Origin of the sequence: Arthrobacter sp. 35W, from assembly GCF_000482545.1 — a bacterium.
Classification (GTDB): domain Bacteria; phylum Actinomycetota; class Actinomycetes; order Actinomycetales; family Micrococcaceae; genus Specibacter.
This window is the reverse complement of sequence record NZ_KI519454.1, coordinates 1,208,320-1,265,590: the sequence shown is the minus strand read 5'-3', so window position 1 is coordinate 1,265,590 and position 57,271 is coordinate 1,208,320. Positions and strand designations below refer to the sequence as shown.

At 64.8% G+C, this 57,271-nt stretch carries 53 protein-coding genes and 1 pseudogene (1 of these 54 cut by a window edge); 28 read left to right on the top strand and 26 right to left on the bottom strand.

Going from position 1 to position 57,271, the window contains the following annotated elements; translation table 11 throughout:
• The 3 genes in view from K254_RS0105365 to K254_RS0105355 are tightly spaced (each overlapping or abutting the next) and all read left to right on the top strand, a layout consistent with a single transcriptional unit that may run on beyond the window.
• Positions 1 to 59, top strand: the final stretch of a protein-coding gene (locus tag K254_RS0105365) for a carboxyltransferase domain-containing protein (protein ID WP_026554494.1). It extends 682 nt beyond the left edge of the window; only the last 59 of its 741 coding nucleotides appear in the window; the start codon falls outside the window, past its left edge; the stop codon is at positions 57 to 59.
• Positions 56 to 1,063, top strand: a complete 1,008-nt coding sequence (locus K254_RS0105360) for a biotin-dependent carboxyltransferase family protein (RefSeq protein WP_026554493.1) — start codon at positions 56 to 58, stop codon at positions 1,061 to 1,063. Before K254_RS0105365 ends, K254_RS0105360 begins: the two co-directional genes overlap by 4 nt.
• Entirely contained in the window at positions 1,060 to 1,647 is a 588-nt protein-coding gene (locus K254_RS0105355) for a TetR/AcrR family transcriptional regulator (RefSeq protein ID WP_026554492.1), read from the top strand. Before K254_RS0105360 ends, K254_RS0105355 begins: the two co-directional genes overlap by 4 nt.
• A gap of 97 nt (positions 1,648 to 1,744) precedes the next feature.
• Here K254_RS0105355 and K254_RS0105350 read toward each other — a convergent pair whose 3' ends face one another.
• Genes K254_RS0105350 through K254_RS0105335 form a run of 4 tightly spaced genes read right to left on the bottom strand, consistent with a single transcriptional unit; the run spans position 1,745 to position 6,913 of the window.
• Positions 1,745 to 2,557 (bottom strand): ABC transporter ATP-binding protein, encoded by an 813-nt coding sequence (locus K254_RS0105350; protein ID WP_231391753.1) that lies wholly within the window; start codon positions 2,555 to 2,557, stop codon positions 1,745 to 1,747.
• Positions 2,554 to 4,293 (bottom strand): dipeptide/oligopeptide/nickel ABC transporter permease/ATP-binding protein, encoded by a 1,740-nt coding sequence (locus K254_RS21915; protein ID WP_081709917.1) that lies wholly within the window; start codon positions 4,291 to 4,293, stop codon positions 2,554 to 2,556. The genes K254_RS0105350 and K254_RS21915 overlap by 4 nt, the downstream gene beginning before the upstream one ends.
• Complete coding sequence (locus K254_RS0105340; RefSeq protein WP_051388877.1) at positions 4,286 to 5,332, bottom strand: ABC transporter permease; 1,047 nt, start codon at positions 5,330 to 5,332, stop codon at positions 4,286 to 4,288. The genes K254_RS21915 and K254_RS0105340 overlap by 8 nt, the downstream gene beginning before the upstream one ends.
• A 9-nt stretch (positions 5,333 to 5,341) precedes the next feature.
• Positions 5,342 to 6,913: an ABC transporter substrate-binding protein gene (locus K254_RS0105335; RefSeq protein WP_026554489.1), complete on the bottom strand. Its 1,572-nt coding sequence runs from the start codon at positions 6,911 to 6,913 to the stop codon at positions 5,342 to 5,344.
• A gap of 339 nt (positions 6,914 to 7,252) precedes the next feature.
• Between K254_RS0105335 and K254_RS0105330 the strand changes: the two genes are divergently transcribed.
• A complete protein-coding gene (locus K254_RS0105330) occupies positions 7,253 to 7,837 on the top strand; it encodes a TetR/AcrR family transcriptional regulator (protein ID WP_035749037.1) in 585 nt (194 codons plus the stop codon).
• A gap of 59 nt (positions 7,838 to 7,896) precedes the next feature.
• Here K254_RS0105330 and K254_RS21910 read toward each other — a convergent pair whose 3' ends face one another.
• From K254_RS21910 to K254_RS21900, 11 genes are all read right to left on the bottom strand, one after another.
• A complete protein-coding gene (locus K254_RS21910; protein WP_051388876.1) occupies positions 7,897 to 12,612 on the bottom strand; it encodes an NAD-glutamate dehydrogenase in 4,716 nt (1,571 codons plus the stop codon).
• Positions 12,613 to 12,653: 41 nt separating this feature from the next.
• Positions 12,654 to 13,595 carry a 2-hydroxyacid dehydrogenase gene (locus K254_RS0105320; protein WP_026554487.1) on the bottom strand — a complete coding sequence of 314 codons (942 nt, stop codon included), beginning with the start codon at positions 13,593 to 13,595 and terminating at the stop codon, positions 12,654 to 12,656.
• Positions 13,596 to 13,790: 195 nt separating this feature from the next.
• Entirely contained in the window at positions 13,791 to 14,282 is a 492-nt protein-coding gene (locus K254_RS0105315; protein WP_026554486.1) for a hypothetical protein, read from the bottom strand.
• Between the two features lie 258 nt (positions 14,283 to 14,540).
• Entirely contained in the window at positions 14,541 to 15,620 is a 1,080-nt protein-coding gene (locus K254_RS21905) for an L-idonate 5-dehydrogenase (RefSeq protein WP_035749035.1), read from the bottom strand.
• A gap of 3 nt (positions 15,621 to 15,623) precedes the next feature.
• On the bottom strand, positions 15,624 to 16,397 hold the full coding sequence (locus K254_RS0105305; RefSeq protein WP_026554485.1) for an SDR family oxidoreductase: 774 nt from the start codon (positions 16,395 to 16,397) through the stop codon (positions 15,624 to 15,626).
• Between the two features lie 159 nt (positions 16,398 to 16,556).
• On the bottom strand, positions 16,557 to 17,459 hold the full coding sequence (locus K254_RS0105300) for an aldose 1-epimerase family protein (RefSeq protein WP_026554484.1): 903 nt from the start codon (positions 17,457 to 17,459) through the stop codon (positions 16,557 to 16,559).
• Positions 17,456 to 18,976 (bottom strand): L-arabinose isomerase, encoded by a 1,521-nt coding sequence (araA, locus tag K254_RS0105295; RefSeq protein WP_026554483.1) that lies wholly within the window; start codon positions 18,974 to 18,976, stop codon positions 17,456 to 17,458. The genes K254_RS0105300 and araA overlap by 4 nt, the downstream gene beginning before the upstream one ends.
• Before the next feature lie 33 nt (positions 18,977 to 19,009).
• On the bottom strand, positions 19,010 to 19,702 hold the full coding sequence (locus K254_RS0105290) for an L-ribulose-5-phosphate 4-epimerase (RefSeq protein ID WP_026554482.1): 693 nt from the start codon (positions 19,700 to 19,702) through the stop codon (positions 19,010 to 19,012).
• Positions 19,699 to 21,414, bottom strand: a complete 1,716-nt coding sequence (gene araB / locus K254_RS0105285; protein ID WP_026554481.1) for a ribulokinase — start codon at positions 21,412 to 21,414, stop codon at positions 19,699 to 19,701. Before araB ends, K254_RS0105290 begins: the two co-directional genes overlap by 4 nt.
• Before the next feature lie 117 nt (positions 21,415 to 21,531).
• Entirely contained in the window at positions 21,532 to 22,545 is a 1,014-nt protein-coding gene (locus tag K254_RS0105280) for a LacI family DNA-binding transcriptional regulator (RefSeq protein ID WP_026554480.1), read from the bottom strand.
• Between the two features lie 178 nt (positions 22,546 to 22,723).
• Positions 22,724 to 23,560 carry a helix-turn-helix transcriptional regulator gene (locus K254_RS21900; protein WP_331271227.1) on the bottom strand — a complete coding sequence of 279 codons (837 nt, stop codon included), beginning with the start codon at positions 23,558 to 23,560 and terminating at the stop codon, positions 22,724 to 22,726.
• 142 nt (positions 23,561 to 23,702) lie between these two features.
• On the opposite strand from K254_RS21900, the gene K254_RS21895 reads away from it, so the two are divergent.
• The 3 genes from K254_RS21895 to K254_RS25250 all read left to right on the top strand — a co-directional run bounded on the left by K254_RS21895 (position 23,703) and on the right by K254_RS25250 (position 26,331).
• Entirely contained in the window at positions 23,703 to 24,908 is a 1,206-nt protein-coding gene (locus tag K254_RS21895; protein WP_051388874.1) for an MFS transporter, read from the top strand.
• 8 nt (positions 24,909 to 24,916) lie between these two features.
• On the top strand, positions 24,917 to 25,666 hold the full coding sequence (locus K254_RS21890) for an MFS transporter (protein ID WP_051388873.1): 750 nt from the start codon (positions 24,917 to 24,919) through the stop codon (positions 25,664 to 25,666).
• A 95-nt stretch (positions 25,667 to 25,761) separates the two neighbouring features.
• Positions 25,762 to 26,331: a GNAT family N-acetyltransferase gene (locus K254_RS25250; protein ID WP_231391752.1), complete on the top strand. Its 570-nt coding sequence runs from the start codon at positions 25,762 to 25,764 to the stop codon at positions 26,329 to 26,331.
• A gap of 56 nt (positions 26,332 to 26,387) precedes the next feature.
• On the opposite strand, the gene K254_RS0105260 is transcribed toward K254_RS25250, so the two are convergent.
• A complete protein-coding gene (locus tag K254_RS0105260; RefSeq protein ID WP_026554479.1) occupies positions 26,388 to 26,972 on the bottom strand; it encodes a dihydrofolate reductase family protein in 585 nt (194 codons plus the stop codon).
• A 115-nt stretch (positions 26,973 to 27,087) separates the two neighbouring features.
• A complete protein-coding gene (locus tag K254_RS0105255) occupies positions 27,088 to 27,717 on the bottom strand; it encodes a TetR/AcrR family transcriptional regulator C-terminal domain-containing protein (RefSeq protein ID WP_035749032.1) in 630 nt (209 codons plus the stop codon).
• Between the two features lie 237 nt (positions 27,718 to 27,954).
• Between K254_RS0105255 and K254_RS0105245 the strand changes: the two genes are divergently transcribed.
• Entirely contained in the window at positions 27,955 to 28,551 is a 597-nt protein-coding gene (locus K254_RS0105245) for a dihydrofolate reductase family protein (protein ID WP_026554476.1), read from the top strand.
• A gap of 126 nt (positions 28,552 to 28,677) precedes the next feature.
• Here K254_RS0105245 and K254_RS21885 read toward each other — a convergent pair whose 3' ends face one another.
• Positions 28,678 to 29,184: a hypothetical protein gene (locus K254_RS21885; protein WP_051388871.1), complete on the bottom strand. Its 507-nt coding sequence runs from the start codon at positions 29,182 to 29,184 to the stop codon at positions 28,678 to 28,680.
• 741 nt (positions 29,185 to 29,925) lie between these two features.
• Positions 29,926 to 30,132: a TOBE domain-containing protein gene (locus tag K254_RS0105235; protein ID WP_026554475.1), complete on the bottom strand. Its 207-nt coding sequence runs from the start codon at positions 30,130 to 30,132 to the stop codon at positions 29,926 to 29,928.
• A 318-nt stretch (positions 30,133 to 30,450) separates the two neighbouring features.
• Between K254_RS0105235 and K254_RS0105230 the strand changes: the two genes are divergently transcribed.
• Complete coding sequence (locus K254_RS0105230) at positions 30,451 to 30,843, top strand: GntR family transcriptional regulator (protein ID WP_026554474.1); 393 nt, start codon at positions 30,451 to 30,453, stop codon at positions 30,841 to 30,843.
• A complete protein-coding gene (locus K254_RS0105225; protein WP_026554473.1) occupies positions 30,840 to 31,922 on the top strand; it encodes a DUF1648 domain-containing protein in 1,083 nt (360 codons plus the stop codon). The genes K254_RS0105230 and K254_RS0105225 overlap by 4 nt, the downstream gene beginning before the upstream one ends.
• A 172-nt stretch (positions 31,923 to 32,094) precedes the next feature.
• On the opposite strand, the gene K254_RS0105220 is transcribed toward K254_RS0105225, so the two are convergent.
• A complete protein-coding gene (locus tag K254_RS0105220; protein ID WP_026554472.1) occupies positions 32,095 to 32,973 on the bottom strand; it encodes an undecaprenyl-diphosphate phosphatase in 879 nt (292 codons plus the stop codon).
• Positions 32,974 to 33,081: 108 nt separating this feature from the next.
• On the opposite strand from K254_RS0105220, the gene K254_RS21880 reads away from it, so the two are divergent.
• Both K254_RS21880 and K254_RS0105210 read left to right on the top strand, forming a co-directional pair.
• Positions 33,082 to 34,191, top strand: a complete 1,110-nt coding sequence (locus K254_RS21880) for an AI-2E family transporter (RefSeq protein WP_051388870.1) — start codon at positions 33,082 to 33,084, stop codon at positions 34,189 to 34,191.
• 360 nt (positions 34,192 to 34,551) lie between these two features.
• Complete coding sequence (locus K254_RS0105210; protein ID WP_026554471.1) at positions 34,552 to 34,995, top strand: SRPBCC family protein; 444 nt, start codon at positions 34,552 to 34,554, stop codon at positions 34,993 to 34,995.
• 217 nt (positions 34,996 to 35,212) lie between these two features.
• Here the strand turns inward: K254_RS0105210 and K254_RS21875 are convergent, their stop codons facing one another.
• Positions 35,213 to 36,136, bottom strand: a complete 924-nt coding sequence (locus tag K254_RS21875) for an IclR family transcriptional regulator (protein WP_051388868.1) — start codon at positions 36,134 to 36,136, stop codon at positions 35,213 to 35,215.
• A 109-nt stretch (positions 36,137 to 36,245) separates the two neighbouring features.
• On the opposite strand from K254_RS21875, the gene K254_RS0105200 reads away from it, so the two are divergent.
• The 11 genes from K254_RS0105200 (at position 36,246) to K254_RS0105150 (ending at position 47,269) form a co-directional block, all read left to right on the top strand.
• Positions 36,246 to 36,911: an ABC transporter permease gene (locus K254_RS0105200; protein WP_026554470.1), complete on the top strand. Its 666-nt coding sequence runs from the start codon at positions 36,246 to 36,248 to the stop codon at positions 36,909 to 36,911.
• On the top strand, positions 36,904 to 37,923 hold the full coding sequence (locus K254_RS0105195; RefSeq protein ID WP_026554469.1) for an ABC transporter ATP-binding protein: 1,020 nt from the start codon (positions 36,904 to 36,906) through the stop codon (positions 37,921 to 37,923). Before K254_RS0105200 ends, K254_RS0105195 begins: the two co-directional genes overlap by 8 nt.
• Positions 37,920 to 38,705 carry an ABC transporter permease gene (locus tag K254_RS0105190; protein ID WP_026554468.1) on the top strand — a complete coding sequence of 262 codons (786 nt, stop codon included), beginning with the start codon at positions 37,920 to 37,922 and terminating at the stop codon, positions 38,703 to 38,705. The genes K254_RS0105195 and K254_RS0105190 overlap by 4 nt, the downstream gene beginning before the upstream one ends.
• Positions 38,706 to 38,808: 103 nt before the next feature.
• On the top strand, positions 38,809 to 39,741 hold the full coding sequence (locus K254_RS0105185; RefSeq protein ID WP_051388866.1) for a glycine betaine ABC transporter substrate-binding protein: 933 nt from the start codon (positions 38,809 to 38,811) through the stop codon (positions 39,739 to 39,741).
• Positions 39,742 to 39,743: 2 nt separating this feature from the next.
• On the top strand, positions 39,744 to 40,262 hold the full coding sequence (gene fae / locus K254_RS0105180) for a formaldehyde-activating enzyme (protein WP_026554466.1): 519 nt from the start codon (positions 39,744 to 39,746) through the stop codon (positions 40,260 to 40,262).
• A gap of 5 nt (positions 40,263 to 40,267) precedes the next feature.
• Complete coding sequence (locus tag K254_RS0105175; protein ID WP_026554465.1) at positions 40,268 to 41,371, top strand: mandelate racemase/muconate lactonizing enzyme family protein; 1,104 nt, start codon at positions 40,268 to 40,270, stop codon at positions 41,369 to 41,371.
• An 11-nt stretch (positions 41,372 to 41,382) separates the two neighbouring features.
• Complete coding sequence (locus K254_RS0105170) at positions 41,383 to 42,900, top strand: aldehyde dehydrogenase (protein WP_026554464.1); 1,518 nt, start codon at positions 41,383 to 41,385, stop codon at positions 42,898 to 42,900.
• 25 nt (positions 42,901 to 42,925) lie between these two features.
• Positions 42,926 to 43,891 carry an NAD(P)-dependent oxidoreductase gene (locus tag K254_RS0105165; RefSeq protein WP_051388865.1) on the top strand — a complete coding sequence of 322 codons (966 nt, stop codon included), beginning with the start codon at positions 42,926 to 42,928 and terminating at the stop codon, positions 43,889 to 43,891.
• 1 nt (position 43,892) lies between these two features.
• Entirely contained in the window at positions 43,893 to 45,080 is a 1,188-nt protein-coding gene (locus tag K254_RS0105160) for an iron-containing alcohol dehydrogenase family protein (RefSeq protein WP_051388863.1), read from the top strand.
• On the top strand, positions 45,081 to 46,592 hold the full coding sequence (locus tag K254_RS0105155; RefSeq protein ID WP_026554461.1) for an NAD-dependent succinate-semialdehyde dehydrogenase: 1,512 nt from the start codon (positions 45,081 to 45,083) through the stop codon (positions 46,590 to 46,592).
• The gene (locus tag K254_RS0105150; RefSeq protein ID WP_035749026.1) at positions 46,592 to 47,269 is read left to right on the top strand and encodes an SDR family oxidoreductase; all 678 of its coding nucleotides are present in this window, start codon (positions 46,592 to 46,594) and stop codon (positions 47,267 to 47,269) included. The genes K254_RS0105155 and K254_RS0105150 overlap by 1 nt, the downstream gene beginning before the upstream one ends.
• 470 nt (positions 47,270 to 47,739) lie before the next feature.
• Here the strand turns inward: K254_RS0105150 and K254_RS25245 are convergent, their stop codons facing one another.
• Complete coding sequence (locus K254_RS25245) at positions 47,740 to 48,144, bottom strand: recombinase family protein (RefSeq protein ID WP_442853042.1); 405 nt, start codon at positions 48,142 to 48,144, stop codon at positions 47,740 to 47,742.
• 77 nt (positions 48,145 to 48,221) lie between these two features.
• A complete protein-coding gene (locus tag K254_RS0105145; RefSeq protein ID WP_026554459.1) occupies positions 48,222 to 48,839 on the bottom strand; it encodes a DinB family protein in 618 nt (205 codons plus the stop codon).
• Between the two features lie 252 nt (positions 48,840 to 49,091).
• Between K254_RS0105145 and K254_RS25240 the strand changes: the two genes are divergently transcribed.
• The gene (locus K254_RS25240) at positions 49,092 to 49,760 is read left to right on the top strand and encodes a GNAT family N-acetyltransferase (protein WP_081709911.1); all 669 of its coding nucleotides are present in this window, start codon (positions 49,092 to 49,094) and stop codon (positions 49,758 to 49,760) included.
• 194 nt (positions 49,761 to 49,954) lie between these two features.
• Here K254_RS25240 and K254_RS0105140 read toward each other — a convergent pair whose 3' ends face one another.
• Both K254_RS0105140 and K254_RS0105135 read right to left on the bottom strand, forming a co-directional pair.
• A complete protein-coding gene (locus K254_RS0105140; protein WP_026554458.1) occupies positions 49,955 to 50,398 on the bottom strand; it encodes a hypothetical protein in 444 nt (147 codons plus the stop codon).
• Entirely contained in the window at positions 50,395 to 50,835 is a 441-nt protein-coding gene (locus K254_RS0105135; protein ID WP_026554457.1) for a hypothetical protein, read from the bottom strand. Before K254_RS0105135 ends, K254_RS0105140 begins: the two co-directional genes overlap by 4 nt.
• Positions 50,836 to 51,081: 246 nt before the next feature.
• Between K254_RS0105135 and K254_RS26120 the strand changes: the two are divergent.
• From K254_RS26120 to K254_RS21870, 4 genes and pseudogenes are all read left to right on the top strand, one after another.
• A pseudogene (locus K254_RS26120) lies at positions 51,082 to 51,515 on the top strand (IS110 family transposase); the annotation flags it as partial.
• A gap of 83 nt (positions 51,516 to 51,598) precedes the next feature.
• Positions 51,599 to 52,138, top strand: a complete 540-nt coding sequence (locus tag K254_RS0105125; protein ID WP_026554456.1) for a hypothetical protein — start codon at positions 51,599 to 51,601, stop codon at positions 52,136 to 52,138.
• Positions 52,139 to 53,610: 1,472 nt separating this feature from the next.
• On the top strand, positions 53,611 to 54,714 hold the full coding sequence (locus K254_RS0105120) for a tyrosine-type recombinase/integrase (protein WP_026554455.1): 1,104 nt from the start codon (positions 53,611 to 53,613) through the stop codon (positions 54,712 to 54,714).
• The gene (locus tag K254_RS21870) at positions 54,711 to 56,222 is read left to right on the top strand and encodes a tyrosine-type recombinase/integrase (RefSeq protein WP_231391750.1); all 1,512 of its coding nucleotides are present in this window, start codon (positions 54,711 to 54,713) and stop codon (positions 56,220 to 56,222) included. Before K254_RS0105120 ends, K254_RS21870 begins: the two co-directional genes overlap by 4 nt.
• Positions 56,223 to 56,625: 403 nt before the next feature.
• Here the strand turns inward: K254_RS21870 and K254_RS0105110 are convergent, their stop codons facing one another.
• Entirely contained in the window at positions 56,626 to 57,153 is a 528-nt protein-coding gene (locus K254_RS0105110) for a DUF4265 domain-containing protein (RefSeq protein ID WP_081709909.1), read from the bottom strand.
• Between the last annotated feature and the right edge of the window lie 118 nt (positions 57,154 to 57,271).

Below are 57,271 nucleotides of genomic sequence, written 5' to 3'. Positions count from 1 at the left end.
GCCAATGGCCAGATCTTGAGGGCCAGTTCCTCCGCTCCACGAAAGTCGAAACCCCGTGAAAAGACTGGTAACCCTTGATGTCGCCGAGGCCGGCTGGCTGAGCACCTACCAGGACCTTGGAAGGACCAATGCCGAGGCCATGGGCGTTCCCAGCGGAGGCGCGGCCGACCAGCACTCGGCAGCCGTCGGCAACATCCTTGTCGGCAATCCCCGCACCGGGGCATGCATCGAGATCATGGGCGGGCGGTTTTCCTTCACGCCGTCCAACGACATCCTCATCGCCGTCACCGGAACCCCTGCGGAGCTCACCATCGGCGGCTGCACCGCTCCCCTGTGGACGCCCACCCGCGTCCCGGCCGGCGCCAAGGTCACCATCGCAAGAGCCACCGAGGGGGTCCGCTCCTATCTGTGCATCGCCGGAGCAATCCATACTGCGCATTTCATGGGCAGCTGCGCACCCGACGCCCGGATGGGCTTCGCCCAAAAGCTCTCGGCCGGGGACCAGATCAGTGTCCTCACGGCCAACAGCGGCTATTCGCATCCCTACTTCGACAACATGCTCTTCCGGCTCCCCGTTCCGATTCCGACCTACGGTGGCGGCATCTGGACGGTCGACGTCGTTGATGGCCCCGAAATGAATGCCACGCCAGGGATCAGGGAGCTCATGACCTCGTCCCTGTACACCGTCGGCGGCAGGTCCGACCACGTTGGCCTTCGGCTCGACGGCCCTGTCCTGCACCCCGAAGGCCTGGGGGAAATCACTTCCCATGGAGTGCCCGTTGGAGCGATCGAGATACCGCATTCCGATGAGCTGATCATCCTGGGCCGCTACCGAACCCTGACGGCCGGCTACCCCATCGTGGCCTTTGCCACCACGGCGGCACAGTCCATGCTCGGCCAGGCCGGACCCGGGCGCCGGATAACGTTCAACTGGGTCGCGGCGGCGGACGCCGTCCGGCACCTGCGCTACCGCGAACACGAGTTGAATGTTCTGGAGGACGCCGTCCACAGTGCCTTCACGGCCGCAGGCCTTCCGCTGTCCGAATCAGCCAGCCCACTGTGACCCACTCCGTGGGCAAGGGCACAGACAAGCGTGCCCTGCTCATTGCCGCCGCTGGCGAACTGGTGGCAGCCTCCGGCCGCGACGTGAAGATGGCCGACGCCGCCCTCCACGCGGGCATGTCTGTTGCCACCGCCTACCGCCATTTCCGCTCCCTCGACGCGGTCCTGGCCGCCTACCGTCTTGACGTCGGTAGGCGGCTGCGCCATTTCAGCGTGCACGCCCCCGGCACCGGAGTGGTGCTCCTTGATGCCGTCTGCAGGCAATGGATCGACTTGGTGCTCCTCCACGGACCGGCCATGATCCAGTCGCGCTCACGGCACGGCTATCTCGCCCGGCTCAAGGACGAAACGCCCCACCTCATGGACCAGGCGCTGGCCCTGAAACGGCCATTGGCCCAGGCCTGCCTGGACCTTGGCCTCTCCGTTGCCGGCGATGAGGCCATGTTCTTGTGGAACCACCTGTTCGATCCCCGCGAGATCATGGACCTCGCCCAGACTGCAGGACTTGACCGGCACCAGATTGGGAACCGGCTTGTCGGCGCCCTGCAGGGGGCGCTGCGGGGCTGGAGCCAGGGGACGCCCTGACCCACCCCGTCCACCGCAGGGACGAAAAATGCCGTCCGGCCACCAGATGATCTGGTGGCCGGACGGCATTTCTGTTCCCCAGCGCCGCAGGGTGCGGCTAGCCGATGTCGAACCCCGGTCCGCCGGGGACGGAATCGATCAACTTTCGGGTGTAGGGATCCTGCGGGTTCTGGTAGACAGCATCCACCGAGCCCGCCTCGACGACGTCGCCGTTGTAGAGGACCATGATGGAGTCGCTGACGTGGTGCACCACATCCAAATCATGGGAGATGAATGCCATGGTCAGGTCCAGCTCCCGGCGAAGCCGGCCCACCAGATTCAGCAGCTCGGCCTGGACCGACAGGTCAAGCGCCGAGGTGATTTCATCGGCAATGATCAACCGAGGTTCCACCGCGAGGGCCCGGGCGACGGCAATGCGCTGGCGCTGGCCTCCGGAGAACTCGTGGGGATAGCGGCTGGCTACATCTGCGTCGAGCCGGATGGTGGAGAGCCAGTACTCAATCTTCTCCCGGTGCAGCATGGGGCTGGAACGCACCGGGTCGATCGCCTCGGCCAAGGTCTGGCCGATGGTCCGGCGCGGATTCAGCGAGGAATAGGGATCCTGCGGAATCATCTGCACCTTGCGGCGCATGTCCCGGCGCTGGGGGCCGGTCATCCGCCCGACGTCGATGCCGTCAACCAGAATGCTGCCGGAGCTGGCGTGCACCAGCCCCACAATCGCCTTGGCCAGCGTTGATTTCCCCGAGCCTGATTCGCCGACGATGCCCAGCGTTTGGCCGCGGGAAATGCTGGCGTTCACACCCTTGAGGACCGTCACTGCCGAGGACCCGGCGCCAAAGGTGACCACGAGGTCCTTGACCTCAAGCACCGGCGCAGATCCTGCCGCCTGGGCCGAATTGCTGTCCGTCACGGTGATACCTCCTCAATCTCTTCATCCAGGTTGAATGCGTCCGAGCGCAGTGCCACAAGCTCGGTCTTGCGTTCGGACATGCTGGGCGTCGCCGCCAGCAGTGCCTTGGTGTACGGGTGCTTGACGTTGCCCTTGGCCAGATCCGCTCCCGTGAGCCTTTCCAGCACCTTGCCGCCGTTCATCACTATGACGGTGTCGCACAATGCCTGGACCACACCGATGTCGTGGGAGATGAACAGCATCGCCGTGCCCCGTTCGCGGTTGATGGAGCGGAACTGCCGCAGGACATCGGCCTGGACGGTGACGTCCAGTGCGGTGGTGGGTTCGTCGGCGATGATCAGCTTGGGATCCGACACCAGGGACGTGGCGATCATGGCCCGCTGGAGCATACCGCCCGAGAGCTGGTGCGGATACTGCTTCATGCGCGACTCCGGCCGGGTGATGCGGATGTCGGCCAGCGCCTTGACCATCTTGGCCACGGCCGTGGTGCGGGATTCCTTCAAATGGACACGGCTGACTTCCGTCAGCTGGGAGCCCATCCGCAGCGCCGGGTTGAACGTCGTTCCGGGGTCCTGGTAGACCAGCCCGATCTCCGTGGCCATGCGCCGCGGATCGTTGCGCCCCAGCAGGTCCAGGTCACCGACCCTCAGCGTCCGGGCGCTGACGGTGAGCTCCTCAGGCAGCAGTCCGGCAATGGACATGGCTGTCAGCGACTTCCCGGACCCTGACTCGCCGACGAGTCCAACGACCTCGCCGGCCCTGATGCTCAACGACAGCCCCTTGACCAGTTCCTTGCCCGTCGGTGCCGTGATGGTCAGATTGTCGACCTCAACGAGGGCATCGGCGCTGCTGCGCAGCGAGGCCGGCAGCTCGGAGGCCTGCCTGCGGGTGCGGTGCCTGCGCCCGCCGCGCGGGTCCGACGCGGCAGCCAGGCCGTCGCCGATCAGCATCGCGCTGAGGCCTGTCACGGTGATCATGATCGACGGCATCACCGCCTGCAAAGGCTGCGAGTAGATGTTGACCAGCGCTTCATTGAGCAGCCGGCCGAAATCGTACTCGGGGTTCTGCACGCCCAGGCCAATGAAGGACAGGCTGGACAATTCGATCAAGGTGGTGGCGAACACCGTCGCCGTGAGAATCAGCAGCGGCTCCGCCATGTTGGGCAGAAGGTGGCGGGTGATGATCCGCGGTCCGGGCACCCCCAGCAATCTGGCGGTGGACACGTAGTTCCGCTGCGAGATGGATGCTGCCATGTTGGCCGTCAGACGGGAGAAGGCCGGAATGCTGGCAATGGCGATGGCCAGCACGGCAGACCAGGTGCCCTGGCCGAGGATGGCAGCGATCAGGAGTGCGAAGATGAGGCTCGGGTACGCCACGGCCGCCTCGATCAGCCGCAGTGCGCCGTTGCGGACCTTGGCGGGGGCCAGCCATACGGCCGTGCCAATGGCGATGCCACCCACCACCGCCATGATCGTGGTCGAGACGGTCATGAGCAGGGTGAGCCGGGTGGCCACCAGCGAGCGTGCTAACACGTCGCGGCCAAAGTCGTCAGTCCCCAGCCAGTGCTCGGCACTTGGGCCCTGGGATGGGTTGGCCGTGAGTGTTTCAGCGGAGCTGGTCAGGAAGAGCGGTGCGACGACGGCGATGGCCACCATCACGGACATCATGACGACGCCGATGAGCAGGCCTGGGGTCCAGCGGAACCGGCGTCCGGGGGTGCGTGGTGTCTTAGCCATTGGAGCGCTTGCCTCCCAAGGTTCGGGGGTCGATGAGACCGAGGATGACGTCAACCAAAAGGTTCAGGACGATGGCCAGAAAACCGAGCACCAGAATGATCCCCTGGATGACGGGGTAGTCCTTGTTGACGATGGCAGTCACGATCTCTTTTCCGACACCAGGCCAGTTGAAGACGTTCTCGATGATGATGGCGCCGCCAAGCATCCCTGAGAGGATCAGCCCGGCCAGCGTCAACGCCGTCGTGAGGAGGTTGGGCAGCGTGTGGCGGGCGTACAGGCGCAGAGCCGGAAGGCGCCAGCCACGGGCCGTTCTGAGGTAGTCCTGTTCGAGAACCGTGGAGGTTTCCCGGCGGACCACACGGGAAATGGAACAGATGGGACCGACCGACAGGCCGACCACCGGAAGGATCAGGGCCGTCAGTGTTGCGGCACCCGCCGCCGGCAGAATCCGCCAGGTGATGGCAAAGAGCACCACCAGAATGGTCGCCAGGACATACTGCGGAACCGCCTGGAAGAAGCCCGTGACCATGCCAAAGGCGACATCCAGCCACTTGCGCCGGTTTCCGCGGGTGAGGATGCCCACGGACATGCCCGCCGGAATGGAAATCAGCAGCACGGCGGTGATGCCCAATAAGGCAAGTTCTGCGGTGTAGGGCAGCTTGGTGGCAATGATCGTGGTGACGGAGGTGCTGTAGGCGAAGGAATTGCCCAGATTGCCGGTGGCCAGATCGCCAACGTAGTTCAGAAAACGCAGCCACAGCGGATCGTTCAACCCCAGGCTGTGCCTGATGGCGTCGATCTGTTCGGAAGTGGCATCCGCCCCCGCGACGGCCACCGCCGGGTCGCCGGGGATCAGCGGCACCATGAAGAAGGTGACCACCACCAGGATGGCCAGGGACAGCAGGACTCCCCCGCCCCGCCTGATGGCGTATTCGGTCCATGGCGAGAGGTTTCGGGCACCACCCCGGAGCCGCGGACCGCGGCTCCGGGGGTTGTTGTCCAGGGCAGTTGCCCTGGACAACGCGACGGGCTCAGACATAGTGGTTCCTTACTTGGTGATGCGCAGGGTGCCGTAGTCGACAATCCCCGACGGTGCCTGGATCGAGAAGCCTGCGCGCTGGACGACGATCTGGGGCTCGCCAACCAGGGGAACAATGTCATTGTCGGCAAGGATCGACGTCTGCGCGTCGGTGTAGGCGGCGCAGCGGGCGGCATTGTCGCTGGCATTCTGTGCGGTGCTGATGTCGGCCAGCACCTCGGCGTTTTCGGCGCCGCCGATGTTGCGGCCACCCTTTTCGGTGGGGACGCCCGCGATGCGGGTCAACGATGCAGCCACCGTGCCAACAAAGTTCGCATCGCCCTGGATCGTGAGATCCCAGGTTTCCGGCTTCGTCTGGGTCATGGTGGCCCAGGTGCCGTTGTCCACGAGCTTCAGATCAAGGGTTGCCCCTGCCGCGCGGAGTGCCTCCTGGAGGTAGGTGCTTCCGGCCCCATTGGGGCCGATGCTGGTGGTGCCGACCATCTTGAAGGACTTGCCCTCAAGGACCGCTTTGGCCGCCGCGGTGTCTTCCTTGGTCAGCTTTGAATTGTCCGGAAGGGCACAGGCAACGGTCGGAGCCACGATGGAGTTGTAAGCAATTCCCTTGCCGGCGTAGGCGGCTGCGTTGAAGGCCTGCTGGTTCACCACCTGTGCCACAGCCTTGCGCAGTGCGGGGTCGGTGAAGGGGCTGCCGGGACGCTGGTTGAAGAGGACGAAGATGCCGGCGAAGGGCACGGTGGACACCGTGTAGTCCTTGTTGCCGTCGAACCGTTGGGTATCGGCCGGTGCGATGTCGGAGACATCCATTTCGCTGGTGAGCAGCTGGTTGGCGACGGTGGTCTTGTTCACGCCGGGGAAGAGCTTCACGGTTTTCGCCGGGACGCCGTCCAAGGCTTTGGCGTATTTCGGCCAGGCCTTGTAGTCGCTGCGCAGGGTCATCTCGTAGGTGACGCCGTGGCTAGCCTTGGTCAGCGTGTAAGGCCCGGAGAATGCGGCGGGGACAGAGCCCTTGGCCAGCCCGTCCAGATCAGCCAGTCCGGCCGGGCAGATGATGCCTGTCTGGGCCAGGGTCAGCCCGCCAACGAGCTCACTCCAGGGCTGGGCGAGCTTGATGTTGACCTTGCCGGCGGCGTCGTCGGCAGTGATGGTCGGCTGCCCGGGGCCAAAGACGAGCTTGCCGAAGTTGTTTTTCGTCGCCGGATCGGCGAAGTAGTTCAGCGATTGCGCCACGATGCTGGGCGTGATCGCCGTCCCGTCGGCGCAGGTGGCGTCGCTGCGGATGGTCAGCGAGGCCTCGGTGGGCGTTGCCGACCAGTCTGTCGCGAGGCCGCCGACGAACTTCCCATCGGCGTCGCGCCTCACCACCGTGTCATAGAGGAAGCGGGCCACCTCGTAGTCGTCCTTCGCGTTGGCCTTGGCCGCGTTGAACGTTGTGGGGTCCGAATTGAGGGCGGTCCGGACGGTGTCGGTTGACGGGCCGGTGCTCCCGCCGGCGCTCGGCGTGGTGCCGGTTGTACAGCTGGTGAGCAGCAAAGCCGCTGCCACCGCAGAGGCGGACAGGACGGAACGTGCAGTATTCATTCAAAGCTCCTTGAGTGCGGGATGACCAGGCATTGAAAGGCGATTCCAGAGGTTCGCTACGTGACCCAATGTCTCGAAATGAGAACTAGTTCGCGTATGAGAAGAGTGTTGCGTATTGCTGTGGTGAAGTCAATGCCTTTTGTGATCCGAAACACGGATTTAACGTGACCCGGACTCCTCCCGCCGCGGGAATGTTGACGCCCTATACTTGCGAACGTATTCTCAAATGACCACGATCCAGGGATCGGGGAACAGCGCGCTGCATCCTGGTTGGACCGCAGCGATCCGACGAATCCAACGGGGACAAAACTTATGACCACACCATCGGAGACTGGCAAGATGAGAAGCGACACCAGGCGCAACCGCAAGCACCTCATCCGTGCTGCAGGGGAGCTTTTCGCGGCTTCCGATGGTCCGATCAACATGGTCGACCTCGCCAACCACGCCGAGATATCAACGGCGACCGCGTACAGGCATTTCAACTCGGTGGCAGATGTGCTCACGGCGTACCGCTATGACGTAGGACTCCAGCTCAACGAGTTCAGCCAGAAGCAGTCCATGGGCGGCTTGGCTCTGCTGGAGGCCGTGAGCCAGAAGTGGGTGCTGCTGGTCGTCAAGAATGGCGCGGCCATGGTCCACACGCGCTCCTCGGAGGGGTATTTGGCCCGCCTTCGGACGGGTGCCGACTACCTGCAGGTCCAGGCCGACGCACTGGAGCGTCCCCTCCGCGAGGCCACCGGCGAGCTTGGCCTTGAGGACCTGGGCGACGAAGCAATGTTCCTGTGGAACATCCTCTTCGATCCCCGTGAAATCTTTGACGTGATTGGTACTTTGGGCCTTAGCCCGAAGGAGGCCAGTGCCCGGCTGATGTCTACCTTCCAGGGCGCGCTCGGCGGCTGGTCCGCTGGGAAGAAGACCCAGTAGCCCCTGGGTCCATGGGACAGGCCGTCCGCCCGCCCCATGGACCCACATCCCCACCATGCCTACGCTTGGGCAGACTTCCGGAGCGTACTGATGAACGCTGCCAGAGCTTCAAAACTATTCTCGGGAGCCGACTGCAGCAATCGTTCGGCTTCAGCCAGGCGCTTGTGGTGCAATGCCTCCCACCGCGACAACTGGTCGCCGGCCGCAGCCGAAGCGCCGCCACCAAGTACGGCGATGGTCAGTTGCGGAGCGACGTCGGAGAGATCGTCCCGCAGCGAGGCCCGGGCCATGGCCTGCCACTTGCTGGATCTGGGCAGCCGGTCGATCAGGGTGAGCAGGTTTTCGATCTGGAACCGTTCGTGCACGGCATAGTAGACGGGTGCAATCGCCGCCAGCGGTGCACCCGTGAGCTGGTTGACCCGCGCAATGTCCAAGAGCGTGAAGGCTTCACGCAGTTCCGCCCACGTCCTGGCCAAAGTCTCCGGCAATCCCCAGTCTTTGGCCGACGACAACAGGTGGGTGGTCTCCTCCCGGTCATTTCCGGTCAACAGTTCGGGGAGGTGGGACAGCAAGCCATCGACGACGGGCCGATACAAGGCGACGGAATCGGCAATGGGCAGCCCGTGGTCGTGTTGGATGAACCACCGCATGGCCCGGTCAAGCACGCGCCGGATGTCCAAATGGATCCGGCTCCATTTCTCCGCAGGCATGTCCGTCGGCAAATGGACCAGCCGGTTGGACAGCTCCCGAAGTCCAAAGAGTTCGCTGGCGATGGCGAAGGACTTGATGGCCTCGGCCTCGGTGGCCGAGGTTTCCTCCATCAGTCTGAAGATGGCGGTGGTGCCGCCAATGTTGATGGCATCGTTGGCCAGGGTGGTGGCGACGATGTCATCGCGCAGCGGGTGCCGGTCCAGCGCTGTCCCAAAACGGGAGACGACGGCCTGGGGGAAGTAGCCCCGCAGCGCGGACTCGAAGTAGGCGTCCTGGACCAGTGGGCTGCTCCGGATGCTGTCCGCCAGGGTGTTCTTCGCGTAGGCGGCAAGAATGGACAGCTCGGGCGACGTGAGGCCGTGGCCCTGTTCGATCCTTTCCCTCAGGGCTTCGCTGCTGGGCAGGAACTCTATGCCCCGGTCCAGCTGGCCGCGTTCTTCAAGGAACTGCATCAATCGTTCATAGTTGGGGAACGATGCGGCCGAGAACCGTCGGTCGGTCAGAAGGAGGACGTTCTGGGCAACATTGTCCGCCAGGACGAGTCCTGCAACCTCATCCGTCAGGCTGTGAAGAAATGCCGCCCGCTCGGAGGCAGCGAGGCGGCCGGCCCGAATTTGCTGGTCAACCAGGATCTTGATGTTGACCTCGTGGTCGGAACAATCCACGCCGGCCGAGTTGTCAATGGCATCTGTGTTGATCAGGACACCGTTCAGCGCCGCTTCAATCCGGCCTGCCTGGCTGAGTCCGAGATTGCCGCCCTCGGCAACAATCCGGGCCCGCAGCGCAGAGCCATTGACTCTGATCGCGTCGTTTGCCCTGTCTCCAATGTCGCTGTGGCTTTCGGCGGCCGCCTTGACATAGGTTCCAATGCCGCCGTTGTAGAGCAGGTCCACGGGGGCACACAGAATTGCTTGGAGCAGCCGGGGCGGGGACATGGATTCGATGGCAGGGTCCACACCGAGGGCCTTGCGCACCTCCGGGCTCAGGGGCACCGACCGGGCATCCCTGGGCCACACGCCGCCACCAGCACTCATGAGGCTGCTGTCGTAGTCGGCCCAGCTTGACCGGGGCAGGGCGAACAGCCGCTCCCGCTCCTCGTACGATCCACGGGCGTCGGGGTCGGGGTCCAGGAAGATGTGGCGGTGGTCGAAGGCGGCAACCAAGCGGGTGTGCCTGGATTGCAGCATGCCGTTGCCGAAGACATCCCCGCTCATGTCGCCGATCCCGATGGCGGTGAAGTCGGCGGTCTGTGGGTCGATTTTCAACTCGCTGAAGTGGACCTTGACCGATTCCCATGCGCCCCGGGCCGTAATCCCCATCTGCTTGTGGTCGTAGCCCACCGAGCCACCCGAGGCAAACGCATCACCGAGCCAAAACCCGTAGCCCTGGGCTACCTCGTTGGCGATGTCGGAGAACGGCGCCGTGCCCTTGTCCGCTGCAACAACGAGGTAGCTGTCATCGTCGTCATGGCGTACCACGCGAGGGGGTGCCACCACGGATGGCCTGTCGCCGTCGAACTCCAGGTTGTCGGTAATGTCGAGCAAACCCCTGATGAAGGTCCGATAGCACTCCTGCCCTGCCGCCAGACGCCCCGCGCGGTCCGAGGCATCGGGCAGGTTCTTCGCGAAGAAGCCGCCCTTCGCGCCGTCGGGAATGATGACGGCATTCTTCACCGCCTGGGCCTTGACGAGCCCTAGCACCTCCGTCCTGAAGTCCTCCTGCCTGTCGGACCAGCGAAGGCCACCGCGGGCGGTCTTGCCATACCGCAGGTGGACACCCTCGACCATCGGTGAGTAGACCCATGCTTCATGGGCGGGGCGGGGCAAGGGCATGGCGTCGATGCCGGAGGGATCAAACTTCACGCTGATGTGTGGCTTGCCCTGGTAGAAGTTTGTCCTGACGGTGGCTCTGACCAAGGACGCGAAGGTATCCAGGACGAAGGCTGCATCCAAGGTCGAAACGTCCTCGATCGACGTGGACAGCCGCTGGTCGGCCTGGGCCGTCCAACCCGCACGGTCCCGCGCATCCAGGCCTGGATCGAACTTTGCCGCGAACAGGTCCAGCAGGGCCGCCGTGGCTGCGGGGTAGGCCTGCAGCGTTGCCGCGACAAACTCATAGGAGTGCGAAACACCCAGCTGCCGCCAGTACCTGGCGTAGCATCGCAGCACGGCGACCAGCCGCCACCCAATGCCCTGGCGCAGCACCAGGCCATTGAGGACATCCGATTCGGCCTCCCCGGCCAGCACGGCGTCGAACGCGGCGGGAAGCAGCGTTTCGACGTCGATGGCTCCGGCCGGCTGGACCACCGACAGGTCGTAGATGAAGAACTCCAGCGAGTCCGCGTCGACGATCTCGTAGGGGCGTTCGTTGAGCACCTCCAGCCCCAGATGCTCAAAGTAGGGCAGGATCTTCGTCAGGCTCTGGGGGCTTCGAACATACAACCTGACCCTGCCTGCCCGATCTCCCCCGGACTGTGGATCCACCCGGAGCAGCGCTCCGGACGCGGGGCCGTGCTGTTCCAACCGCTCGAACCGGTTAATGTCCTCCCGCGCCTCTTCGACGTCAAACTTGATCCGGTATTCGGCAGGGAACGCCTCCGCCCACCGCTGGAACCGCGGCTCGGCCTCCTGCTCCGGGAGGGCTTCGCGCAGCGCATCGAGGATGCCCTCGGACCAGGAACGCGCCGCATGCGCCACACGTTGCCGAAGGTCCGCTTCGCTGGGGCGCTTCGGGCCATGCAGTGGCAGCCAAATCGTGAAAAGGATCCTGGCCAGCGCCGACACCGGCCCACCAGCTTCGCAGTCCACCGCCAGCGCATCGTAGGCCCGGCCCAGCTCACGCTGGATCCGTGCCCGCACATCAGAGTTGTCCCGGTCGGTGGGGATGTAGACGAGCGCCGTGACGAATCGTCCATAGCTGTCTTCGCGCAGGAAGACATGGGAACGCCGGCGTTCCTGTAGGGCGAGGATCCCCCGCGCCTTTCCGGCCAGATCCGCAAGGCCAATCTGGAACAGCTCGTCGCGTGGGTAGCCCTCCAGGATCGACATCAACCGCCGGCCCGAATGGCTGTCAGCATCCAATCCGCCGCCGTCGACGACAGCCTGGATCTTGTCCGCCACCACGGGAATCCCCCGGGCTGGCCCGTTGTAGACACTGGCCGTAAACAGGCCAAGGAAGCGGTGTTCACCGGCCACGTTGCCGTGTCCGTCAAAAGCCTTGATGGAGATGTAGTCAAGGTGCGCATCCCGGTGCACAGTGGACCGCGCATTGGCCTTCGTGACGGTGACGGGAACCGCCTCCCGGGCCGCCGTCCGGGCGGCTCCTTCGATCCGCCGCCGCGGCCTGCCTCCGGCCCGCAGCACCCCGAGGCCGGTCCCCTCCACCGCTTCAAGACTGTCCACGCTGGCTCCGCGGACCAGGCTGTATTCGCGGTACCCGACAAAGACGAAGTTGTCCCTGGCCAGCCACCGAAGCAGCTCCCCCGCGCTCTCGGACGCGGGCACGCCTTGAGGGAGGCCGTCGGCAAGCTCGGTTGCCGTGCGCCGCATGGCGTGCCAGTCCGCAACGGCAGCATCGACATCGGCAAGGACACGCTCCACCCCTGCAACCAGTGCCTGCGCATCGTCCTCGGCCAGACGGCCCTGGAATTCCACGGTGATCCACGATTCCCGATGCACCGGCTCCGCACTCTCCGCGGGATGCGCCTGCCGTGGGCGGTGCAGGCCGGTGAGGGCGCCGTTCCCATCCCTGTCCACAGCGAATATGGGGTGGATGACGAGCTGGATGCCCAGCAACCGGCGGGTGCATTCCGCCAACAGGGAATCCACGAGGAACGGCTTGTCATCGGCCACCACGTAGAGGACCGAGCGTGGACCGCCATCGATCAATCCGACCAGCGTTTCGCCGCTCCCCCGGTTGGCCGCCGCCCGGTAGTGGGCCGCGGCCCGGACTTCAAGCCCACCCGGACCGTAGGGCTCCCGGTCTTCCGCAGGTACGTCCTGCAGGTAGTCGTGGATGAACTGCTCCAGTGGGGCTGGAGCGCCCGTCCGCCCGTGCGATGTCATGTCTGGTCCTCTGGCTAGTGGAGTCTAGGGATCAAGCGATGCTAGAAGGGCCCGTTCTGGACCAGGTTTGCCGGCCGGGCACCTGCGGCCAGCGCCTGTAGTTGGCGGTCCAGAAGTTTGATGATCCTGGGCTCAAATGCCGATGCGTTTCCGCCCACGTGCGGCGTGATCAGGGCATTCTCAGTGGACCACAGGGGGTGGTCGGCCGGAAGGGGTTCGGGGTCAACCACATCAAGGGCGCAGGCCAGCCTCCCGGAGACCACCTCCGCGGTGAGCGCAGCCGTATCAACGACGGCCCCGCGGCCCACATTGACCACGAGGGCGCCGTCGGGCAGTGCAGCCAGAACCCGGGGTCCGATCAGATGATGGGTGCTCGGAGTCAGCGGCGTCACAGTGATCAGGACATCGTGGGCCGCGGCGAGGTCCACCAGGTCTTCAATGGCATGCACAGCGCCGAATTCGTCTCTGCGCGCCGTGCTGCCCACACGCGTGAGCTCCACCTCAAAGGGCGCCAGCCTGCGGGCGATCTCCTGCCCGATCCCACCAACTCCGACCAGCAACACGCGCCTGTCCGCCAGCGACTGCCGCCGTTGCGGCCGCCACAAGGCTGACTGCTGGTCCCGGACAGCGGCATCAATGCCCCGGAGCTTGGCCAGAATGAGCCCGATGGCCAACTCTGCCGTTGCGGCAGCGTGCACCCCCGCGGCGGTGGACACGCCCGCGCCCGGTCCGGCCGCCTCTGCGACGCCGTCGTAACCGGTGGACTGAGTCTGGACAAACTTGAGGTTCTCGGCCCGGGCCAGGGAGCCCATCACGGCCGCCGCGTCAATGTACGGCAGGACGACGGCGTCGATCGCGCCCAGATCGGCACCCTGCGGCTCGGCCTTGAGGTCCCACACCACCGCGTTCAACCCCTGTGGCAGTGGCTGAAGCTTGGACAAGAGGTCCTGGTCCGGGAAGGAAACAGTGCGGACTATCTGCATGGGTAGACCCGTTCTTCATGGGGGCCGCACGGTGGCGGCCGGTGGATTTCGGCACATTGGTCGAATGAGAATATTTTCTCACTTATGCGGTCCGAGTCAAGAGTTCCGACTTGGATGTTGTGGATGCGTGGCTCCAGCCATCCATGGGAAGGATGCAATCCCGTCCACACCGCCAGGTGTGGCGTTCCTGCGCGGCTAGGCCGTCCGGCCGCCGCGTACGGCGGCCCCTCGGACAATCGTTTGCACGCGCTCCGTGGCCAATCCCGCCATGGCGGCGATTTGGTGGATGTCCAGCTGGCCGGAACGCAGCGCTTTGATGATGAGGGTGCGGCGGCCGCGCTCGATGCCGGCCTTCCGCTCCAGGGCCGACGTTAGTTCACTGGCAATTCCTGCAACCTCGGCCAGATGATGGGCCTTGGGCCGCCCCGCATAGTCGAGATCGATGTGCCCACAGCCGGCAATCCTCACCTCGGACGGACTGGCGCTGGCTGCCTTTGCAATGGCCGCCACTGGCACACGGTCTGCGAGCGCGCGCGCCGTAGTGTCGCTGCGCAGCATCAGCAGACTGCGTATCTGGCTGTCGACGGTTGCCAGCATCAACTGCACTCGGGACAGGTCCCGATGGATGCGGGCCGCGGCAACCTCGCCCGGCGGCCGGGCGCCCTGGTCCGGGCACTGGGCTCCCACCCGGCCAGCCGGCAAGGGGCGGGCCCTAGTGATCCGGTGCATCGACCCAACCTCTGGGTTCAACAAGCGTCCACAGTGCGCTCGAGCCGCCAAAGGCTGGCATTATGCTTCCCTCATACAGGCGCAGTACGGGGCCATCTCCATTGTCCGGGCCCCACAGCCCGCTGGCGGGGCAATGGCTTCCCGTCGCTGCCGTGCAGCGCTGCCGGTAGGGGTCTGCGGCTCGTTCCCCCACGTTTATCCCAGTCATTGGGCCCCCTATCCGGCCGGCCGGCTGCCGGCGGCCGTGTCGGCAAAATTGAGCAGGACCTTGCCGGAACGTCCCGAATCCCTGGCCGTCTCGAACGCTTCGAGCGCCTGGCCAATGGAGTATTCATGGGTGACAACGGGGTCGACATGCAGCGATCCGTCCGCCAGGGCGTTGAGCACATCCGTCATCTCATCGTTGAACCTGAACGAACCGACCAGCTCAAGCTCACGGGAAATGGCCAGGGAGATGGGAACCGGCTGGTCGCCACTGGGCAGCAGACCAACCATCACAATCCTTGCTCCCCGCATGGCACCCTGCATGGCCGAGGCAAGGCCGCGGTGGCTGCCGGATGACTCAAGCACGACGTCGGCCTCGACCTGCGCGATGGCCTCGGCGTCGGAGGCGAAGAGGGTGGATGTCGCACCCAGCGCCCGGGCCGTCGCCAACGGGCCCTCATGGACATCCACAGCGATGATCTCGGCCGCACCCGCCCGTTTCAGGACGGCGACAATGAGGCAGCCGATGGGACCGCTTCCAACGACGAGGATCCGCTTGCCCCTGACATCGCCGGCCCGGGCAACTGCATGCCAGGCAACGCTGGCCGGCTCCGCCAGTGCCGCCGTGCGCAGGGACAGTCCGGAGGGCAGAGTGCGGAGCATCCTTGAGGGCAGCACAGCAAACCGGCTGAAAGCGCCCTGAGTGTGTGGATATCGCGCGGCACTCCCAAGATACGTGCAGCCAGGGGAAAGGTTTGGCCGCTCAAGGGGGTAGCGGGCCGGTCCATCTGCCGGGCTCGCCGGATGGACGGCCACCCGGGTCCCCGCCCCTGGCCCCGAGCCATCGGCCGCACCGTGGACAACAGTGCCCACTACTTCATGGCCGAGCACCATGGGCTCCCGGAGGACTGATTCCCCGGCAGCTCCATGGAGCCAGTAGTGAAGGTCGGAGCCGCAGATTCCGCCGTACGCCACCTCAATGATGGCCTCGTCGCCGCGGGCCTGCGGAAGCCCGCGGGTCTCAACCCGCAGATCTCCCACCCCGTGGACTACAACCGCCGCAGCGCCGCTCTGAAGGGAATGGTCAGTCATGGCTCAGACCACCACCGTCATGCCGCCGTCGATGAAGATCGTCTGGCCGTTGACGAAGTTGGCCGCATCGGAGGCCAGCCAGCGCACCGGTCCGGCCAGGTCCTCAACAGAACCCCACCGCCCGGCGGGAGTCCGGCCGGTGATCCATGAGTTGAAGTCCGGGTCATCCACCAGCTTCTGGGTCATTTCCGTGTGGATGTACCCGGGGGCCACACCATTGATCTGAAGTCCGCGGGAGGCCCATTCGGCAGCCATGGCGCGCGTGAGGTTCCGCAGACCGCCCTTCGCTGCCGTATAGGCACCGATGGTCGGCCGTGCCAGCTCAGCCTGAACCGAGCCGATGTTGATGATTTTGCCGCGGCCGCGCGGAAGCATCCTCTTGGCCGCTTCGCGCCCCACCAGGAAGGCGCCGGTCAAATCCGCCGCCAGCACCCTGTTCCAGTCGGCAAGGTCCAATTCGGTCAGGGCAACCCGGTGCTGGATTCCGGCATTGTTCACCAGAATCTCCAGCGGGCCGACTTGCTCCTCAACGTGGGCGATGCCGGCAGCGACGGCCGCCTCATCCGTGATGTCGAAGGCAACGGCAGCCACCTGCCCGCCGCCGAAGCGGCCGGCAAGCGTCGCGCGGGCCTTCTCCAGCCGATCCTCGTCCATGCCATGGAGGACTATCGTGGCGCCGGCGGTGGCGAGTCCGGCGGCAAGCGAATTGCCGATGCCACGGCTGGACCCGGTGACCAAGGCAACCCGCCCGGTCAAATCAAAGATGGATGCGTCCATGCGTCGTCTCTTTCGCGTTGCGTTCCGGGCCGTCGAAGTCCGGCGCGAGGGCCACCGTGGCCCTGATCTCGAGCGTAGAACTCCGACGGACCAGAGTCAAGAAATACTTCTCATTTGCGAACGCAATATAGCTTTGAGCGGGAATGGGCATCTGAAGATTCAGGCAGCGAAAATGCTCCAGGCGGCCTGATGGCTGGCGCCTGGCAGAAGCTGCACCAAGTCCTGGACGCTGTTGAAGGCATCGGGCGGACACGTCATCGGCTCAACGGCCAGGCCCAACCTGCTGGCTGCCGGTGCGGGCTTGTCCGCCGTGTGTATCTGCAGCCACGGACAGGCCCGGTCCCATGCCATGCCCACTCCGGTTCCACCAGGGTCCCGGACAACCAGCTGCGCCCGGCCTCCGCCGTCGAACTCAATGTCCGTGAAGGCGTGGTCGATCATCGTTGTGCCGATCGCCCGTGGCACACGGAAGTCGAACGGGTGGTCCTCCACCGTACGCGTGGCGACCGGCAGCAGCCGGTCCGGCGTGACCTCGAGAAAGGATGCCGCTGGTATGTGGACGGTCCACTCATCCAGCGGCGCGGGTCCGGCCAGCAGATAGGGGTGCGGGCACACGCCATACGGCGCTGCCATATCCCCCAGGTTCTGTGCCGTGACCCTCGTGTGGAGCCCGTCATCATCCAGCCGGTAGTCGGCTCGCAGCGACAGCCGGAACGGGTACCCAGGGCTCTCAGGGATCTCGCACGTGAGGCTGAGTTCGTTGGCACCGTGGCGGTCAACAGTCCACAGCTTCTCGAAGGCGAGGCCGTGCAGGGCGGTCTTTCGTTCGGTTTCGTTGAGCGGCACGTGCAGGACGCTGCCGCCGTGCCGGTAGCGTCCGTCCGCGATCCGGTTGGGCCACGGGGCCGCAATGATGCCGCGGAAGTCCGGGATGGGCTCCGCGGCGTCGAAGGGAACCACCAGGTCCCGGTCCTGGAACGTCAGCTGCCGCAGGGCACCGCCGCGCTGGACGACCGAGGCGGAATAGTCCCCTGAGACCAGCCGGAACTCGTCGCCGTTCACAGCCCGCCGGCCAGCTTGTAATAGGCCGCGTTCCAGGCCAGTTCCTTCTTGAACGCCTTGATGGTGGTGCCTTCGTCGATGGTGAGGAGCTCCGTCTGGGAGATCTCGGCAAAGTCCTCGAAGACGTCCATGCCCACGGCGGTGGACAGGACGGTGTGGTGCGCGGCACCGGCGGTCAGCCAGGCGGCGGCGGACGTCGCGAAGTCCGGTTTCGGGGACCACAGCGCACGCGCCACGGGCAGGTTCGGCAGCGGCTCGTCAAGGTCCACGACGTCGACGGCGTTCGCGACCAGGCGGAAGCGGTCCCGCATGTCAGAGAGCGCCACCACCACACCCGGGCCGGCGTCGGTGTCGAAGACCATGCGGACCGGGTCCTCCCGGCCGCCGATGCCCAGCGGGTGGATCTCCACGCGTGGTTTCGCGGCGGTCAGGGACGGGCAGACCTCGAGCATGTGGGCGCCCAGGATCTTCTCCGCACCGGGTGCCAGATGGTAGGTGTAGTCCTCCATCAGGGAGGCACCCCCCGGCAGTCCGGCGCCCATGACCTTGGCGGCCCGGACCAGAATGGCCGTCTTCCAATCGCCCTCGGCGCCGAAGCCGTACCCATCGGCCATCAAACGCTGCACGGCCATGCCCGGGAGCTGGCGCAGCGCGCCCAGATCCTCGAACGAGGTGGTGAAGGCGGCGGAACCGTTCGCCTCAAGGACGCTGCGCAGGCCCAGTTCGATCCGGGCACTGTAACGCAGCGATTCGTGGCGGTGGGCTCCGGCGCGCAGTTCCGGGGCGACGTCGTAGAGCCGCTCGTACTCGGCAACGAGGGCGTCGACGTCGGACTCCTCGGCACCGTGCACGGCGTCGGCGAGCTCGTTGACGGACCAGGTGTTCACCGAGACGCCGAAACGGAGCTCGGCTTCGGTCTTGTCCCCCTCGGTGACGGCGACGTTGCGCATATTGTCGCCAAAGCGGGTCAGCTTCAGGGTGCGCACGGCCGCCCAGCCGGCGGCTGCCCGCTGCCAGACGCCGACCTGGCGGGAGACCTCCGGGTTGGACACGTGCCCCACCACCGTCTTGCGCGGAATGCCCAGACGGGACTGGATGTACCCGAACTCACGGTCGCCGTGGGCCGCCTGGTTGAGGTTCATGAAGTCGAAATCGATGTCCTCCCACGGCAGTTCCACGTTCGCCTGGGTGTGCAGGTGCAGCAGCGGCTTGCGCAGCAGGTCCAGGCCCTGGATCCACATCTTGGCCGGTGAGAAGGTGTGCATCCACGCGGTCACACCGACCACGTGGTCGGCGGCGTTGGCCTCCAGCGCCGTGCGCCGGATCGACTCCGCATCAGTCAGCACCGGCTTCCAGACGATCGTTACGGGAACGTCGGAGGATTCGTTGAGCTGCTGGGCAATCTCCTGGGACTGCGCGGCGACCTGTTTGAGGACGTCCTCACCGTAGAGGTGCTGGCTGCCGGTGAGGAACCAGACCTCATAGTGGTCAAGGGAGGTGTTGTGGGCGTTTGACATTGGTTTTCTCCTGAAGGTCTTGGGGGTGGGCGGCTATTGGCCGTAGACGTTTTGGTAGCGGTCGTACAGGGCGGCGACCAGACCCGGATCCATGGGCACCGGCTCACCGAGTTGGCGGGCAATGTGCACGGTGCGCGCCACTTCCTCGCACATCACGGCAGCCTTGACAGCGGACCGGGCGTCGGGCCCGATGGTGAAGGGGCCGTGGTTCTGCATCAGCACGGCCGGGGAGTTCGAGCCCCGCAGCGTTGCCACAATGCCGCGGCCGATCGATTCATCACCAATCAGGGCGAACGGACCCACCGGGATCTCGCCGCCAAATTCGTCCCCCATCATGGTCAGCACGCAGGGAATGGCTTCGCCGCGGGTGGCCCATGCCGTGGCGTAGGTGGAGTGCGTGTGGACAACCCCGCCCACCTCGGGCATGTGCCGGTACACGTAGGCGTGGGCCGCGGTGTCCGACGAGGGCGCCAGGGGCGGGTTTCCCCACTCACCGTCTGCGTCGCCGTCCACCGGCACGCCATCGAGGTCGGTGACCACCATCAGCTCCGGGACCAAGTCGTCATAGGAGACCCCGGACGGTTTGATGACCATCAGGTCGTGGCCGGGTACGCGGGCGGATACATTGCCGGCCGTCCACACCACCAGTTCATAGCGGGTGAGTTCGGCGTGCAGGGTGCACACGTCGCGGCGGATCCGGGCAATGGCGTCTACCAGCGCGCTCATGCCCGGACTCCGGCGGCGGCCAGCGTCCTGGCGGCGTTGCGCTGGATTGACTTGAGCCGGTGCATGACCTCGTTGGCTCCCCTGCCGAAGTAGTCGTGCAGCGTCCGGTACTCGACGAAGAGTTCCTCATAGGCTGCGACGTTCTCGGGGATGGGCGCATAGACGGCCCCTGGTTCCGATCCCATGGCGGCCGCCGCGGCCCGGATGTCCGGGTAGCATCCCGCCGCCACGGCGGCGTGGATGGCCGAACCGAGCGCGGGGCCCTGGGTGGAGCCAATGGTGGACAGCTGCAAGCCGGTGATGTCAGCGTAGATCTGCATCAGCAGCTCATTCTTCAGCAGGCCTCCGGCCACGATGAATTCCTTCACCGGAACCCCGGAGTCCCGGAAGGCGTCAACGATGGTGCGGGTGCCGAACGCCGTGGCTTCCAGCAGGGCCCGGTAGACATCCTCCGGCCGGGTGGCAAGGCTCTGGCCGACAACGATGCCGGACAGCTCGTGGTCCACTAGGACCGAGCGGTTGCCGGAGTGCCAATCGAGGGCGATGAGTCCGTGTTCGCCGATGCGTTGTTCCGCGGCGAGGCCGGTCAGGTATTCGTGGATGCCCAGCCCTGCCGACGCGGCGGCCTCGTGGTAGGCGGGCGGGACGCAGTTCTTGGTGAACCAGCCGAAGATGTCCCCCACGCCGGACTGGCCGGCTTCGTAGCCCCACAGCCCGTCCACGATGCCGCCGTCCACTACGCCGCACATGCCCGGCACTTCGCGCAGTTCGGTGCCATTCATGACGTGGCAGGTGGAGGTCCCCATGATGGCGACGAGCTGCCCCGGCTCCACGGCCCGGGCGGCCGGGGCAGTGACATGCGCGTCCACGTTGCCCACGGCGACGGCGATGCCCTCGGGCAGCCCGGTCCATTCAGCGGCTTCGGCCGTGAGGTATCCCGCGGCGTCGCCGAGGCGGCCTATGGTGTGATCGAGTTTGGTGCTGACGAAGTCCTTGAACTCCGGGTTCAGCGCGGCGAGGAAGTCCTCGGAGGGGTATTGCCCGTCCTGGTAGATGCCCTTGTAGCCGGCGGTGCAGGCGTTGCGGACGTAGGTGCCGCTCAGCTGCCAGACGATCCAGTCGGCGGCTTCCACCCACTGGTCCATGGCCGCATACGTTTGGGGGTCCTCTTCCAGCAGCTGCAGGCCCTTGGCGAATTCCCATTCGGAGGAAATGAGACCGCCATAGCGCGGCAGCCAGGCCTCGCCACGCTCCCGGGCAAGGTCGTTGATGCGGTCCGCCTGCGGCTGGGCCGCGTGGTGCCGCCACAGTTTCACATAGGCATGCGGGCGGTTGGCAAAGCTCGGCACCTCATTGAGCGGAGTCCCGTCCGTCTTGACCGGGACCATGGTGCAGGCCGTGAAGTCGGTGGCGATGCCGACGACGGCGGAGGCGTCGATTCCGGCGTCGGCAATCGCCGCGGGCACCGCGTAGCGCAGGACATCGCGGTAGTCGTTGGGCACCTGCAGCGCCCACTCCCCCGGAAGCCGCACGGTGTCCCCGCCTGCGGTGTCCGCAGGGAGGGCGCCGGTGATCACTGCGTGCGGGTAGTCAAAGGCGGCGCTGCCGAGTTCCCTGCCATCGGATACGCGCACCACCACGGCGCGGCCGGACAGGGTGCCGTAGTCCACCCCGATGACAAAGTTTTCTCGCCCGTGCGTTGCGGCGTCCATGAAAGTCCTCCAATAGCTGGTTCGACGGTGTGCGGATTGAAATAATTGTGAGCGCTAACAATTGGGATGTCAACCACCCGGCCTCCATTTGCAACAACTGGAAGGGTCCGTGAAGGATCAGGCGGGGGCGGCCGTGCTCCTGCGGACCACGAGCACCGGCTCCACAACGGTGGTGCCCGCGCCGGCGTCGTCCTCGATGGCGCCCAGCATGACCTTCATGCAACGGCGGCCGAGTTCTTCGAAATCCTGGCGCACAGTGGTGAGCGGCGGAATGAAGTAGCCGGATTCAGGCTGGTCGTCGAAGCCCACGACGGATACGTCCTCGGGCACGCGGACACCTGCTTCGTCGAACGCACGCAGCAGCCCCAGTGCCATCTGGTCGTTGCCGACAAAAAGGGCTGTGGCAGCACATTCGGCGGCCAGCTGCCGGCCGATCTCGTAGCCACTGCCAGCGCTCCAGTCGCCTTCAAACAAGAGGTCCTCGGACAGCCCGGCTTCGCGGAGCCGGCCACCCCACCCCTCGGCGCGCGACCGGCCGTCGGTCCAGTCCCGGGGCCCGGAAACATGGCCGATCCGCCGGTGGCCCAAGTCGATCAGGTGGGAGACTGCCAGACGCGCCCCCAGCCCTTGGTCCACCATGGCACTGCTGAAGAGACCTCCACCATCAGCTCCGACAATGACCACGGGAACGTCGAGGGTCAAACCCGCCAAAGTCTCAACGATGCCGTTGTGGGGAACAACGACGATGATTCCATCCAGGCCCTGGTCCGTGAGATGGCGGATGGCATCCGAGATGGCATCCGCCCCAGCCTCTTTGATGGCCGTGATGCTCACGAAGTAGCCAGCCTCCCGGGCCGCCTGCTGTACGCCCAGAAGGGTGTTGGCTGGGCCGTACTGGCCCAGTTCAGCCGCCAGCACGCCAATGGTTTGCGTGCGCCGGGTGACCAGATTCCTGGCAGCCGTATTGCGCCGGTAGCCGAGTTCGGCAATGGCCGCCTCCACCTTTTCCTTGGTGGCCCGGCTGACGTTGGGGTGGTTGTTGATGACACGGGAGACCGTCTGGTGGGAGACGTTGGCCCGGTCGGCCACATCCTCGAGGCGTGGCAAGCGCCGGTCAGTGCTGCTAGCCATGCGTGGGACCCTTTCAGTGGCAGGACAAGGCGATGACCAACATTCTATGGCGGACACGGACACCACCACCGACACGCTCTCTTCTGCGCGGAGCCGGCTCAGTCGCCGTGGCCCATCCGGCTGTCGTGGCGGGTCGAAGAGGCATCGTTGGCTGGTGCGACCCAGCTCGCCAGCAGGGTCATAGCTTGAGCCGTCGGAGAGTTCGGTTCGTAGGGTAGGTCAGCAGCGCGAGACCTTCGTCGTTGGAAAGGTCGAAGGATTCCCCGATGAACCGAAGATCACCGACGAATGGGTGGTGGTAGTGCTTGGGACCTTCGCGGTACTTCTGGACGTCATGCGATGCCCAAAGGTCCCGGAACTGCGCAGACCGGGTCGACAACTCGCCGATGAGAGTCATCAGTTCGCTGTCGTCGGGTGCCCGTCCCGCGGCCGCGCGAAGCAGCGCTACCTGGTTCCGGGCGGCTTTCGACCAGTCGCCGAAGAACTCAGGGGTGCGCGGGTCCAGGATGAGGAACCGCGGCATGCGGAACGGCAGCACCAGTTTCTCGGTGCCTTCGGCGTAGAGGGCATGTCCGAGAGCATTGGCGGCAAGGATCTCCAGCCTGCTGTTTTGAACGAACGCCGGAATCGTGATCGCGTTGACAACCATCTGAACGGTGGGCCGGATTCCCTGGCGTGTGCGTGGCCTCGGTGGCCGCATCGGTGCGGGGCGGACGGCTTCGAACAGGTTGCGCAGGTGCTCGCGTTCGACGTCGTCGAGCTGCAGGGCCCGGGCGACGGCGTTGAGCACTTCCGGCGAGATGCCCGTGGCTTTGCCCCGCTCGAGCCGGTTGTAGTAGTCAACGCTGACCCCGGCGAGGTGGGCAACCTCTTCGCGGCGCAGTCCGGGGACGCGCCGGATGCCGCCAAAGGTCGGGACACTGGCCTGTTCCGGGGTGAGGCGGGCACGCCGGCTGACGAGGAAGTCGCGGATGTCTGCCTTGTTGTCAATGCATCTACGGTACGGCGTTGGCAACGCACGAGGGGTGCCCTGCCACCCCGGTTCCCACGGAACCCGGGTGGCAGCGGGTCTGCCGCGGGCCGGCACCGACTGGTTGCATGGTCACCATGCCGCGTTAGGGTTCCTCCGAACGCACCTGTCTGAAAGGCGCTCCACCATGACGTTGACCGATTCCCCGACCACTCGTGCTGTAAGCACCCGGCTGCCCCTCGTGGTACCGCTGCTGGCGGTCGGGACCTTCCTGATGATCACGACGGAGTTCATCGTCGAGGGTCTGATCCAGCCGATGGCATCCGATCTTGGTGTGGGGGTGGCGCAGATCGGCCTGCTGATCACGGCGTTCGCCGTCGGGATGATCGTGGGAGCGCCCGGGATGGCGGTCCTGACGTTGCGGCTGCCGCGGCGGGCGACGCTGGTCGCGGCATTGGCCGTGTTCGCGCTGGGGCACGTGGTTGCCGCGCTGAGCTCCTCGTTCGACGTCGTCCTGGCCGCGCGGGTGCTGACGGCCCTGGTCACCGGCGCGTTCTGGGCTGTCGCATCCCTTGTCGCGACGAAGGCGGCTGGTCCAGCGGCAGGCTCGCGTGCGCTGGGCGTGATGATGGGCGGCGTAGGCTTGGCCACCATCGCCGGTGTGCCATTGGGGTCCTGGCTGGGGCAGTCGATCGGCTGGCGGGGCGCGTTTTGGGCCATCGCGGTGCTGGCCACCGTCGCGGCCATCGTCATCGGCCGGCTTGCCCCCGCGGATGTGAAGGGCGAGACCGCATCCATTCGTTCGGAGCTGAACGCGCTGCGCGATGGCCGTACCTGGCTGCTGCTCGGGGCCACAGCGCTGATCAGCGGAGCGGTGATGGCGACGTTCAGCTTCATCTCCCCCCTGCTCACCGACCGGACCGGGATTCCGGTCTGGGCGGTGCCACTGGTGCTTGCCGGCTTCGGCGTCGGGGCGCTGATCGGCACGAACGCCGGCGGCCGGTTCGGCGACCGGCACCCGGTGAGGACATTCGTGGTCGCAGCGCTCATTGCCGGTGTGGTGCTGCTCCTGCTGATCCCCCTGTCGGCGTTCGCGGCGGCCACTGTCGTGCTCGTGTTCTTGCTCGGGATCTCCGGCATGGCGATCGCAACCGGAATGGCCGTGGACTTCGCCCGGAACGCACCAACCCTCGCAGCCGCTCTGGCGGTCTCCGCATTCAACGCCGGCACCGCCATTGGATCCGTCGCCGCCGGTGAGGCGCTCAAGTCCGGTCTCGGCAGCGTCGGCCCTGCCGCGGTCAGCGTTGCCATGGTCGTCCTCGGCCTGGTCCCGCTGGCTGTCCTCGCCGCGAAAGAGGCCCGCCGGGACCGGCCAGTGCTGGGCGCAGCATGATGACGCGGGTGTTGACTCTTCTGTTCGCCATTGCCGGGGGTGCTGCCGCCGGCAACCTCTACTGGACCCAGCCCTTGCTCGGTTTCATCGGTGAGGACCTCGGCGTGGGCACCGCGGCCGCCGGGTGGCTGGTCACCGCCACCCAACTCGGCTATGCCCTCGGCATCCTCCTGGTGGTCCCACTCGGCGATGTCCTCGACCGCCGCAAGCTTGTGCCCGCCGTCCTCGGTGCGGCGGTGGTTGCCCTGACGGCCAGTGCCCTGGCACCGAATTTCGGCGTCCTTCTGGCCGCGAACGCACTGATTGGATTGACGACGGTGTCCGGCCAGCTGCTCACGCCTCTCGCCGGAGACCTCGCCGACGACGCCACGCGGGGCCGGGTCATCGGCACCGTCGCCTCCGGGATGCTCACCGGAATTCTGCTCTCCCGCACCATCAGCGGCCTCGTCGCCGATCTGGCAGGCTGGCGGGCGATCTTCGCAGCCGCGGCGATTGCCGCCGCCGTCTTCGCCATCATCCTCAGCCGGCGCATCCCCACCATGCCGGCCAAGGCGAGCATCGCGTATCCGTCCCTGATCGCATCCGTCTTCCTTGCCGTCCGCCGCGAGCGCGCCGTCCGCTGGACCCTCGCCCTCGCAGCGACCGGCTTCGCGGCCTTCACCATGTTCTGGACGTCGCTGACCTTCCTGCTCAGCTGGCCCCAAGCCAGCCACCACCAACACTTACAGACGGTTCACGCAGGTACATTTGAGCAATGACGACCGACCTTAGAGTGCGTAGCGCTGAGCTAGGGGATGTTCGAGGGCTGGCGAGAGTCCACGTGGACACCTGGCGCGAAACCTACCGGGGACTGATGAGCAATGCCGCATTGGACGATCCCTCACTCTTGAATTGGCGCGAAAAGTTCTGGGAGGCAGCCTTAACCGATCCAAAGTACAGTCAGAACACCATCGCTGTCGCTTCGACAGAAGGCACACTGGTCGGTATTGCCATGTCGGGCCCCGCCAGTGAAGACGCAGACACACCACAACAGTTGTTCGTCCTCTACGTGTACGCCGCGTTCCACGGTTCGGGTGTAGGCGCCGCGCTACTCGATGCCGTTATCGACCCGACCGCGCCCGCTTCACTTTGGGTCGCCGACCCTAACCCGCGCGCCCAAGCCTTCTATCGAAAGAATGGCTTTAACAACGACGGGACAGTGGGAATCAAAGACGACGTGCGTTCAGTCCGAATGCTCCGAGCGAACCAAGCAGCAAACGTCCGACAACGGTTTCTGTCTGGGACAGAGGTCTTTCCATGCCCGGAAAGTCGGGAACCTACCGAATTCCGCGTTCTCGGGGTTTGGGTTGCGACACGTGGCGTTGAAAACCAGCAGTTCAGTGGGCCTTTTGCACACTGTCAAAAGGGGTCGTTTCCGGTGTGATCGCGTCTCGTGCTCGGTGAGGGTTGGCACAAGGGTCCCCCAATACGTCGGGAATGTCATGGCAACTCTGGTCGAGCCGTCACTCGCAGGGGCCGGAATCGTAGGGCGGCCACCCCCGACCGGAAGTCATGGCGATCCACAAGCTCGAGCCGAATGCGCTCGCGCAAACCGGCGAGCAGCGAAGGCCCGTGTCCGGCGAGGACGGGCTGCACAAGGAACACGTACTCGTCGATCAGTCCCAGATCTGCCAACGCCAGCGGGAGCTTCACTCCACCCACGAAGAGCCCTTCGCCTGGCGCCTGCTTGAGCCGTTCAACCGCTGGCCCCAACTCTCCTTTCACCAGCTCGGCGTTCCAATCGACCTCGCTCAGCGTGCTCGACACGACGTACTTCTTCGCCTGGTCGATGGTCTCGGCGAACGGGATCTCCCACTCATCCATCCAGTCAGGCCACATACCCGTGGCCGGCTTCCGCCACGCCGACTCCATCATCTCGTATGTCGTACGACCGAATAACAGAGCATCCGCCCGCGCCATCTCCGCGGTCCAATAGCCCATCGATTCCTCGTCCGGAGCAAGGCCTGCCTCGTGGTGGCAGCAGCCGTCGAGTGTGACGTTGATGGAATATCGAAGTGGTCTCATCTCGCTGCTCTCCCTCGATGCGCGCCATTCTTCACCGACGCCCGATCCCACCTCATTATCACCGCCGGGGTGCGCGCCGTAAACGTTCGTTTCTCAACCGCCGTTCGCACTACTATCACTCGGCTTGGGGCGCGGTGGCGCTGAGCCCTCCTAGGAGCGCACGGAGGCCGGCCTCGAACTCGTGGTCTGGGCCGAGAGCGGCAACTCGCTGCGCCGTATCGATGAAGTGCCGTGCTGCTGCGTCGGTGCGATCGGTAGTGATGGCGATTTCTCCGCCGTCGCGGGCAGTCTGCTGTTCGATGGCGGAACCGATCGTGTACCGCGAGACCGCGATCAGGGCCAATATTGAGTCCGTCCCGCTAAAACCCGCCTTCTCCAGGTGGGCGACCTGGGCGATCGCATTGTCCAGACCGGGGCTTCTTGAGCCCGTGGAAGCGATCAGCCTGGCACCGTCGCGAACACTCAGCATGGCCCGGCGCAGGCTCCGAGCGTTCCTGGCAACGAACTCATCCCAGCGCTCCCCCGCCACCGGAAGACGGTCCGTGTGCCCTCGATCGAGAATCTCCTCCGCAACAGCGTCGAGCAGTTCAGCTTTGCTGGCAAAGTGGCGGTAAAGACCCGGCTGCCGCACAGCAAGGTGCGCCGCTATCGCGCGGAGCGAGACCCCCTCCAGCCCGTGCTCGTCCAGTACGGCAATTGCCGCGGCGATGATTGACGGCCTGGTCATACGTCGCGGATAGGGCATTGCCTCAGATTACCCTCTTGAAGGGCAAAGTTATCACTGATAGCCTTCAGGTCATCGAGGCGAAGAGTGCAACGATGTCTCAAATGAACACTCGGAGCGGAACGGTGGTGAAGAAGCCGCGCGAGCTACTCGACGTGGGCGACCACCTAGTCAAGGACGCCGGCGAGGAACCCCGCAGAACCTGATCGCCCGAGATTTCACTTTTCCCAAGCCACTCGAACAAGAAGGGAACTCACCGTGAAACTCACCGTCAGCATGCAGGTCACCCTGGACGGAGTTGCTCAGGCGAACGGCGGCAACAACGAAGAGATGGACCCCGGATTCACGCGAGGCGGCTGGGCGCTCCCGCTCAACGACGGCGAGGCCGTGCAGTACATCCTCGACACATGGCAGAGACCGGACGCGTTCCTGCTCGGCCGCAAAACGTACGGGCTGTTCGAGACGTTCTGGGGTGCCCGAAGCGACGACGGCGGCTTCGGCACGGCGATCAGCTCGAAACCGAAGTACCTTGTCTCCACCACCGTGACCGATCCGACGTGGGCGCAGACAACTGTCATCTCCGGCGATGTCGCGGCCCGTGTGCGCGAGCTCAAGGCGCAGCCCGGCGGCGAGCTGCTCGTGGTGGGCAGTGCGGCGCTCGCCCGCTGGCTCCTCCAGAACCAGCTGGTGGATGAGCTGAACCTCGTCCAGTTCCCCGTGATCGTCGGCGAGGGCAAGCGGTTCCTCCCGCAGAACGGCCTGGACTTCGGGCTAAAGCTCCTTGATTCAACTGTGTTCAGCACCGGCATCGTTGCGCTCACCTACCGCGTGGGCGACCGCCCCGAGTATGCCTGAGCCGGAATGCGGCGCGGCCAGTGGCTCGCGGCGCTCCATGCTGCCACGCGGGTAGGCTCCGCCGCCGACGTCGAACCCGGCCGGCGCCATGGCCGGTCCCGTGCTGCTCAGCCAACCAGGAACGGATCAAGGAACTGCTGGCAGCTCACCTTCGCTGCCTGCTGGAGGAATAGCCGCGGCCTGCTCACCCTCGGGACGGAGCTGGATGTCCTTGTCCAGGTACTCGGTGATGGCGCGAAGTGTTTCCGGCGAGACGTCGCCGAGCGTGCGTGCCGCGAAGGACTTGACCCGGGCCGCGCGCAGAGACTTCACGAACGCGAGCTGCGAATCAATGCGATGCGGCAGCTCGGAATCTGATTCGCCTAAAAGGTAGGCGGGGTCGACATCGAAGATCCTGCAGATCGCGGACAGCAGCCGGGGATCCGAGACCAGGCGGCCGGTGCCGTCCTTCATATAGAACCAGCGGGCCCGCGACAGGCTGATGCCCTGCGCTGCCAGCTGGTCCTGCACCTCACGGAAAGTCACTGGAGTTCCACGCTCGGCCACGACGACGTCCAGCAGTAGATTCAACCGGCGGGCCAGAACCGACTGGGCAGACTGGTCCACTGACGTGGCCTCGCCCTCATCCCCCATGGCCGGCTCCTGGTCTCGGTCGCGACGACACCGCCGACCGACGATCAGTGCGGTGCGCCCTAACGGTCCCCAGTATTGCGCGACAACGATGCTGCCGCAACGCGGCGGCCTACCGCCTCATCAGGCGCGGTCATCCGGGCCAACTCGGCACTGGCACCATCCAGGCCAGGCATTCTGCATGCGCACACTGCGCGCTGGCAGGCGGCCAATCCAGCGGAACTCAGGACTTGGCACGAATCCAGATGGAAACAGGCTTCGATGGACGTCGGGCTTCACGCGATGGACGAGCATGGATGATGAGCGCGACAAAAAGGAAATGGATGTCCACCGCGCCATGGGGATTTCGTGTCAACACTTTGGCGGGTTTTGTCCGCGGGCCAGAGGCCCAGAAAATGCCGCAACCACCCCGGCGGCCGGTGCCGCTCCCCCACCACAAGGTCAACGGATCAAAACAATGCACTTGTCACCATTCGGTGACACCATGGCGAACGGAGGGGAGCCCCAACATGCCACCGGAAACAACCATCGACGCCAGCCACGCCGTCGTGGCCGGCGACTACGATCTGGCCCCTGACTAGTTCAACACCAACGCCGCGGCCAACTTCACCTCCGAAGTCGACCACTAGGAGACTGCTGAACTATTCGGCCCGAGGTCGGTCCGCTGGCGCCCCGGGACGCAGCGCTCTCGAAAACGTGACCGGCTTCTGGCGCGAGGGCAGCCAGGAGCCAAAGACAATAGCGCTAGTCGATCGCGATCATGACGTCTGAGGCCTTGACGACAGCGTAGGCCTCACCACCGACCGTGAGCTCAAGTTCGTCGACGGCTTCGTTGGTGATGGATGCTGTGATGACAGATCCTTCAATCTGGATGCGGACGTGCGCGGTCGTCGCCCCCTGGGTGATCTCAACAATGGTGCCCTTGAGGCGGTTGCGGGCGCTGATCTTCATCGATGCTCTCCTTGGCTCTAACCGGTAGCTGCTTCCACGTTCATTCGGAACGAGGCCCAGTCTAGTGCCCGGTCCAACCACCGGAACATGGGTTGCTGCGGCCTATCACAGCGCCGTCATCCCACGCCCTGGTGATGGCGACGGCAGGACGGGGTGCATACCCTGACAATCTGTGAGGTCCCGGTGTGCCGCCGCTTCGATGACGCCTCGAAGGCACCCCCTCGCCGCACATTTCGGATGAATCCCCGAGGGCTGGGTATTGCCGGCTTCCGCCACTTGTTCTATACCTAATAGAACAAGTGGCGGGAGGTGGGAGTGATGATCCTCAACGTCGATCTGGCCAGCGAGGTTGCGATCTACCAGCAGCTGCGGGACCAGGTTGTGGAGGCGATCGCCGACGGCGCGCTGGCCGCCGGTAGTCCATTGCCGGCCACCCGAACGCTCGCTGCAGACTTTGGAATCAACTTCCACACTGTGAACAAGGCCTACGACCTCCTGCGCCGGGAAGGCCTGATCCAGCTCAACCGCAAGACCGGCGCGGTGGTGACCCGCACGGTCGCCGGCCCGCCATTCCCGGCTGAGTGGACCCTGCGGGCCCGGACCCTGCTGGCCGAGGCCGTCGCGAGAGGGCTGCCGGCCGACGAGGTTCTCAAGACCTGCCAGTCCATCCTCAATTCATTTGCTACCACGCAGCCTGAGGACGCCCGATGACCGTGGCCATAGCCCTGAGCGCCGCGTTGTCAGCCATGGTGCTCGCCCTCGCCCTGGTGCTGCCATCGATAGGCAGCCCGACTGTGCCCTTCGGGGTCCGTGTGCCGGCACAGCACGCCGCTGACCCGGTGGTGGCCCGGCAGACCCGCATCTACCGATGGCGGGTTCTCGCCGGCGGCGTTCTGGCGGCCGGAATCTGCGTGGCAATCTTCGCCGCCACGGGTGAAGTGCTGCTGCTGCCATTGTCGGTCCTCGTGCTCAATGGCCTCTGGTGGGGCTGCTTCGTTCTGGCCAACCACGAGATCCGGGCCGCCAAGGCCGCCGGGGGCTGGTACGAGGGGTTGCACCAAGGCATCGCGGTGGACACCTCGCTGCGGACCGACCCACCGCGGTTCCCCTGGCTCTGGCTGGCACCGGCCGTGGTCATCACGGCCGTGACGGCGGCGATCGGCGTCATCATGTACCCGTCGATGCCCGCGATGCTGGCCGTGCATTACGGCACCGGCGGGGCGCCCACCCGGTTTGCCGAAAAATCGGTGGGCACCGCGTTCTCGCTCGTGTTCGTCCAAATCGGGGTGACGGCGCTGCTGGCAGGCCTCGCGGCGGCCATCCTCCGCAGCAGGCCCGACATCGACCCGGCGAGCCCGATGGTTTGGGCAAACTGGTACCGCCAGTACATGTCACTCGGGGCGAAGGCCTTGCTCGGCTTGCTCGCCTTGATCGATCTGGGGATGTTCGGTGCGTCGCTGTTGATGTGGACCGGGACGGCTGCGTTGTGGTCGAGGCTGCTGGTTGTGCTGCCGATCCTTGCCGCCGCAGCCGTGGCCGTCGTAGTTCTGGCCCGGCACAACCGCACCGGGGACGACGGCGAGGAGGACACCGGGTTGACCCACCGGGACGATGACAAGTACTGGCGCGGTGGCCTGTTCTACATCAACCGGGAGGACCACTCACTGCTGGTTCCACGCCGGTACGGTCTGGGATGGACGCTCAACTTCGGCAATCCCAGGGCAGCCATGATTCTGGCCGGCGTCGCCGCGCTGATCGGCCTCGTCGTCACCCTCCGCATTGGCGGCTGACCGGCTCTCCAGAAGCCAGCCCCCGTCCTGTCCCTGTCCCATGTCGGTGCGCCGGGCAGAACTCGATGCGCTGGCGGGACTCCCCTTCGCCCGCGGATTCTGGCTTGAATCCACCTACGATTCGTCGGGGAAGGTCCAGATCCCCACATTGGTCATGGTCGCCACCGCATCCTCAGCCAATGAAGAGCAACAGCGCGAAATAGACCACTCCACCTACCAGGCAATAGATGGCGAACGGCATCAACGTCCGGGTTTCAAAGAACCGGAGCAGGAACTTGGTGGAAAACCAGGCGGCAACCGCCGCGGCGACGGCCCCGACCAAGAAGGCACCGCGTTCATCGGCCATGTCGGGACCGAAGACCGCCGGCAATTTCAGCAACGCGGCGGCGCCGATGATCGGGGTCGCCAGCAGAAAGCTGAAGCGGGCTGCATTTTCATTGGTCAACCCTGACAGCAGGCCTCCAACCATCGAGGACCCTGATCGGGAAATGCCGGGCACCAGTGCCGCAGCCTGGGCCGCTCCGATGCCCAGGGCCTGCTTCCAAGACAGTGTGGCAATCTGCGCGTCCGACGCCGAAGCGTCGGCAGGCTGCACCGCGGCCTTCGGCTGGTCCCTCGAACGCAATCGTTCGGCGGCGAAAAGCACCAGGCCATTGACCACCAGAAATGCTGCGGCGATGAGCGGGGATGCGAACAGCGTACGGATCGGCTTCTCCAACACCAGGCCCAGAATCCCGGCCGGGACGGTGCCCAGAACGAGCAGCCAGCCAAGTTTCGCGTAGGTGTCCGACGAGCCGATCTTCCGGTCCCGGAGGGAACGGCCCAAACCTTTGAAGATTTCGATCCAGTCCCTGAGGAAGAACACGAACAGGACAATGGCAGTGGCCAGATGGGTGGCGATGAGGAACGTCAGGAAGGAAGGGGCATTCTGATCCAGATTCCAGCCGAACAGCCGCGGCAGAATGACACTGTGTCCAAGGCTGGAGATGGGGAAAAGTTCCGTGATCCCCTGAAGCAGGCCGAGAATGGCGGCCTGGATGGTATCTATCATGACGTGACCGTATCAACTTGCGGTTTCCAGCAGGTGAACAGCCTCGGACAGGCAAGAATGGTCACCAGGCTCCCCGCCAGGGGCTGGAGTTCTACAGGGAGATGAACCATGTCAGAAAACCGAAACGGCCTGCCGGCCATATGGGCCGACGGCCTCGGCCGGGCAGGCATCAGGTCAGCGCAAACCCTTCTCGTCATCGCGCTTTCCTGGGTCGTCCTTTGGTCCATCACCAGGGTCCCTTTGGTCGTGATCCCGGCCACCATCGCGCTCATCCTCGCGGCCGCCATCGCACCCCTTGTGGCCTGGCTGGCCGAGAAAGGATTGCCCCGTTCAGTGGCAACAGTCGTTTCCTTCGTGGGCATCCTGGCCGTGTTCGGCGGGATCGTCACGGGCATCGTCGCCCTGATCCGGAGCCAATGGAAGGAACTGGCATCCCGGGTGCTTTCCGGGGTCGACCAGCTCCATCATTTCCTCAATACCGGCCCGTTCCCGGTCAGCGACCAACAACTCAACACCATTCGCGAATCGCTTCAGAAGTTCTTCACCAGCAGCGACTTCGGAACCCAGGCGCTCACCGGAGCCAGAACCATCGGAGAAATCCTTGCGGGCATAGTGCTGATGGCCGTGACATTGTTCTTCTTCCTCAAGGATGGTGAGAAGATCCGGGCCTTTCTCATCGCGTTCCTGCCCGCCGCCCACCGCCCCAAGGCACATCTGGCGGCTGAACGCAGTGCCGCCGTTCTGGGTGGCTACGTCCGCGGCACCGCCATCGTTGCCGCCATCGACGGCCTCGTTGTCGGCGTCGTCCTGGCCATCATGGGCGTGCCCCTGGCCCTGCCGCTGGGCGTGTTTGTTTTCATTGGCGGCTTCATCCCGATCATTGGCGCCACAGCGGCCGGAACGCTGGCTGTGGGCGTGGCTCTGGTCTCCAACGGTCCGGTGCCGGCGTTGGTGGTCCTGGCCGTGGTCATTGCGGCAAACCAGCTCGAGCACCACTTTTTGCAGCCGGTCCTGATGGGCCGTGTCCTGAACATCCACGGCCTTGCCATCCTGTTGGCCCTCGCCGCGGGAACCTTCCTGGCCGGCGTCGTCGGCGCACTCCTTGCCGTACCTTTGACCGCGGTGGGGTGGACAGTCATCAAGACCCTGAGGGGACCGGCCGCTACCGTGGCCGAGGCGGTTGGCGACGCTGGCGTACCCGAGGAAGAGACTCCCTAGTGGCCCAGCCGGGATTGCCGCCGCTCCCAGGGGTTGGCCCACTGTCGTCGAAGAGTGCAGCCTCGAGCCCACTGCCACAGTGAACTCGTCAAAGGCCCGGGTCCTTCGGAGCCGCCACCCAGTCGCGGGCAATCACCTGCCGCGCGGCCACCAACGTCACCCTGTGGTCGCAGACGGCTTTGTGCAGGGTGTCTTCGGCTTCATCTTTAGGAGCGGCGGTGCCGCATGACCCGGGCCAGTGCCACAGCCTCGCTCCACTGTGCGGACCAGTCTTGGCACCGGGCAGTTGTTCATCCGAGGTCTAAAAGAATCCTTGGAGTTCTGTCGGCACCGCGCGGACCGCTGGCTACACTTTTCAATATGGAGTCCTTCGCCGCAGAAGCCCTGATCAATGCCGATTGCTCGACCGTTTGGGACATCATCACGGACGAAGGGAACTATACCCTCTGGCCCTCCGGCATTGTGTGGATCGAGGGCGAGATCGGTCATGGCTCCACGATTAGGATCCGCACGGCCAACGGCGGCCGTCGGACCCTTCGAGTGCACGTCCACCAAATCCCCGGCCAGGAGATGATCTGGACCGGCGGCATGCCCTTGGGGCTGTTCACCGGGGTGCGCACCTTTACGATCACCGCCCAGGACCGGATGACACACCTTCACGTACGGGAGGACTTCAGTGGCCTGCTCCTGCCGCTGGTCCGGAAGACCACGTCAGGTCAGGGCCACTTCTGCACTGAGTATGTCAATGCCGTCAAGGCGCGGGCTGAGATGTTTCCCTGGCCCCTTCCCGAGCACGGCCCATAGTCTCCTACCAGCGTCTTGCCGCCATGCCGGCCTGCTCCCGTCCTTGCATCGTGCAGCCAACGAGACGGCCGAGTTCCCTCCACAAACGCCGTGCCTGGCACCGCGGACAATCCGCCGTCGACCCCGAGAAGGGAACCGCCGCACGTCTGGAGGGCGTATCCCAGCGGCTCACCGCCGTCGGCGACTGCACGAGGGCGGCAGCGGCAACGCCGGTTCTCTAACCCTTGCCGCCGTTCAATGGCCTGCCTTTGAGGTCCGCCCCAAGGGCAGCCGAAAAGTCCAAGGCCACTGTCGCCGCAAGGGCGCCGGCTTGTTCCAGATGCCGGCCAAAGCGTTGTTTGGGTGCGCTGACGTTGATAGCGGCCACGATCCGCTGTTTGAAGTCGTACACCGGAGCCGAGACGCCAACCACGCCCGACTCGAATTCCTCGTCCACCACCGCGTAGCCGCGGCGGCGGATGAGCGAAATCTCGGCGCGAAGGTCATCAAACGTTTGGATCTTGTTGGGCCTGTGGCCTGCCGGCTGCGGCTGCCCGGTTTCCAAGGCCAGCGGGGAAATTGCCTGCAGTGCGGTGGCGTTGGCAACGTTGGCGTCGTACCACCCCCGCAGTGCGGCACTGTCCCAGTCGCTGACCAGCACCCGGCCGGACGATGTACCCCACGCATCCACACTGACACCTTCCCAGCCCAGGGCGCGATAGGTGTGGTTGGACATTTCGCTCTTCAGAGTCAGGACCGTTCCTCCACGCAGAACGCAAAGGTGCGTCGTCTCGTGCGTGGCCGCCGAGACTCGCTTGAGGAACGGCGTCGAGGCGCTGACCATCCTCGCTTCTGCAGTCCTGGCCGCAAGAGCGTACAACCCATAGCCAAGGCTGTACTGGAGCGTGTCAGGATCCCGGCTCACCAGGCCAACCTCGGCAAGGGTGGCCAGAGTGCGCGAAACCTGCGCCTTGTCCCGGCCGGCGATCTCCGCCACTTTGCTCACGCCCAAACCTGACGCGGCTGCGGCTTGGGGTGAACCCAGGATTTCAAGGAGCTCAAGGTCTCGCCGCAGTCCCGATGAATTGCGCCGTGCGGAGCCGGATGTGGTGGAAGCTGTTAGGTCGGTCACAAGACGACCATAGCAATCTCGTGTTGACATATCAACAACTCATATTGCGCATACGGGAACCAGAGCCGTACGTTGGTGATGTGGCTCACGCAGATGTGGAGCCTGTCCTTGACCCGACGAAGTGAAAAGGAGGATCACGTTGAACAACTCGTTCTTCTCGGACTTCGGTTTGTTCCTCACGAAGAGATCGGCGGACATCGCCGAGTCGGCAGCCGAGCATCTTGTGGTTGTTTTGGTGTCCCTGCTGATCGCCACCGTCGTCGGCGTGGGCATCGGGGTGCTCGTCTGGAACCGCCCGATTGCACGGTCGCTGTCCATCGCCGGTGCCGGCGTCGGCCTCACCATCCCGTCCATGGCCCTGCTGGCCCTGCTGATCCCGGTGCTGGGACTGGGCTGGGTCCCAACGATCGCTGGACTCGCGTTCTATGCCCTGCTGCCGATCATCCGCAACACCGTCGTTGGGCTGAGCGAAGTCCCGCCGGCCGTATCGGAATCGGCCCAGGGCATGGGCATGGGCCCGGTCAGAACGCTCTTCCGCGTGCAGCTGCCGATGGCCTGGCCCGTTGTCCTCACCGGCGTCCGGGTATCGGCCCAGCTGTCCATGGGCATCGCCGCGATCGCGGCCTATGTGGGCGGTCCTGGCTTGGGCGAAATGATTTTCAAAGGCCTCTCCAGCCTCGGTTCCAAGAACGCCCTGAATTACGCCCTCGTCGGAACCGTAGGCGTCATCCTTCTCGCCCTGCTGCTGGATGCTGCATTCGTCCTCATCCGCCGTCTCACAACCTCAAGGGGACTTCGTGTCTGAAACAAATTCCCGTCCGGCCGCTGGCGCCCGGATTGTCCTCCGGGACGTCACCAAGACCTACCCCGGCCAGGCCGGCCCCGCCGTCGACTCCTTCTCCATGGACATCGCCCCCGGTGAGCTGATCATGTTCGTGGGCCCCTCTGGCTGCGGCAAGACCACCACCATGAAGATGATCAATCGCATCATCGAGCCGACATCCGGATCCATCACCATCGACGGTGAGGACGTGCTGTCCCTGGACCCGAACGAGCTGCGGCGCCGCATCGGCTACGTCATCCAGCAGATCGGCCTCTTCCCGCATATGACCATTGCCGAGAACATCTCGGTGGTTCCCAAGCTGCTGAGCTGGGACAAGAAGCGCACCCGGGACCGCGTCGAAGAGCTGCTCGCCGTCGTCGAGCTGGACCCCAAGACGTACGCCGCGCGCTACCCGCGGCAGCTTTCCGGCGGCCAGCAGCAGCGCGTCGGCGTGGCCCGCGCTCTGGCGGCCGATCCGCCCGTCATGCTGATGGACGAGCCGTTCGGCGCCACCGATCCAATCACCCGCGAAAAGCTGCAGACCGAGTTCCTTCGGCTGCAGGAAAAGCTGAGCAAGACCATCGTTTTCGTCACGCACGACTTCGACGAGGCCGTCAGGCTCGGGGACCGCATCGCCGTCCTGTCGGAACGGTCCCAGATCGAGCAGTTCGACACCCCGGCCAACATCCTGGCCAACCCGGCCAATGACTATGTCTCACAGTTCGTCGGCCACGGCGCCGCGCTCAAGCGGCTGGGCCTGATCCCCGTGAACCAGGCAACCCTCGGCCCGGCCGTCCCCGTCCGCGGTGCCATCGAGGTCGGCATCAACGACTCCCTCCGCAATGCGCTCGATCTACTGGTCCTCTCCGGCGGAACACCCGTGGCAGTGGTGGATGCGCACGGCAGGGTCGTCGGCTCGATCGACATTGAGCGGATCTCTGCAGTCTTGGGTGCTGAGATCGTCCCCAGTGCCCTGACTGGAGCCCGGCCATGACCGTCCAAGCCAGCCGGGACCTCGCCACCGCGTTTGGCACCGCCTCAAACCGCCGCGGCCGCTATTTCTCGTTCAAGCGCATCGGCACCCCTGTGGTGATAGTCGTCGTCCTGCTCGCGTTGTACTGGTGGCTCTCCACACTTGCCCTGGACTCGATCGAGCTGCGGACGCTCAACTGGGACTACCTCCTGGAGCGGACCTTTGAACATCTGCGGTTGACGGTTGTGGCGTCCGCCATCGTTGCCGTGCTGGCCATTCCGGCAGGCATCGCCCTGAGCAGGATCCATTCCCGCGCCGTCCACGCCATCGTCTTCGGCATTGCGAATGTCGGCCAGTCCACCCCCGCCATCGGCTTGGTGATTCTGCTGGCCATCGTCTGGAAACTCGGCTTTGAGGTCGCGCTGGTGGGCCTGGTCGCCTACTCGATCCTGCCCGTCCTGCGGAACACCCTGGTCGGCCTTCAACAGGTTGATTCGAACTTGACCGAAGCTGCGCGCGGAATGGGCATGCGCCCCCTGCAGGTGCTGGCCCAAATCGAACTCCCCTTGGCCATCCCCGTAATCGTTGCCGGGCTTCGAACTGCACTGGTGTTCTGCGTCGGTGTGGCCACAGTGGCAACCTTTATCAACGCCGGCGGCCTCGGCGACATGATCGTCAACGGCCTCAAGCTCCAACGCTGGCCTGTATTGATCACCGGCGCCGTTGTGGTCTCCTGCATCGCTCTGACCATCGACTGGCTCGCCGGGCTGGCCGAAGACCTCCTCAAACCCAAGGGCCTCTAACCCTGGCTCTTAGCCCTGAAATGCTCCACCCCACCTCCCGTCGCCATTGAACCGCAGCGAAGCCCCGCGGCGGCGCCTGCCCACTCCCAGCAAAGGATCCACAATGAAGAAGCCATTGCTCGCCCTCATGGCCACCGGCATTGCCGCCACGTTGGCGCTCACCGCCTGCGGCGGCTCCACCTCGGCAACGACAGACGCCAAGGGCACCGAACTGGACGGATTGACAGGCGTCTTCGGCGCCAAGGACTTTTCCGAGCAGTTCATCCTCGCCAACATCACCAGCCAGGTCCTCAATGCCCACGGCGCAAAGACCACCACCAACACCAGCGTCGTCGGCTCGGCCAACGTCCGCACCGCCTTCGAGTCCGGCCAGTTCGCCGGCTACTGGGAATACACCGGCACGTCCTGGATCACCTACAACAAGCAGACGACACCCATAAAGGACAAGACGGCGATGTTTGATGCCGTCAAGGATGCCGACGCCAAGAAGGGCATTGCCTGGCTTGACCCTGCACCGCTGAACAACACCTACGCCTTCGCCATCCGCGAGGACAAGGCCAAGGAATTGGGCATCAAGTCGCTCTCCGATGTGGCCAAGCTGCCGGCCAGCGAGCAGACATTCTGCATGGAAAGTGAATTCTCCACCCGTGACGATGGATGGCCCGGGCTGAAGAAGGAATACGGTCTGAGCCCGGACGCGAAGATCTCCATGCTGGACACCGGTGTCATCTACACGGCCACCCAGAAGGGCCAGGACTGCAACTTCGGCGAGGTCTTTGAAACCGACGGCCGCATTTCCGCCCTGAAGCTGCAGGTCATGGAGGACGACAAGCAGTTCTTCCCCATCTACCAGGGTGCACTCACCATCAAATCCGACGTGCTCGCCAAGTACCCGGCCATTGCCGAGGTCATGGCCCAGGTCTCCCCCAAGCTGACCACCGCCGTCATGCAGCAGCTCAACGCCAAGGCCGACGTCGACGGCGACGACCCTGCCGACATTGCCGCCGAATGGCTCAAGTCCGAAGGCCTGGTCTAACCATGGCACCCGAAGCACAGACAGTGCAGATTGGTGAGTCCTTTATCGGGGCAGGCGTCAATGCCGCCCACGTCAACACCGTCCTGGGCCACCGGGACGGGCCGGTGGGCACCGCATGGGCCACGGCCCTGGCAACACCGAGTGCCGGCCACGTCCCCTTCGTCACCGTGCTGCGGCCGTCCCTTCCGGTCAAGCCGCTCACGCTGTTTGTCACCAAAGCGGCTCCGGCCAATGACCGCCACGGCAACCTCATCTGGGGTGCGGCGCAGGCTGGAATTGCGGCCGGCGTCGCTGACGCCCTCGCCAACGGCACCATCTCGGTGGAGCTGGCGGACTCGCACGCCATCATCGCCGCCGTCTGGGTCAACCCCGACGCCGACGACGACGAGGCCGTCTACAGCAACAACCGGGAATCCGCCCGCACCGCCCTTGAGAACGGCGCGCGGCAGCTCCCGGACACGGCAGCCGTCATCGAGGCACGCAACACACCGTCAAATCCCTTCTTCACCCCGCGAGGCTGACAACAATGAAGATCACCACCATCCGGCTGACACGCATGGTCCTCCCCCTGTCCCCACCCTTCAACGCCGCCTGGGATCCGGTACCGCGGACCTCCTTCGCTGCCACATTGGTGGAGGTGGAAACAGATGAGGGAATCACCGGCGTCGGATCCGGGGACACCATGGACGGCTTCGAGGCCTTTGAGCACCTGTTCATCGGCACCGACCCGCTGGCCATCCTCAACCAGGTCCGCAGGATCGAAACCATCAACTTCCACGGCGGCCGCTACTGGCCACTCGAGGCGGCCCTCTGGGACATCATTGGCCAAGTGGCCGGACTCCCGGTCGCAACCCTCTTCGGCGGGGCACGGGACCGCCTCGTGGCCTATGCCTCCTCCGGCGAGCTGAAATCCCCCGCCGCCCGGGCGGAATCAGCCCTGGCCGCCAAGGACCAAGGCTTCAAGGCTATGAAGATCCGCATCGCCCGCGACCAGCTGGAGGAAGGCGTCGCCTCAGTCCGTGCCGCCCGCGAGGCAGTGGGCTCCGGCTTTGACCTCATGGTGGACCTGAACCAGATGTGGCGCATGAGCGGTGACATTGAACCGGCCCTGGAGCTGGCCAAGGTCCACCGCCTTGCCAGCCAGCTGGCCGAACTTGATGTCCGCTGGCTCGAGGAACCGCTGCCGCAGGCCGACATCAAAGGCGCCCAGCGGGTGCGCGAGCAGACGGGCATCCAGGTCTCCGGCGGCGAAATGGTTCGCAGCATGCCCGAAATGATGGCCCTGATCGAGGCCGACGCCTACGACATCTACCAGCCGGATGTGGCGTTGTCCGTGGGCATGTACCGGGCCCGCCAGGTGGCCGAAACGGCCAACCTCAAGCACCGCGCCTTCACCCCGCACACCTGGAGCAACGGGTTGGGCCTGCTCGCCAACCTGCACGTGGCCGCCGGTGTGGACGCGGGACCGTATCTGGAATTCCCCTACGACCCGCCGGGATGGACCCCCGAGCGTCGGGACTTCTTCATGGAGCCGCTCACCATTGACCCCGACGGTACGCTCCGCGTCCCCGACCTCCCCGGACTGGGCGCCGTCATTGACTACGACGCCGTCAAGAAGTACACGGTCTAGGAGCACCTGCCATGACAACCAAGCACGACTGGATCCAGCGGGCCGCCGCCCAGGAACCGTCCACGGGCCTCTACATTGACGGCGGTTTCCGGACCGCCCGCAGCGGTGAAACGTTCCCCACCGTCTCACCCCGGGACGGTTCGATGACCGCCCAGGTCGCTTCCGCCGGCGAGGCTGACGTGGACGACGCCGTCACCGCCGCCCACCGGTCATTTGAGGCGGGCGTCTGGTCCCGGACCGACCGGCGGCACCGCCAGCAGGTCTTGACCCGCCTGGCTGACCTCATCCTGGCCAACGCGGAGGAACTCGCGCTGCTGGAATCAACGGACAGCGGACACCCGATCGGCGATGCCCTCGCCGTCGACGTCCCCAGCTGCGCCCGCACGTTCCGCTGGTACGCCGAGGCTCTGGACAAAGTCTACGACGACGTGGCACCCACCCCGCGCAACGCATTGGCCCTCATCTCCAGGGAACCGCTCGGTGTGATCGGCGCCGTCGTCCCGTGGAACTATCCACTGATCATCTCCGCGTGGAAGGTCGCGCCGGCCTTGGCGGCAGGCAACTCCGTGGTCCTCAAACCCTCCGAACAGACGAGTCTGAGCGCCCTCCGCCTGGCCGAACTGGCCACCGAGGCCGGCCTGCCGGACGGTGTCTTCAACGTCGTCCCAGGACTGGGCCACGTGGCCGGCGCCGCGCTGGGCCGCCACCCGCTGGTGGACAAGATCACCTTCACCGGATCACCGGAAGTCGGCAGGTACTTCCAGCGCTACGCCTCCGAATCCAACGGCAAGCAGGTGGCCCTTGAGCTGGGCGGCAAGTCCCCCCAGGTGGTGCTGAAAGACGTCGGCGACATCGCCGCCTGTGCGTCCGCCGTCGCCTGGGGCATCTTCTACAACGCCGGCCAAACCTGCCACGGCGGCTCCCGGCTGCTGGTGGACGAACGGGTCCACGACGAACTGGTCGAGGAGGTTATCAAGGTGGGCCGCTCGCTGGCGCTCGGCGACACACTGGACCCTGGAACGCAGATCGGCACCATCATCGACGATCAGCAGCTGCACAACATCCTGGGCTACTTCGAGATCGCCGAGTCGGAAGGGATCACCATTGCCTCCGGCGGCACCCGGGTGCGGCCGGCCGGCGTCGAAAGCGGCTGCTACCTGGAGCCCACGGTCCTGGACCGGGTCAACAACTCCGGGCGCATCGGCCAGGAGGAAATCTTTGGCCCCGTCCTGGCGGTGAGCACGTTCCGCGGCGCCGCCGAGGGCGTCCGCATGGCGAACGACTCCAAGTACGGCCTCGCCGCGAGCGTCTGGACCCAGAACATCACCACTGCCCACACCGCGGCGCGGGAACTGCGCGCCGGGACCGTCTGGGTGAACACCTTTGACGTTGCAGACATCATCACACCCTTCGGAGGGTTCAAGGAATCCGGCTTCGGCCGGGACCGTTCCCTGCACGCCCTGGACGCCTACTCCGCCCTAAAGACCACCTGGATCAACCTGGGTGACGACCCCCTGGATGAGGACTAGTTCCTTGGAAACGAGACTTGACGCAATGACAGCAACAACGCACTCCCCCGCTTCCACCGAGGCGCCGCTGGCCCCCGGAACCGCCCGCATCGGGTTCATCGGCCTGGGCAACATGGGCTCGGGCATGACCCGGAACCTGCAGGCCGCCGGCTACCAGCTGGTCGTCAACGACGTCCGGCAGGAATCCGCCGCCGATCTCATCGCCAACGGCGCCGAGTGGGCAGCCAACGCCGCAGCAGTCGCCGCCAGCTCCGACGTCGTCATCACCATGCTGCCCACACCCAAACACGTGGAGGCCGTGGCGATGGGGCCGGGCGGCATTCTGGAGGGACTGTCCGACGGCGGGACCTGGGTGGACATGTCCACGTCCGTCCCGGAGGTCGCCAACAGGGTCCGCGAGGCCGGCGCCGCCCGCGGGATCCGCGTTCTGGACGCCCCTGTGAGCGGCATGTCCGTCGGTGCAGCGAGCGGCATGCTGCAGATCTTCGTCGGCGGCGACACCGGCGACGTCGCCCGGCTCCGCCCGGTGTTCGAAGCCATGGGCGATCCGGAACGGATCCTGCACGTCGGCGGCCATGGCGCAGGCTACGCCGTCAAGCTCATGATCAACCAGCTGTGGTTCTCCCACCTTGTCGCCACCGCCGAAGTGCTCAGCACGGGTGTGAAGGCAGGTGTGGATCTGGAGGTCCTGCGGCAGGCATTGATCGCCAGCCCCGCCAACTCCAACTTCGTCCAGAACGATGTCCTGTCCATTCTCAACCACGGTGACTACGACGAAGGATTCGCCATTGCCCTGGCCTGCAAAGACCTAGGCCTCTCCGTGGACCTGGCCCGATCCGTGGGCGTTCCCGTTGAGCTGTCCTCCCTGGTGGAGCAGCTCTACCGCCGGGCCAAGGCACTCTACGGCGACACGGCGGGCGAAATGACCCCCGTGAAACTCTACGAAGACGCCATCGGCATGCAGCTGCGCACCGCAGCGGAAGGAGCCTGACATGCACACCCAGATGCAGATCCACGCGGAGCTGGCCTCCACCGAACTGACCCTGGACCCCAAGCCGACAGCCTATTTCGGCCGTGGCCGCGTGGCCGAGGTCGGCGGAATCGTTGCCGCCCTCGGGGCCACATCAGCGCTGATCGTCACCGACCCGTTCCTCGCCACCACCGGCGTCGTCTCCGCCGTCTGCGCCTCCCTCGAGGCGTCCGGCCTGGCAGTCACGGTGTTCGACGGCGTCACCCCCAACCCCACCACCACCTGCGTGGACGCGGGCTCGGACCTCGCCGCGTCCTCCGCCGTGGACGTGCTGGTGGCCGTGGGCGGTGGCTCCTCCATGGACGCCGCCAAGGGCATCTCCCTGGGCGCCGTCAACCCGGCCCGCGGTGCCGGGCTGGACTACAGCAACCACTTTGCCAACCCGGCACTGCCCATCGTGGCCGTGCCGACGACGGCCGGCACGGGCGCCGAGGTCAACGCCTTCGGCGTCATCACCGACGTCGAGGCCCACCGCAAGTTCTATGTCGGCCACGAATCCGCATTGCCCAAAGCCGCCGTTCTGGACCCGGAGCTGACCCTGGGCTTGCCGCCCAAAGCCACCGCTGCCACCGGCATGGATGCACTGACCCACGCCGTCGAGTCCTACTCCTCCGTCCGGCCCAACCCGTTCTCCGACGGCATCGCCCTGCAGGTGGTGTCCATGGTGGCCGAATTCCTGCCGCGCGCCGTGGCCGACGGCACGGATCTCGAGGCCCGCTCCCAGCTGCTGCTGGCCTCCCACATCGCCGGCGTCGGGTTCTCCCACACCGGGCTCGGTCTGGTGCACGCCATCGCCCACCCACTGGGCGGCCGTTTCAACATCCCACACGGCCTGGCCCTGTGCCTGGTCATCGAGGACGTGCTTCGCCTCAACCTGCGCAACCGGCTCGAGCGGACCGCACGCCTTGCCTTTGCCCTGGGCGTTGGCGACACCGCTGCCACCGCTGAGGACAACGCCGAGGCGGCCGTGGCCGCCGTCGCCACCCTGGCCCGCGAAGTGGGCATGACCGGCCGGCTCGTCGACTTCGGCGTGACCGCCGCGGACCTCGACTCGCTCGTCGAAGACACACTGGCGGATGCCGTCATCAACAACACGCCCGTGCCGCCCACGGCTGCCGAAATCCGCACCATCCTCGAGAAAGCGCTCTAAGTGGACACCACGCTGAACATCGACCCCGCAGCACCGACGACCGGTGCGACAGCCTCCGAACTGGCCTTCATTGCCACGCTCCCCACGCAATTGTTCATCGACGGCGAATGGACCGACGCGTCCGACGGCGCCACGTCCGACGTCGAGGACCCCTCCACCGGTGCTGTGCTGGCCAGGATCGCTGATGCCTCCCCGGCCGACGGCAAACGGGCCCTTGCCGCCGCCGCCCATGTCCAGGACGCCTGGGCCGCGACAGCGCCACGCGAACGCGCCGAGATCCTGCGCCGCGCCTTCGAGCTGGTCACAGCCCGGGCGGATGACTTCGCCCTGGCCATGACCCTGGAAATGGGCAAGCCGCTGGCCGAATCCCGCGGTGAGGTCGCCTACGGGGCCGAGTTCCTGCGCTGGTTCTCGGAGGAGGCCGTTCGGATCTCCGGCCGCTACTCCACCGCCCCGGATGGCAAGTCCCGGCTTCTGGTCACCAAACGCGCGGTGGGCCCGTGCCTGTTCATTACGCCGTGGAACTTCCCGCTGGCGATGGCCACCCGCAAGATCGCGCCCGCCATCGCCGCAGGCTGCACCATGGTCCTCAAGCCGGCCAACCTGACCCCGCTGACGGCGCTGCTGCTGACCCAGGTGTTCCAGGAGGCAGGTCTGCCCGCCGGAGTCCTGAACGTCATCCCCACCACCCGCCCGGCAGAGGTGACAGGGCCGCTGATCCGTGACAGCCGGCTGCGCAAGCTTTCCTTCACCGGCTCCACGGGCGTGGGGCGGCAGCTGATTGCCGATTCCGCCCACCAGGTGCTGCGGACTTCGATGGAACTGGGCGGCAACGCCCCGTTCCTGGTATTCGAAGATGCGGACCTGGAGGCCGCCCTGGACGGCGCCATGCTGGCCAAACTGCGGAACATGGGCGAGGCCTGCACCGCGGCCAACCGGTTCATCGTGCATGAGTCCCTCTCCGGTGAATTCAGCCAACGGCTTGCGGACCGGATGGGCGCCCTTCGGCTTGGCCGCGGTTCGGCCGAGGGCACCAACATCGGCCCCCTGATCGATGCCAAGAGCCGCGCCAAGGTGGATGAACTCGTCCAGGATGCCGTTGCCCAGGGTGCCACGGCGCTCACCGGGGGCTCGCCGTCGGACGGCGAGGGCCACTTCTACCCGCCCACCGTGCTTACCAATGTGCCGGCCACCGCCCGCATCCTGCAGGAGGAGGTCTTCGGGCCCGTCGCCCCGGTGGTCAGCTTCAGCACCGAGGAGGAAGCCATCGCCCTGGCCAACGACACCGAGTTTGGTCTTGTCGCCTACGGCTACACCCGCGACCTCAACCGCGGGATCCGCCTCTCCGAGCAGGTCGACGTGGGCATGTTTGGCCTGAACACCGGCATCGTGTCCAACCCGGCGGCCCCCTTTGGTGGCGTCAAGCAATCGGGCATGGGCCGCGAGGGCGGCAGCGAAGGGATCGAGGAATACCTGGAAACGCGCTACATCGGCATCCCGGATCCATACTGATGCGCATCCTTGTCACGGGCGGCACCAGCGGAATTGGTGCCGCCCTGGTCCGGGAGTCGCTGCGCGCCGGCCACACAGTCTTCACCACCGGGCGCGACGCCGGCCGACTCGCGGCGTTCCTCGGCTCGTGTTCTGACCTGGGCGATGTCCACGGCATGGTGGCCAACGCCGGAGACTGGGACCAGACCCGCACGGCCGCCGCTGCCGCTGTCGATGCCATGGGCGGCATCGACGTGGCGGTTGCCAACGCCGGGTTCTCGGCCGCCGGGGATCTCGCGGACGGCGATCCCCAGGTGTGGCGGGACATGGTCCTCACCAACGTCTATGGTCCCGCAATCCTGGCCAAGGCGACCCTCCCGCAGCTCACGGCCAACCGTGGGCACATGGTCCTCATCGGGAGCACGGCCGGGAGGAAGGTGTATCCGGGCAATCTGTATACGGCCACCAAGTGGGCGGTCACGGGCTATGCGGAATCGCTGCGCCAGCAGGTGGTCGGGACCGGGGTCCGGGTCCTCCACATTGCCCCCGGACATGTTGACACGCCGTTGTGGAAGGAAGCCCCCGACGCCGCCATCGCGCCTGAATCGGTGGCCGGGGCGATGCTGTGGGCACTGGCCCAGCCGCCAGGCGTTGATGTCTCCGAGGTCAGCATCAGGGCCACCGGTCAGGAATTCTAGGACTTCTTCTGTCGACGTTGTTCACTCTGGCCCTTCCGCGGCACCCTCTTTGGGGCACATCGTCACGAAGTTCCTTGGTTCTGGGCAGCGTCGCCACCAACTGCGCAAAAGACAGCAATGGTTGGCAGGGTAAGACCAACCGCCATGTACGCCAGAGGGATGGAACCCATGATTCCATCTCCGGCTTATCCGTAGCCAGAACTCGGTGCGCTGCATGAGTGCAGGTCAAGTTCTTGGAGTCGCATCTTCAAGAGCTGGGAATGGACGTGCGATCTGCCAATTGGCGGGTCTTGGCATGTTTAGTTTTCTTCAGAGCCCAGCCTACTTACTTGCGAACTTGTGCAGGTCAGAATTGAGCCCGAAATCTTGACCATCTCCCGGCAAGGCCTTTCTCAGTTGACTATTGGTTCTCGCCATTGCCGCTGCGTTGCCCGCGTTCAATGGCGCGGTAGACGGTGGTGCGACCGATGCTAAATAGCTCGGCTTTGGTATGTTCGCCGGCTGCATGTAGTTCGAGAAGGTGTTTTTCCTACTTGGCTGAAAGCTTGGGGGTGCTTCCCTCGAAATCGGCCCTTGGCCTTGGCACCTTTCGTTCCTTCGCGGGTGCGCATTCGAATGAGGTCGTCTGCAAGTTCATGGGCGTCCAGGACGGAACGGGCCAGGCGGTCAAGCTTGGCCACGACGAAAATAATCCCGGCCCGGCAGGTGGCCAAGGCCTCACGGAGCCTGGCGCGGTTCTTGTTGGTGCTGGTAAATCCGTGATCAACCCAAATTCGTTCAAACTCAACCCCGAGGTTGGCCAAGGCATCGCGTTGGGCAGTGAGGTCTTGCGCCGCGGTGGAGTCCCTGGCATAGCCGATCAGAATTTTGGACAAGATAAATTGTGTGTCACATAGCGCCCCTTCACCGGACGGGTCTTACGGGACAGTATTGTCCCGGTGCGCGCTCGTCGCTATTGAGCGCGGTGAACGTAGAGGTCGCGGAGCAGCGAGATCTCGGCTCCGTGGTGCAGGATCTCCTGGTTCTCCCACCACACGATCGACGGAAACGTCTCCTCGGCATCGCTGCCGTACGGGTAGCTGCTTAGCCCGGTCCGGTCATAGTCGCACTCATCGATACCGAGTAGTACCCGGCGCCAGTCGGCTGCGGCCTGACGGAACCTCTCGATAGCGCCGGCTGCATCTGGTAGTGATTCGTACGTCGCTCGATCGAACGTCCGGTCGCCCCCGAGGTGGTTGGCCCGGCCCAACAGCGTTTCGGAGATGTGGTCAAGCCGCCAGGCGATCGTCGTGAGGGGCGGAGGCCACGGACTTTCGGGAGCACCGTCTCGCCCCCACTCACCCGCACCGATGAGCTTGATGGCGCCCGGTCCGGGCCCATCGGCGCGCCTGCGCACCGACCAGCACGCGTCGACCGGTTCCCAGAGGTACTCGGCGTCCGTCAGTACCGGTACGTCGACGTCGCTGCCATCACCCGAGTTGCTGGTGGGACCGGCGAGGCGAGTGAGAAGTCGTTCCGTCGCCCAGTCGTATTGTTCGAGCAGTGGCTTGAGGCGCTGGTTGGTCATCATGGCATGTAGCCTATAGGCCACGAGATGCCGTTAAGCGCCTACGCACGGTCGATGTTCGCCTTCGGGGCATCTGCTGGCTGTCCACGACCAAGTGCCCGCCACGGGACCCCCCTTACGGACGTTCTCTCATCAATTTTCATAGCCAAGTCGCTGACCAGTGAGCGACCGCCTTACGGGACATGGCTGTCGCCTGCGCGCCGCACTCCACAACACCCTTGATTGATATGGAGCCGGCGCAGCTACAGTTGGGCAATGACGATCGGTCTTGACGTGCGTAGCGCTGAGCTAGGGGATGTTCGAGGGCTGGCGAGAGTCCACGTGGACACCTGGCGCGAAACCTACCGGGGACTGATGAGCAATGCCGCATTGGACGATCCCTCACTCTTGAATTGGCGCGAAAAGTTCTGGGAGGCAGCCTTAACCGATCCAAAGTACAGTCAGAACACCATCGCTGTCGCTTCGACAGAAGGCACACTGGTCGGTATTGCCATGTCGGGCCCCGCCAGTGAAGACGCAGACACACCACAACAGTTGTTCGTCCTCTACGTGTACGCCGCGTTCCACGGTTCGGGTGTAGGCGCCGCGCTACTCGATGCCGTTATCGACCCGACCGCGCCCGCTTCACTTTGGGTCGCCGACCCTAACCCGCGCGCCCAAGCCTTCTATCGAAAGAATGGCTTTAACAACGACGGGACAGTGGGAATCAAAGACGACGTGCGTTCAGTCCGAATGCTCCGAGCGAACCAAGCAGCAAACGTCCGACAACGGTTTCTGTCTGGGCCAGAGGTCTTTCCATGCCCGGGAAGTCGGGAACCTACCGAATTCCGCGTTCTCGGGGTTTGGGTTGCGACACGTGGCGTTGAAAACCAGCAGTTCAGTGGGCCTTTTGCACACTGTCAAAAGGGGTCGTTTCCGGTGTGATCGAGTCTCGTGCCTGAAGCGGGTTGGCAACCGGATTCCAACCCCCGCAAACACTCGGAAGTCCAGAAAACATGCCGAATCCGGCCCGGTCCGGCACCGGAACGGCCGAGTCCTACGGCGAAGGGTGTGGACATTGTCCACACCTCGGCTCTTGCACTCTGCAGGCAGCCCGCCTGACCTGCCGGGTCGAAGGTTCACCCGTCCGCTCCGCCGCCTTGGGACATCCAGTAGTCGTTGATGGCCTGCACGGCCTGCACCTTGCTCATCCGCGCGACGACAGCCTCGTCCAGGCCAACGGTGTGGGTGAGCTGCCAGACCAACGCCAGCGGAAGTGCCGCGGCAGGCAACGGCGCCGCCCCACGGGCCGGGAGGACCCCGTGCTCGACGCAGTTCCAGAACTCGTCGTCGCCGACCAGGAGCTGGTCGGCAAGGATGTGGTTCCAGATGGACGGCGAGTATGTGGTTCGGTCCACGGGCCGTGAAATGCGGGTCCTCAGGATCCGCCCGTCAGGCAGGGCCAGCCGGTACGTGGCATGGTGCCGCACCGGCTTCCCGCGGGCGTTGGCCACCAGTTCCCAGTGCTCGCTCAGGCAGAACTTCTCGTGGTCGTCCCGGCCACCCAGGCGGCGGGTGCTCACGCCGCCGAACCGGTGAGCCAGGTGCTCAGCTGCTCATCGGTGGAGAGGTCGATGAGCTGGACCAGAGCCCAGTTCTCCCGGTGGTTGGGCGCTGCATGGAGGTGGTCTTCCCAGTCCTCGGCATAGTCGCGCAACGCGTCAACGAAGTCTGCCAGCGCCTCCCCCAGGTCCGTGGCCTCTGCGGCGAAGGGCTGCCCCGGCATGAACACGACCCAGGCACCGTCTTCGTGCACCACCTGGACGTCCGCCACGACCGTCAGTTCCAGGTACCGGCGCAGGCTCTCACCATTGACCACGGCGGCCGGGGTGCGGTCGGGACGCCGGATGGTGGACAGGCCTCCCCGCTCGCTGGAATCCAGAATCGCCTTCAACGAATCCCGGGCCTGCGTAAACCCATAGGTGCGCCCTGCGGCGGCCTCGTGTGTGGGGGTGCTCATGCCATCCATCATCCGCAGGTACGCCGCGTACGTCAAGTACGTAGCTGGGTTCAAGTGTGCCAGACGTCCTTGATCCAGTAGATTTGCGCACCACGTTACACTTTTCGTGGCCCGTTCCTGTAGCAGGACAATGGGGCGCTGCCTGCCCCGGCATTATCTCCGACCCCAGCCGTCAATGATCAGGAGGATGTTGTCACCGGGGCCCAACCGATACGGGACCGGGAACTGGCTGACAAAGTTCGCACCCCCAAGATGGGTGAACGCCTCGCCGGCGAGACCATCGAAGCTCTGGACCAGCACACGGACACGGGGACAGGGACGAACGCTGCCCCAATCGCGCTCCCACAGCTGGCACGGATGCTCGCCGACATCCACGAATTCCGGCCACCGTTGTCGTTCAGGTCGAAGCCCTCATGGAGGCACACCTCAACATCGCGTTCTGACGTCACTGCCGGCGGTGGGCGTCAGGACCGCGGCAACGTCCTGACAAGGTACCTGTTCCTCTAGGTCTTTGCCGCTCTCAAGGACCTACCATCGAGGGTCTACTACAGACAGTGGAAGCGTGCCGAAGGAAAGGTCCCGACGCGGCACCTGTCGTCCTGACGCGCCGCCGCTGCGACACCTTTTTCGCAAAGCGAACGTACGGCACCTTCTACGAACCGCGGCTGCCCTCGGCCGCCTGGCGAAACCCTAGAGACACGACACCGCCGATCAGCGGTGTCGTCACAGCGCCGAACTTTGTCAGGAACCCTACGCTCCACGGATGGCGGGCTTATTGAGAGCCACCGCCCGGGAGCTGGGCAGGCAAGTGGTCAACGACGCCAAGGCGGCAGATCCCCAGGGCTTTGCCGACCGAATCAAACTTATTTCGGCCTCACCTGAGACCACCGCATATTTGCAGAGCTTCCCCTGCCTTGACGCCCTTGGACAGGCTGAGGGCCTGGCCGCCACGATGCCCACCGAGGCCCTGGCTGGCTTCACTCAGATGCTCGATCAAGGCGTGATCGAGTTCAACGTTCAGGTGCTCGACAATGGCGGTTTCAGCAGCGAGGTGACCATTCACAAACAAGAGCAGATCCAAGCCCGAGGATTCGGGTCTCTGCCGCAGTGCCCGTCAGCCTGGAGCATTCTGGGCGTGGTTTGCCGTGAACGCCGCTACTTGCGGAGCATTCACCCCATTTCCGCCGGCGGCCTTTGCTTGCGCGGCAGCCTTTGCGGTTGGCGGAGCTATCATCGACTTCAACAGGGGCTGCTAGCGAAAGGATTTCAACCAACATGGCAATCAAATCTCGATACTGGCTAACTCTCAGCTCCCTCCTTGGCGCCGGAGTGCTGGCCATAGGTTTCGCGCCCACTCCGCTTCTCATCGTCCTCGTGGCGCTCTTGGTTGCAGCGTTCACCGCCACAGGCTTGCTGTACGGGCAATGGCAGCGTGACGCTATCCGAGGCGGAACCCAAGCCGCAGTGTTCCCCGTCTTGTGTGCCATCGTGGCTTTCAACATTGCGATCTTCCTTCGCGACACCGACATCGCAGGCTACCTGGTACCAGTTCTAGCAGTTGCCCTAGCTGCTGCTTGCTACGTCTGGTCACGGAAACGTGCACCTTTCCACCGGCCACCGAAAGGACCCGCAGCGGTCTGACAAATAGTGTCCCCCCACCGAAAGTGGGGGGACACATCGTTGCTTCGCCGGACACTCCACCCTTGGTGGCCGGCGGTGCATTTCTGCCAGTCAACAGCTTTCGAAGCTGCTCCATTGAGGGCCCCTCTCTTGCGGAGGTAATCCCGAGTGGCACCGCAACGACCTGCACTTTAGTGGAGTTCGGACCTGACCGCGCAGACTGCCAATGGATTGTCCACTTGTTTCAATTCCACGGAAGCGGGACGGCGCCTAGACGCCTTCATTAGCGGTTCCGAGACCAACCGTCCTAGCTGACCGCCGCATGGCCTCCCATAATACGGTGCCCCTGGCGACGCCTTCGGGTCGCTCCTCCCGGCAAAGAATCCCTCATGGATGCTGCGTGAGTTTCAGGGTTATCTCGCGCGTTTTTCGCCGCGTTATTTGGCGTGCTCGTCGTCCGCATCCCGTTGTGGATCCCAAACGGGGACACTTGTCGGCAGGAGGCCAGAATGGGAATCTGGAGCCTCTGCTCCTGCAGGGGAATCAGAAGTAGAGGAATGAGCGGTCCGTCGAGCAGACCGGGTCAAGCGCGGAATTGAGGGTGTCCTGTCGCGGACACTTTGGTCCTTCGACGTGAGGCCATCATGCCAATGAACGCGGCCACGACAACGACAACCGTTGCCAAAACTGAAGCACCGATCAGGATCGAGAGTTCTGTTTGGTGCGGTAGAAGTATGCGGGTGTCCCACCCGGCGGTGTCCGCGCGGTTGAGAATGTCTTGGTCAATCGGATTCCACAGGATAGCCGTGAGGCTTGTCGCCACCAGTGCGCAAAGGCTGAGGACAAAGGAAACGACGGAGGATACCGATGGTTTTCCAGCGCGGTCGATTGGACGTGCGTTCATTGCTTCCCCCGAATGGTCTTGACGGCATCGATTGCTGCCCCAGTGTCATGGTGCCAGTAAGCAGCTCGTAAAGGCGATATATCCCCTACAAGGCCAGTCGACGCCAGCAGATGTAGGGTCAAAATCGTTCGATATCTTTAGCCCTCCATCCGCTGTCCGTCATGTAGTTCACGGGGGTTTGGGGCTCTGGTTGCTTCGTTGTGGATGGGTTAGCGTCGTGTCCGTCCACGAGGCAGCTGACGGGAGCGGCGATGCGGGTATCGAAGGTGTTGGATCCGGCAAGCGATGCGGTGTCGTACACAGTGGTAGGCGTGGCCGGTGTTGTGGGACCGGCGGAGCTGTATCTGCGGTATCTGGCGAAGACCGAGCGGTCACCAAACACTATCAAGGCCCATGCCCACGATTTGAAGGACTGGTTCGTTTTCCTGGACGAATACGGGCTCGACTGGCAGTCGGTGAAGCTGGAAGACGTGGGGGCGTTCATCCGGTGGTTGCGGCGGCCGCCGGACATGCGCGGGCAGGTCTTTTCAGTTCTTCCGTCGATCGGGCACCATTGCGGCGAGGCGACGGTGAACCGGAAGCTTTCCACCGTGTCGGTCTTCTATCAGCACGCCGCCCGCCATGGCCTTGACCTCGGCGAGCTGATCACGTGCTGGGACCCATCCGCCCGCCAGGGTGGCTGGAAACCCTTCCTGCACCACATCAGCAAGGGCGCGGCGAAACAGCGCCGGGTGGTGAAACTTCCCGTGACGGCAAGGATTCCCCGCCTACTGGCCCCCGACGAGGTCCAAAGCATCCTCGATTCGTGCGGACATCTCCGGGACCGGTTGCTGTTCGCACTGCTCCATGACGCGGGTATCCGGATCGGTGAGGCCTTGGGGCTCCGGCATGAGGACATCGCCGTTGCCGAACGGGAAATCACTGTCCGCCGGCGCGACAACACCAATGATGCCCGCGCAAAGTCGCCCCATTCGCGAACCGTCCCCGTCACCGCCGAACTGGTCCGGCTGTATGCCCACTACCTCGACATCGAATACGGTGACCTGGATTCCGACTACGTGTTCGTCAACCTGTGGGGCCGGCCCTACGGGCAGGCAATGACTTATGCCGCCGTCCATGACCTGGTGCGGCGGCTCCGGCGTCAGACGGGCATCGGGTTTGATCCGCACTGGTTCCGACACACCTATGCCACCCGGCTGCTGCGGGAGAACGTCCCGGTCGAAGTGGTCTCCAAACTGTTGGGCCATGCGAGCCTGACGACGACGGTCAAAATCTATGCCCATATCTCCAGCGATGACGCCCGCCGCGCACTGGCCGATGCGGGCTGGTTCGCTTCCAGGACGGTGACGATATGACAACCCTGCATCCCCTGCCCTCACGAAGCGACCAGCTGCCGGTCCGGACGGGCCCCCGGGGGATGGCTTACCTGGATGCCGCGCCGTGGGAGACCGAGTTCCCTAAGGACGTCTGGCATGCCAGGGCCCTTGGTATCGCCGCCCGCAGCCAAGTCACGGTCCACTTCGAAAACATCACCCGGCCCTGGTTGAAGCAGCTGGCCAAACGATGGGCCCGCTGGCGGCTGACGACCGGATTAACGGTCGAATCCGCGGTGCTGGGAACCAAAGCCGTGGAGAGCTTCAACGCCTTTCTGGATTCAACGAGGATTCCAGTCACCGGTACCGCCGACATAGACCGGGAGGTGATCGAAGGGTTTCTGGCCTATCTACACACCCATACCGCCGGGACGACGACGCACCGGATGCGGATCGGCCAGTTCAACACGTTTCTCCTCACCATGCGCCGTCACGGATGGGTAACCGATCTCCCCAGTACGGCCCAGATCTACACCGAGGACTATCCCAAAGAAACGGTCCGGCAACCCCGGGCACTGAGCGAGCACGTCATGGCCCAGCTGGAAAATCCCGGAAGCCTCGCCAAAATGACCAACCCGCATCACCGGCTGATCACCTTGATTTTGATTCGGTGCGGGCTGCGGATCAGCGACACGGTGGCACTGGCCCAGGACTGCATTGCCAAGGACAAGGACGGCGCCCCGTATCTGCGGTATCTGAACCACAAGATGAAGCGCGAGGCGCTCGTTCCCATCGATGAGGAACTTGAACGGGCCATCGCGGAACAAATCATCTACGTCAACGGCATGTGTGACTCCGGGACACATCTCCTTTTCGCCCATGACCGGGTGGACGTTTACGGCGCCGGACACATCAGCGCAAGCTCATACAGCACCGCCCTTCGGCGATGGGTCAAGGACTGCAACGTCACCGACGAAAACGGCACCCCTGCGGTGGTCAGCCCACACCGTTTCCGCCACACGCTGGGCACCAGACTGATCAACCTCGACGTCCCGCAGGAGGTCGTACGCCGAATCCTGGACCACGACTCCCATCAGATGACGGCCCACTATGCCCGACTCAGCGACACAACCATCCGGAGGCACTGGGAAGCCGCACGGAAAGTCAACGCATCCGGCAGCGTCGTCGAGCTTGATCCCGACGGGCCCCTGGCCGAGGCCGCCTGGTCCAAACAGCGCCTCGGCAGGGCGACCCAAGCGCTGCCCAACGGCTACTGCGGCCTCCCGGTCCAGAAAACCTGCCCACACGCCAACGCGTGCCTGACCTGTCCCATGTTCATCACCACCGCCGACTTCCTCCCGCAACACCGCGAACACCGGACCCAGATCGTGCAGATCATCTCCGCAGCCGAAGCCCGGGGCCAGCAACGGCTGTCAGAAATGAACACGCGGGTACTCTACAACCTGGACTGCATCATCCAAACACTCAACAACGAAGAGCACAGAAACCCTGACCACCAGCACGAGGAGGACAGCCGTGCGGGCAGATAACAGTCGCCACATCCGTCTGGCCGCGGAGCGCCGGCACGAACTCACCCGATCCAAAGCCGTCGCTGCGCTGCGTGAACTACAGAACCAGGGCGGTGTCGTCACCTTCGAATCGGTAGCCGCCGCCGCAGGCGTATCGAGGTCTTGGCTCTACACACAAACCGACCTACGTGCGGACATCATTCGCCTGCGCGGAGGTGGGCGCCCAGACCAACGACCCAGGAGCCGAAACAGCGCCAGCATGGAGTCCCTCCGCACACGCCTCAACGCGTCCTTGGACCGCAACCGTGAACTGGCCCTTGAAAACAAGAACCTAAGGCATCAGCTTGCCATCGCACTTGGACACATGCGACAGAAAATGCAGCTGCCCCTGAGCTGAAGTTCGGCCGTAGTCAGCCCTCGTCGCTCAAGACCGATTCGGATCTCTCGTCCGTCCCGTCTCGTAGTCGAGGGCTCCGTCGGCGTTGAGATCCTGCAGCCTGTCGGCCGCTCGCTGCGCTAAGCCCGGAGCGCAAGAGAGCGCTATGAATCGTTCTGAGATGGCATCCACCAAACAGCCCATGCGGGCAAACTCCTCGGCAATGATGCGCCATCGGTCGTCCGGTTCCGGCGGATCCGTCAGCAGCACCCTGAAGGTGAAGTTGCCACCGTCGAGCAGAATCCCCGTTGCCACTAAGGGGCCCTCCTGGGAGCGAACGACGTTAACCGTGTCGCCAAAATTCAGATCGTAGACGTAAGCGGGTACTCCCAAAACAGTTACTTCGCCGCCCGGCTCGGTACGACCGTTGATGCCTTCCCAGATTCGAGCGCCGCTGTTCTCCTCCGGCAGGGGAAACCACACAGTGGTATCTGCAGTGCTGGCCTCGTTCAAGGGCTTGAGCTGATTGTCGCTCCAATGAGCAACGACGCTTGGGTGCTCCCGATAGTCATTCACGACCTCAGACTAGCCAATCGCACGCTGTCGATCTCTGAGAACGCGACTTGAGTTTTCAACGTCGTATCGAATGCATCACGATGTCGCTCCCAGTTCGTTCGGCGGCAAGGTGCGGTGA

Coding starts and splice junctions, on each gene's coding strand:
- K254_RS21915 (WP_081709917.1), bottom strand. CDS start 4,293: ATGGCTAAGACACCACGCACCCCCGGACGCCGGTTCCGCTGGACCCCA.
- K254_RS0105340 (WP_051388877.1), bottom strand. CDS start 5,332: ATGTCTGAGCCCGTCGCGTTGTCCAGGGCAACTGCCCTGGACAACAAC.
- K254_RS0105335 (WP_026554489.1), bottom strand. CDS start 6,913: ATGAATACTGCACGTTCCGTCCTGTCCGCCTCTGCGGTGGCAGCGGCT.
- K254_RS0105330 (WP_035749037.1), top strand. CDS start 7,253: ATGAGAAGCGACACCAGGCGCAACCGCAAGCACCTCATCCGTGCTGCA.
- K254_RS21910 (WP_051388876.1), bottom strand. CDS start 12,612: ATGACATCGCACGGGCGGACGGGCGCTCCAGCCCCACTGGAGCAGTTC.
- K254_RS0105320 (WP_026554487.1), bottom strand. CDS start 13,595: ATGCAGATAGTCCGCACTGTTTCCTTCCCGGACCAGGACCTCTTGTCC.
- K254_RS21905 (WP_035749035.1), bottom strand. CDS start 15,620: ATGACTGACCATTCCCTTCAGAGCGGCGCTGCGGCGGTTGTAGTCCAC.
- K254_RS0105305 (WP_026554485.1), bottom strand. CDS start 16,397: ATGGACGCATCCATCTTTGATTTGACCGGGCGGGTTGCCTTGGTCACC.
- araA (WP_026554483.1), bottom strand. CDS start 18,976: ATGTCAAACGCCCACAACACCTCCCTTGACCACTATGAGGTCTGGTTC.
- K254_RS0105290 (WP_026554482.1), bottom strand. CDS start 19,702: ATGAGCGCGCTGGTAGACGCCATTGCCCGGATCCGCCGCGACGTGTGC.
- araB (WP_026554481.1), bottom strand. CDS start 21,414: ATGGACGCCGCAACGCACGGGCGAGAAAACTTTGTCATCGGGGTGGAC.
- K254_RS0105280 (WP_026554480.1), bottom strand. CDS start 22,545: ATGGCTAGCAGCACTGACCGGCGCTTGCCACGCCTCGAGGATGTGGCC.
- K254_RS21895 (WP_051388874.1), top strand. CDS start 23,703: ATGACGTTGACCGATTCCCCGACCACTCGTGCTGTAAGCACCCGGCTG.
- K254_RS25250 (WP_231391752.1), top strand. CDS start 25,762: ATGAGCAATGCCGCATTGGACGATCCCTCACTCTTGAATTGGCGCGAA.
- K254_RS0105260 (WP_026554479.1), bottom strand. CDS start 26,972: ATGAGACCACTTCGATATTCCATCAACGTCACACTCGACGGCTGCTGC.
- K254_RS0105255 (WP_035749032.1), bottom strand. CDS start 27,717: ATGCCCTATCCGCGACGTATGACCAGGCCGTCAATCATCGCCGCGGCA.
- K254_RS21885 (WP_051388871.1), bottom strand. CDS start 29,184: ATGGGGGATGAGGGCGAGGCCACGTCAGTGGACCAGTCTGCCCAGTCG.
- K254_RS0105235 (WP_026554475.1), bottom strand. CDS start 30,132: ATGAAGATCAGCGCCCGCAACCGCCTCAAGGGCACCATTGTTGAGATC.
- K254_RS0105230 (WP_026554474.1), top strand. CDS start 30,451: ATGATCCTCAACGTCGATCTGGCCAGCGAGGTTGCGATCTACCAGCAG.
- K254_RS0105225 (WP_026554473.1), top strand. CDS start 30,840: ATGACCGTGGCCATAGCCCTGAGCGCCGCGTTGTCAGCCATGGTGCTC.
- K254_RS0105220 (WP_026554472.1), bottom strand. CDS start 32,973: ATGATAGATACCATCCAGGCCGCCATTCTCGGCCTGCTTCAGGGGATC.
- K254_RS21880 (WP_051388870.1), top strand. CDS start 33,082: ATGTCAGAAAACCGAAACGGCCTGCCGGCCATATGGGCCGACGGCCTC.
- K254_RS0105210 (WP_026554471.1), top strand. CDS start 34,552: ATGGAGTCCTTCGCCGCAGAAGCCCTGATCAATGCCGATTGCTCGACC.
- K254_RS21875 (WP_051388868.1), bottom strand. CDS start 36,136: ATGTCAACACGAGATTGCTATGGTCGTCTTGTGACCGACCTAACAGCT.
- K254_RS0105190 (WP_026554468.1), top strand. CDS start 37,920: ATGACCGTCCAAGCCAGCCGGGACCTCGCCACCGCGTTTGGCACCGCC.
- K254_RS0105185 (WP_051388866.1), top strand. CDS start 38,809: ATGAAGAAGCCATTGCTCGCCCTCATGGCCACCGGCATTGCCGCCACG.
- fae (WP_026554466.1), top strand. CDS start 39,744: ATGGCACCCGAAGCACAGACAGTGCAGATTGGTGAGTCCTTTATCGGG.
- K254_RS0105175 (WP_026554465.1), top strand. CDS start 40,268: ATGAAGATCACCACCATCCGGCTGACACGCATGGTCCTCCCCCTGTCC.
- K254_RS0105170 (WP_026554464.1), top strand. CDS start 41,383: ATGACAACCAAGCACGACTGGATCCAGCGGGCCGCCGCCCAGGAACCG.
- K254_RS0105165 (WP_051388865.1), top strand. CDS start 42,926: ATGACAGCAACAACGCACTCCCCCGCTTCCACCGAGGCGCCGCTGGCC.
- K254_RS0105160 (WP_051388863.1), top strand. CDS start 43,893: ATGCACACCCAGATGCAGATCCACGCGGAGCTGGCCTCCACCGAACTG.
- K254_RS0105150 (WP_035749026.1), top strand. CDS start 46,592: ATGCGCATCCTTGTCACGGGCGGCACCAGCGGAATTGGTGCCGCCCTG.
- K254_RS0105145 (WP_026554459.1), bottom strand. CDS start 48,839: ATGATGACCAACCAGCGCCTCAAGCCACTGCTCGAACAATACGACTGG.
- K254_RS25240 (WP_081709911.1), top strand. CDS start 49,092: ATGACGATCGGTCTTGACGTGCGTAGCGCTGAGCTAGGGGATGTTCGA.
- K254_RS0105135 (WP_026554457.1), bottom strand. CDS start 50,835: ATGAGCACCCCCACACACGAGGCCGCCGCAGGGCGCACCTATGGGTTT.
- K254_RS0105125 (WP_026554456.1), top strand. CDS start 51,599: ATGGCGGGCTTATTGAGAGCCACCGCCCGGGAGCTGGGCAGGCAAGTG.
- K254_RS0105120 (WP_026554455.1), top strand. CDS start 53,611: ATGCGGGTATCGAAGGTGTTGGATCCGGCAAGCGATGCGGTGTCGTAC.
- K254_RS21870 (WP_231391750.1), top strand. CDS start 54,711: ATGACAACCCTGCATCCCCTGCCCTCACGAAGCGACCAGCTGCCGGTC.